This window comes from Pseudomonas sp. C11 (genome assembly GCF_034683865.1).
In the GTDB taxonomy this organism is placed as follows: domain Bacteria; phylum Pseudomonadota; class Gammaproteobacteria; order Pseudomonadales; family Pseudomonadaceae; genus Aquipseudomonas.
This window is the reverse complement of the sequence record NZ_JAWIIP010000001.1, coordinates 288358-346028: the sequence shown is the minus strand read 5'-3', so window position 1 is coordinate 346028 and position 57671 is coordinate 288358. Positions and strand designations below refer to the sequence as shown.

Genomic DNA, 57671 nt, shown 5'->3' with positions numbered 1-57671 from the left:
CGCAGCCATGGCGGCGGCGAGGATGCCGTACTCGATGGCGGTGACACCGCTTTCGTCGGCGAGGAATTGCTTGATGCGATTGGACATGACAGCTCCGTCAGCTAAAGGCGAGCGTGTGTTTTCAGGAGTCACTATTAAGATTTGTTCTCAAATGCGAAGCAAGATCGATTTCATTAAGAATGCTTAAGGAAAGCGCCTCACACACCCGTTGGCGCCGGCTTGAGCTCCAGGATCGCGCGCAGGCCCGGCTGGTTGTCCGCCAGTACCAGGCGTCCTCCATGCAGGTCGCAGATGGCTCGCGTAAGGGTCAGCCCCAGGCCGTTGCCCGGCACGTCACCGCTGGTGTCGAGGCGGCTGAAGCGCTCCATGGCCTTGGCATTGAGCTCGCGAGGTATGCCTCGTCCGCGGTCGGCGACACTCAGCGTCTGGCGTCCAGGCAGGTTGGCTGCCGCCAACAGAATTGGCGATCCGGTCGGCGCGTACTTCAGGGCGTTGTCGACCAGATTGGCCAAGGCCTGAAACAGCAGGGCACGGTCGCCATACAGGCGGTAGTCGGGCACACACTCGATCTGCAGTAGACAATCACGCTCTTCGGCCAGCGGTAGGTAGTACTCACGCACGTCCTCCAGCAGCTCACGGGCCAGAATCACCTCGAACTGATGGGCGCAGCGGCCGGTTTCCACCTCGCCGACGCGCATCACCGCGCGGAACAGGCTCTGGATGCGCTCGCTGTCTTGCACGGCGCGCAGCAATTCCTCGCGAGGTTCGCCCTCAAGACGTTCGCTGACGCTGAGCAGGCGGCTTTGCAGGCGCGTCAACGGGGTGCGCAACTCGTGGGCGATATGGCTGGTGACCGTCCTCACTTCCTCCATCAATCGGTCGATGCGCTGCAGGCTCTGGTTGATCTCGCCACCTAGCTGGTCGAACTCGTCGCCGTCACGGGCACTGGGCGCACGTGCGCTGTGATCGCCGCTGGCGTAGCGGGAGAGGGCGTCCCGTATGTGATTGATGCGCGCGAGGTTGCGCCGGCTGAACGGCAAGCTGATGAGCAGGATCAGCAGTAGCACCAACAGCAGACCAGCACCGGCCATCAAAGGAATGATGCGCGTACGCTCGAGCATCGGACGCAAGTCATAGGCGCTGAAGTAGCGGCCGCCGTCGGCCAGTGGCACCAGCAGGCCGAGTATCTCCGCCTCGTTGCCATCCTCGCCATGGAGGGTCGCGTGGCGCCAGTTACTGGCGCATTCTCCCTGGCAGGCAAGGCTGGGCAGCAGATGAATGTCGCCATAGAGCGGCAGCCCCTGGTTGTCGATGACCAGGGCGTGACGTTCCTTGCGGTTTTCGAAAGGTTCCCGGTATTGCAGGGCCGAGACCACGTCCCTGCTAAGCAGCAGTCGCCCGTGCAGTTGTTGCGAGCGAACGTCGTTGAGAATCATGTCACGCACATGGCTGCGCATGATCAGCTCCAGCAGGTGATTGCTGAAGATGATCGACGCCAGCGCAATGAGCAGGCTGATGAAGGCGATGGTCGAGGCTTGCTGGAAATTGCTGGTACTGAACAGCTGCCTGAGACTGAACACGTTAACCAAGGACGTAGCCTATCGCCCGGATGGTGCGGATCAATTGCCGTGCAAAGCCCTTGTCGATCTTGTTGCGCAGCTTGGACAGGTGGACGTCGATCAGGTTGGTTTGCGGATCGAAGTGATAGCCCCAGACCTTCTCCAGCAGCATGCCGCGGGTAACGGTCTGCCCCTGATGCTCAGCCAATACCTGCAGCAACTTGAATTCCTTGTCGGTGAGGTCGATCCGCTGACCGGCGCGCATGACCTCGCGCCGGGCCAGATCGATGCTCAGATCTTCGATCTGCTGTCGCTCCTCGTGAGTCGGGTGTTGCCGACGCCTGGCCAGAAGCTCCAGGCGCAGCAGCAACTCGGTGAAGTCGAAAGGCTTGCCCAGGTAGTCATCGGCGCCGGCCCGCAGTCCCTCGACGCGGTCGGATACCTGGTCGTTGGCAGAGAGGATGAGAATAGGGGGGCGTGGCTGACCATGCAGATGGGACAGCACTTCGATGCCGTCCATGCGTGGCAGCATGCGGTCGAGGATAACCACATCGAAAGCCTCGTCGCGGATCATGCGCAGCGCACCTTCCCCGTTGTCTATCAGGCGGCAGTTGTGGCCGCAGGCATGGAGCTTGCTGCCCAGCCAGTGACTGACGGAAAGGTCGTCTTCTACGACCAGTACACGCATAGTGATATCTCTATCTGGAGGTGTAATCGACGATTCTCACGAATTGCCGGGGAGGGATGGAGTTAAGAATTATTAATTATAATGAGAACTATTATCAATAGTGTGATGGCGAATAGATAGCCTCTCCTCACTGCTTCGACCAACTGCTGACACGTCAGCCGCCCAATTCCTCAGGCTCTCGTCACCGCTCCTTCATCCAACTGCCATATCCCTGCCACCGGTTTTCGTTGCAATCGCAGCAAAACCGGAGGAACTGCCATGCGAATCTGTGTGATCGGTGCGGGCTACGTGGGGCTGGTGAGTGCGGCGTGTTTTGCCGAGATGGGCAATCGGGTGGTGTGCGTGGAGCGTGACCCGTTTCGTGTCGCGCGCCTGAGCCGAGGCGAGGTGCCGATCTACGAGCCGGGGCTGGAGGCCATCCTCAGGGCGCAAACGGCCAGTGCGCAGCTCAGCTTCACCACCGAGCTGGCCGCCGGGATCGACCAGGCGGAGATCATCTTCATCGCGGTCGGCACGCCCAGTGGCGAGGATGGCTCGGCGGATCTGAGCCATGTCCTGGCAGTGGCCGACGAACTGGGCGAGCGACTCGAACACAGCTGCCTGGTGGTGGATAAATCCACCGTGCCGGTCGGCACTGGTGAGCAGGTGGCGCGGCGCATCAACACAGCGCTTGCGCGCCGCCAGCAATGCGCGCGGGTGGTGGTGGCGAGCAACCCGGAATTTCTCAAGGAAGGCTCGGCGGTGGAGGACTTCATGCGCCCTGACCGAGTGATAGTCGGCTGCGACGACGAACGCGGCCGCGAGCTGCTGCGGCGGCTCTATGCGCCATTCTTGCGTAACCACGACCGTCTGCTGTGCATGGGGGTGCGCGCTGCAGAGTTCAGCAAGTACGCCGCCAACGCCTTCCTGGCCACGAAGATTTCCTTCATCAATGAAATGGCCGGTATCTGCACGCGCCTAGGTGTCGACATCGAGGACGTGCGGCGCGGCATCGGCAGCGACAAGCGCATCGGCACCCATTTCATCTACGCTGGCTGCGGCTACGGTGGCTCCTGCTTTCCCAAGGATGTGCGCGCCCTGATCCGTACGGCCGAGCACGAAGGGATTGAACCGGGCATCCTGCGCGCGGTCGAAGCCCGCAATGCGTTACAGAAAACGCTGCTGTTCCAGGCGATCCGCGAGCATTTCAACGGGCACCTGCAGGGACGTGTCGTCGCGCTCTGGGGCTTGGCGTTCAAGCCGGGTACCGATGATCTGCGTGAAGCACCGAGCCTGGTGTTGCTCGATGCACTGCTCAACGCCGGCGCGCGAGTCCAGGCTTGCGATCCGGTGGCCAGTGCCGCAGTGGCCAAGCGCTATGCGCAAGCCGTCGCGGCCGGGCAGTTGTCCTTGAGCGAGTCGCCCTACATGGCTAGCCAGGGCGCCGATGCAGTGGTGCTGGTGACCGAGTGGAAGCAGTACCGTCAGCCGGACTTCGCCCGTATTCGTGGCGTGATGCGCATGCCGGTGCTGTTTGACGGGCGCAATATCTACGACGCTGGTCAGCTGGCGGAGCAGGGTTTTCTGTATCGTGGTATCGGTCGGCCAGCAGTCGGTAGTTGTAAGGCTAGCGCGGCTTGATAGACTGAGCGGCGCAATCCAACCATCCCCATCTGGGAGTCCCATGATCAAGAAATGCCTGTTCCCCGCTGCCGGTTACGGCACCCGCTTTTTGCCAGCGACCAAGGCAATGCCCAAGGAAATGCTGCCGGTGGTGAACAAGCCACTGATCCAGTACGGCGTTGAAGAAGCACTGGAAGCTGGCCTCGACCAGATTTCCATCGTCACCGGCCGTGGCAAGCGCGCGCTGGAAGACCATTTCGATGTGAGCTATGAGCTCGAGCACCAGATCAAGGGCACCGACAAGGAGAAGTACCTGGTCGGCATCCGTCGTCTGATCGACGAGTGCAGCTTCTCCTACACCCGCCAGGTCGAGATGAAAGGCCTGGGCCACGCCATCCTCTGCGGTCAGCCGCTGATCGGTGACGAGCCTTTTGCCGTGGTACTGGCAGACGACCTGTGCCTGAACCTCGAAGGCGATAGCGTACTGGCGCAGATGGTCAAGCTGTACAACCAGTTTCGCTGCTCCATCGTAGCGATCCAGGAAGTGCCGAAGGACGAAACCTCCAAGTACGGCGTGATCGATGGCGAGATGATTCGCGACGACATCTATCGCGTCAGCAACATGGTGGAGAAGCCCAAGCCCGAAGACGCGCCGTCCAACCTGGCGATCATCGGTCGTTACATCCTGACCCCGGACATCTTCGACCTGATCCGCAGCACGCCGCCGGGCAAGGGGGGGGAGATCCAGATCACCGACGCCCTGATGCGCCAGGCCCAGCAGGGCTGCGTGATGGCATACAAGTTCAAGGGCCAGCGTTTCGACTGTGGTAGCGCCGAGGGTTACATCGACGCGACCAACTTCTGCTTCGAGAACCTGTACAAGACCGGCAAGGCGTTCTGATACGTCGGCCAGCCAAAAAAACGCCACCTTCGGGTGGCGTTTTGCATTTCAGGGGATGGGCATCGCTTCCGAGCCTGGGCCGAGTGGCTGGCCGTAGCTGAACTCCACGTAATTGCCGGCCGGGTCGCGCAGGCCGCAGTAATAGCCGACCGGGTAGGGCTCATCGCGCGGTGGCCAGATCAGGCAGCCATCGGCCTCGGCCTGAGCTGCGATACGGTCGACGGCCTCACGGCTGCTCAAGGCGAAACCCAAGTGGCTATAGTCGTTGGCAGCCAGGTTCCTGTCTTGCCCGCCGGGCATGATGACGAAGATGAATTGATGCTCTTTGCCCGGCTCGGCCATCCAGACGATGCGGGTGCCTTTGCCGGGGCGTTCGTGAATGACCTGCATGCCGCAAAAGCGTTGGTAGAAGGCGATGCAGGCATCGAGATCGGGTACGTGCAGAGCCAGATGGGTCAGGGTAGGGCGCATGGGGTTGTCCTCCGCCTCTCAGCTTAGCGCCGGGCTTTGCGGTATGCTCCTCGTCTGCCAAGGAGATACCCAATGAGTTACGACTTCGACCTTTTCGTGATCGGCGCCGGTTCCGGCGGCGTCCGTGCGGCGCGCTTCGCCGCAGGCTATGGTGCGCGCGTGGCGGTCGCCGAAAGCCGCTACCTGGGCGGCACCTGCGTCAACGTCGGCTGCGTGCCGAAGAAGCTGCTGGTTTACGGGGCGCACTACGCCGAAGACATCGAGCAGGCCGGCGCCTACGGCTGGTCGCTGGGCGAAGCCAGCTTCGACTGGGCCACCCTGATCGCCAACAAGAACCGCGAGATCCAGCGCCTCAACGGCATCTATCGCAATCTGTTGACCAACAGCGGCGTCAGTCTATTCGAAGGCCATGCGCACATCGTCGACGCCCATACCGTCGAGGTGAACGGGCAACGGCATAGCTGCGAGCGCATTCTCATCGCCACCGGCGGCTGGCCACAGATTCCCGACATTCCGGGGCGCGAGCTGGCCATCAGTTCGAACGAGGCATTCTTCCTGCCCGCACTGCCCAAGCGCATCCTGGTCGTGGGCGGTGGCTATATCGCCGTGGAGTTCGCGTCGATTTTCAACGGCATGGGCGCTCAGACGACGCTGATGTATCGCGGCGACCTGTTCCTTCGCGGCTTCGACGGCGCGGTGCGTGAACACCTGCGCGACGAGTTGGGCAAGAAGGGCGTCTATCTGCAATTCAATGCCGACATCGCAAGCATCGAGCGCCAGGCCGACGGCAGCCTGATCACGACTCTGAAGGACGGCCGCGCACTGGAAACTGATTGCGTGTTCTATGCCACCGGGCGCCGGCCGATGCTGGACAACCTCGGTCTGGAGAACGTTGAGGTCAAGCTAGACGATCGCGGGTTCATCGAGGTGGATGACCTCTACCAGAGCAGCACGCCCTCGATTCTGGCCATCGGTGACGTGATCGGACGGATACAGCTGACGCCGGTCGCCCTGGCCGAAGGCATGGCCGTGGCGCGCCGCCTGTTCAAACCCGAGGAATATCGCCCGGTGGACTACCGCAGCATTCCGACTGCCGTGTTCAGCCTGCCCAACATCGGCACAGTGGGCCTGAGCGAAGAGCAGGCGATCGAGGCGGGGCACAAGGTGCGCATCTTCGAGAGCCGCTTCCGGCCGATGAAACTTACCCTGACCGACAACCAGGAACGCACCCTGATGAAGCTGGTGGTGGATGCCGAGACTGATCGCGTCCTCGGTTGCCACATGGTTGGCCCGGATGCTGGCGAGATCGTCCAGGGGTTGGCCATCGCCATCAAGGCCGGTGCCACCAAGCAGATCTTCGACGAAACCATCGGCGTGCACCCCAGCGCGGCCGAAGAATTCGTGACCCTGCGCACGGCGGTTCGGTGATCATTGAACATGCAGCAGCTTTTCTATTTCGCCGACCTGTTCGGCGTAGCGGTATTCGCCATCACCGGGGCGCTGATGGCCGGTCGCAAATCTATGGATCTGTTCGGCGTACTGGTCATGGCCATCGTCACCGCCTTGGGCGGCGGCACCTTGCGCGACCTGATTCTGGACAACCATCCGGTCAGCTGGATTCGTGATGACACCTACATCCTCATCGCCTCGCTGGCGGCACTGGGGACCGTGGCGTGGGTGCGCATGACGCGGCCGATCCACGAGAAGGGATTGTTGATCGCCGACGCCTTCGGCCTCGCGGTGTTCACCGTGTACGGCACCGAACTGGCGTTGCAGCACGACACGCCGACCAGCACGGCGGTGATCATGGGGGTCATGACCGGCGTGGTCGGCGGAGTGATCCGCGACGTGCTGTGCAACGAGATCCCGCTGATCTTCCAGAAGGAGATCTATGCGACTGCCTGCATCGCCGGCGCGCTGACCTTCATCGTGCTGCGCGAGCTGGGCACGCCGCACTGGCTCGACACCGCCGCCGCCATGCTGGTGGTATTGGGCGCACGCCTGGCCGCGATCCACTGGCACCTGGCGTTGCCGCGCTTCCATCTGCTGGACAAGCCCTGACGCCCAGCGGGCGCCTGATATTTCAGGCGCCCACGTTAGGCAGATCCTCGGGCTGGTCGATGTCCTGCAGCACGCCGGGATCATCCACCTGTATGCGCCTGACAGCTTCTGAGTTGTCTTGCAGGATCGTTCGGGCGCCCGCGTCACCGGATAATTGCGTCAGTTGCGGCCAGAAGTCCCGGCCGAATATCACCGGGTGCCCAGGCCGTCCCTCATGGCTCGGCAGCACGATTCGCCCGGGCGCTGCTTCGGCCAGCAGAGCCTCAAGAGTTGATGCCTGGATCGCCGGCATATCACCCAGAAAGATCGCCAGCGCATCAGCGCCCGAGCACTGCAGCAGATGGCGCGCGCCGGCGGCGATGCTGTGCCCCATGCCATGCAACGTCAGCGCATCCTGTAAAACCTGCACATCTTCCGGCAGCGCCAGATCGCCAGGTCGCTCATCGGGGCGGATCACCACCCAGACTTCGCCCAGCGCGGTGCACGGCAAGTCCAGGCTGGCAGCGAGCAGGGAGCGCTCGGGCGCCCAGCGCGCCTTGCGTTTGTCCCCACCGAAACGGCGGCTGTAGCCCGCCGCCAGCACCAGAGCGGCAACGGGGCAGGGCAGTGGGGTAGTTGTCATGAAGGCTCCGCTTGCACACACTGGGCGCCAGTATAAGGTTGCACCACCCCGCGTGCCGACGGGTGCGTGCCCCACGCCAAGGATTTCCGGATGAATCGCAACGATCTACGCCGCGTCGACCTCAACCTGCTGGTGATCTTCGAAACCCTGATGTTCGAGAAGAACCTCACGCGAGCAGCGGAAAAATTGTTCCTCGGGCAACCCGCGGTGAGCGCAGCATTGGCACGCCTGCGTGATCTGTTCGACGACCCATTGCTGGTACGTAATGGCCGCACCTTCGAACCCACGGCGCGGGCGCTGGCGATTCTCAAGGAACTGCAGCCCGCCATGGACACCATCTCCGGCGCCGTCAGCCGGGCGCGCGAATTCAACCCGGCGACCAATCGCGACACCTTCCGCATTGGCTTGTCGGACGATGCCGAGTTCGGCCTGTTTCCCGCATTGCTCAACCAGATCCGCGAGGAAGCGCCCGACGTGGTGGTGGTCGTGCGCCGGGTCAATTTCCTGCTCATGTCGCCCATGCTGGCCTCGGGCGAGATTTCCGTCGGTGTCAGCTATACCACCGAGCTGCCGGCCAACGCCAAGCGGCGCAAGTTGCGCGAGATGAAGGTCAAGGTCTTGCGCGGTGACGATCGCCCGGGCCCGCTGACCTTGGACGAATATTGCTCGCGGCCGCATGCGCTGGTGTCATTCTCGGGCGACCTGTGCGGCAACATCGACAACGACCTGGCACGTCTGGATCGCGCACGGCGTGTGGTGCTGGCCGTGCCGCAGTTCAGCGGCTTGCGCTCGATCATCGCCGGCACGGAAATGCTCGCGACCGTACCGGACTTTGCAGCCCATGCCTTGATCGAAGGCACCAGCCTGCGCGCGGACGATCCGCCATTCGAACTGCAGAACTCCGATCTGTCGATGGTGTGGAGCGGTGTGACCGACAACGACCCAGCCGAACGCTGGTTGCGCAGCAAGATCGTCAAACACATGGCAGAGGGTGGGGCCGATTGATGGCAGAGGATCCTGATAGCGCATTTGAGCGTCGTCATATATCCATAAGCTGTTCGTAAGCCTCCCGCTTGTGGCTCAACACGTTAAAGATGAATGCATTCGTTCATCGAATAATGTTCATGAACGGCTGAGTATTCATGGTTTCTGCGCTCTTATTTGCCTGCGTCTGACTTCAGGTGCTCGGTGAAGAAGGCTGTCATCTTCTCGAAGGGAATCTTGTCCATTCGGTCGTACAAGTCGACGTGGTTGGCTCCCGGAACAATCACCAGTTCCTTGGGTTCTTCTGCAGCCGCATAGGCGGTTTCGGCGAAGTAACGCGAGTGAGCGTTCTCACCGTGAACGAACAGGATGGGACGCGGCGAAATCTCTTTGATGTAGGTCAGGATCGGCATGTTCATGAACGACAGTGGCGTAGTCATCGTCCAGGCATTGCCCGAGTTGACCGCTCGCGGGTGGTAGCCGCGCGGCGTCATGTAGTAGTCGGCATAGTCGACCAGGAACTGCGGCTCGCCGCCCTTCAGCTTGTTGTAGTCCGGTTGGTAGGCGGGTTTACCGTTCTGCGCATCAGTCCAGCGCTGCCGACTCAGTTGTTCCAGGGTCTGCGCGCGCTGCTCGGCGGTCACGCTGTCGTTGTAACCCTTGGACATAACGCGGGTCATGTCGTACATGGTGCTGGCGACGACGGCCTTGACGCGTTTGTCGGCCGCTACGGCGTTCAAGGCCATACCGCCCCAGCCGCAGATGCCAATGACGCCTATGCGCTCACGATCAACGTAGGATTGCAGGCCGATGAAATCCACTGCGGCCATGAAGTCTTCGGTGTTGATATCCGGCGAAGCGACGTTGCGCGGCTCACCGCCGCTCTCCCCGGTATAGGAGCCGTCGAAAGCCAACGTGACGAAGCCGCGCTCGGCCATGGTTTGCGCATAAAGGCCCGAGGATTGCTCCTTCACCGCACCGAAGGGACCGCCGACGACGAGCGCTGCCAATCGTTGGTTGCCTCGATTCTTCGGCAGATACAGGTCGCCTGCGAGGGTGACGCCGTACCGGTTCTTGAAGGTTACCTTCTGATGATCGACCTTCTCGCTCTTGGCAAACACCTTGTCCCATTCTTGTGTCAGTTGCAGACCGTCCATCTCGACCATTGCCGAGGATGCTTGCGCCTGCGCCATCTCTCCGCCGAAGGCCGCAGCCAGGCCGACAAGGAGGGAACCATGGAAAAAGTCCCGGAGGGTTCTGCGCGGTTTGATGTTCGTCAGATTCAGGGTTGCTTCGTTCATCGTGTTTTCCTTCGCGTAGTTGATGATTGGTGCAAATGCGCAGAACCGTTCGTTATCGCCTTCGCATGTCAACGCTTGGCTGCCGGTCTGTCGCATGGGGTATTGGGGGACTAATGCAAACTGTGTCGCTGCAGGAAAGTTAGTCCCTTGAGAAGGTGATTCGCGCGGTTCCCCTGCCAAGCACCCGCGCCAAATCTGTAGGGTCGTCGATACGACCCAGGCGCGTGTACGAGTAGCTCGAATCGAATGTCAGGTAGAAGACAACCAACGTTTGTGAGCCGTAGAGCATGAGGTCGCCGTTTTGGATCGTGCCGGGCCGAATGGTGCTCGTAGGTAACGCCTTCGGCAGCTTGGCGTGCTTCTCGTTGCTGTTGAGATCGGGCATGTCGATCGTGAGCGGCAGCATGGCGGCAAAGGCACGAGCAGCTTCGGTGTCGGCCAAGGTGATGGCGAAGCGACGTTCGCCGACGGTCATCCACATACGAGATTCCTCCGATTGAGCAGTTGCCCTTGCTGCATGAGTGGAGATGGCGCTGGGAGCGGCTAACGTCTCTCCGCTCCCGCCAAGGATGAACAGGCCGGATAGCAGGCCCAGCACGCGTAGAGCACGCACGCCTCGTACGGAGCGACCTTCAATCTGTGTTCGACAGTGGCTACTACGGGAGAGAACGAGGCTCGTGGTCATAGGCCCTCCGGCCGTGGCAGTTGGCTCAGTCCGCTTGCCGCATCGGCGAGCGCGAAGTGAGAAAAGCGAGAAAGGCCGCTAACAACAGCATGGCCGCACTGGCGAAGAAGGTCGCCTGATAGCCACTGTGGTCGAACAGCAGACCGCCGAGGGTCGAACCCAGCGCGATGGAGAGTTGCACCACAGCAACGAACAGGCCGCCACCTGCTTCGGCATCCTTGGGAAACACCATGGCAATCCAGGACCACCAGCCGACAGGGGCCGAGGTACCGATCAGCCCCCACAGACCCAGCAGGGCGACAACAATGGAGATCCAGTGACCGAAGGCTGTCAGGGCCACGGCAATCAAAGCCATCAGCAATGGCATAACGATCAGCGTCTGAAAGAAGCGCCGCTGCAGCACCCGACCGATCAGCAGGGTGCCGATGAAGCCCGCCGCACCGATCACCAGTAACACGAGTGAAATGTCGGTGCCATGCACGTCGGTGACCGTCTCCAGGAACGGCCGCACATAGGTGAACAAGGAAAACTGCCCCATGAAGAACAGGCTGCTGGCCAGCATGCCGATCATGACGGTGGGGCGCTTGAGTAGGGTGAATACTTTGAACGCACTGGCCAAACCGGAACTGCGCGCGGCGGCCTGCATGGACGGTAGCGCTTTGCATTGCCAGGCCAGTGCAACCAGGGCGATTGGCACCAGGCAGAGAAAGGCACCGCGCCAACCAATAAAAGTCCCCAGCCAAGCGCCCAGCGGCGCGGCAACCACTGTGGCCAGTGCGTTGCCCCCATTGACCAGTGCCAGTGCCCGCGGCACATCACGGTTTGGTACCAGGCGTATCGCCGTGGCTGCCGACATCGACCAGAAGCCGCCTATGACCACGCCTATCAGTGCCCGGCCGAGCATGTAGGTTACGTAGTTTGGCGCCAGGGCGACGATGGCGCCGGATACACCCATGGCCGCCGTCAGTCCCAACAACAGTGTCTTGCGATTCAGGCTGCCGGCAAGCGCCGAAATGAACAGGCTGGTGAGTACGGCAAAGGCACCCGAGATAGCAATGCCCAGGCCTGCCATGCCCTCGGTAACACCCAGGTCATCAGCGATGGGTGTCAATAGGCTGACCGGCAGGAACTCCGATGCAACCAGCGCGAAGGCGCAAACCGAAATGGCCAGGACTCCACTCCAGGAGCCCGACTGCTCGGGGACTTCGTTGACGGTATCGATTGTGCTGGCTGTCATGCAAAACCCGGTTTTCTGAGATTTAACGAAGAAAAAAGCCACCGGTGCGATGAGGGTGGCGAGGGGGAGGGCGGTGGTGGCCACTCCCAAGGAGAACAAAGTTGATTATTCAGAATGAATGTTCAGGCATGCGACTAGCCGTTACTAGCTAATCAATTCTTAAAAAGGATATAAGCTCCACTAATCAATGATTCATGGGAAACTTCGGCCATGATCAAACGTAACCTCAACGACCTGCTGTCCTTCGTTACCGTCGCGCGCGAGGGCACCTTCACTCGCGCCGCCGCCCAACTGGGTGTAACGCAGTCGGCATTGAGTCAGGCAATAAGCGGCTTGGAGGCCAGGCTGCAGATCCGCTTGCTCACGCGAACGACGCGTAGCGTCTCGCCCACTGCGGCGGGAGAACGTCTGCTGAACGCCATTGGCAATCGCTTCGACGAGATCGAGGCGGAACTGGACGAGTTGTCGGCACTGCGTGATAAGCCAAGCGGCACGGTGCGCATCACCTGTGGAGATCACATCCAGCGCACAGTGCTGCTGCCCAAGCTCACGCCCTTGCTGCTGGAATATCCCGACATCAAGGTCGAGTTCGACATCAACTACGGCTTTCGCGACATCGTGGCTGATCGTTTCGATGCCGGGGTGCGCATGGGCGACACCATCGACAAGGACATGATCGCCATTCCAATCGGCCCACAGTTGCGCATGGCGGTGGTGGCATCCCCAGCGTACTTTGCGAAGCACCCAAAACCCAAGAAGCCTCGAGACCTGATCGACCACAACTGCATCAACATGCGCATGCAGTCTGGAGGAGGACTCTACGTCTGGGATTTCCAGCGCAAGGACAAGCAGTTGAACGTCCGTGTGGATGGACAGCTCATCTTGAATACTTCACCCAATATCGTGGATGCCGCGTTGGCAGGGTTGGGTGTTGCCTGGCTACCTGAAGAAGAATTCGGCTCGCACATCGAGGAAGGCAGGTTGGTACGCGTGTTGGAGGATTGGTGCCAGCCATTTCCCGGTTACTACCTGTATTACCCGAGCCGCCGACAGCCATCGCCGGCATTCAGCCTGGTCTTGGATGCGATACGTTTTAGCAGACCTTAGGGCAGCAGCTGACGTGGGTAGATTCAGTTGGATCTACAGGTTATCGAGCCACGGTTCTTTTTTATGCGTCTGTCGTGTAATACATAATTTAACATAATATACATTATGCGAAGCCATGGATTAAGACGTAGGCCCAGCTGCCGGCACCTTGCACCAAAACAAGAAACGTCGAAAGTCGTCTTGCCGCTATCGCCTGGACCGATCAGGCAGTTCAGACCTGCGACGGTTGCCAGGTGAGCGATCGTATCGACCTGAAATTCTGAATCTCTACTTTAAGAACCCGAACCACACCATCTCTCCTTCGATCCCATGCCCCACCCGCTCAGTTGATAGCCCCACGATGCACGGAACAACGGCACTAGAGTGCATTCTTCACGTAATCCGGGAGGTTGATATTGGCCTTGAGCAGGCGGTGGAAATCCGGATCGTCCACGGCGGTGATGGGCGCCATGGACAATGGCCGCAACTTCGGTGCCGCCTTTCGAATCGTCGCCTGCAGGCTCCTGAAGCCTTCTTCCTCATTGAGGTCAAAGTCAATGCTGAGCGCCTGATCCTCGATCAGGCTGAAGGCCATGGTGTCCGGCGCTGGCGACTTGGTCGCTAGCTCGGGCAGCTTGGCGAGGCCATCGGTGAGCAACGCTGTCGCAGCCGCTAGCGACAAGCCCGCCAGCGGATCGTCGCCTCGCTCAGTCAGGTCAAGGACATACTCCTTGCCACCGATGACGAGGCGCTCCTGATAGCCTGCGTCGAAGCCGAGAAAACCCATGCGCCCGTGGCGTGGCCGGCCGTCGATGACGACGGCCAGAACATCGTCCTCTCTAGCCATAACCAGTTGTTCGTACGGGGCTTGGGTGGCCCCGTCGAGGATCAGGATATCCGCCTTCCTGCCGCGCTCGAGGCTTCCGACCTGGCCGTGCCAGCCCAACATCCTGGCCGGCGTGGATGTCACCATCCGGACAAGTTCTTCATCACTGAAGAGCCCCCCCAGGTGCTCCCCAACCAATTTCGCGATCTTCAATTCGCCCAGCAGGTTCTTGCTGCCGCTAGGGGACCAGTCGGAGCCAAGGGAAATAGGCACGCCAGCGGCCTTGGCCGCCGAAACATTGGCGGTTTCACCGTACAGCAGCAGGTTGGACAATGGCGACCACACCATGCCGGCTGCAGCTTTGAGTTGCTGAAAGTCCTCTGGAAACAGCCCTGTGCAGTGAATGGCGATAAGGTCGTTGTCGATGGCCCAGGTATCGGCCATGTACTGCAGATCCAGAAACCGTTGCCTGGCGTTGGGATCGGTTCCTTCACTCAGGTGGTAGAAAAATGGTCGATCCTTCTGCAAGGCCGGGATCAATTTCTGCACTATCTCGCCGGGCTGGTAGTCCAGCGTCTGGCCACCTGCAGCGGGAAATACCGGATCTAGGGGGGCCTCGACGTTTCGGGTCAGGCCGCGATAGTACTGTTTACCTGCCGCTCCACTGGCACTGAGGCCCTGCGCGGTGGTAGTACCGCCCAACAGGGACCGGCACTCGACGAAACGGGCGATACTTCGCGCGTAGTTGAGGTCTGCATTGCCACCCAGAACCTTGGCCGGCAGCGAAATGGCGATTTCGTAGTCAGGCTCCTGGGTTCGCCACTGGTTCCGGTTTGCATAGCGTTTGGGCACCGACCACAGCGGCAGGAAGTTGTAGCTCAGATGGTTGTGCAGCTCGATGAGCCCCGGGTAAAGGGTACCCTGCGTCTGTATCGGCTGCACGCCGGCGAAGCTGGTCGGAACATGAGCTGGGTCGGATACGACAGCAGAAATCCGATCATCCTCGATGCACAGTGCTCCATGGTCATATACGGTGCCCACGTCATCCATACTGACTATCCGACCGATCAGCACCTGCTTGTTGCCACCCAGCGATTCCAGAAAATACGCCATCCCCGCCTCCGTTCATTTGGCCGAAATACTCACTGCAACACCCTTCAACCAGGCAACGCACTCACCATGCGACCTGCCGCTCTGATGATAGTCAAAGCGGCAGCAGTGAAGAGGTTTCCTCCCAGTTATCTAGCCCTCCTGCGCAAGGCAAGACGGACTGACTTGGCGCTTGAATGTCCGCGGCGAGAGAAATGGCCCATTGCTACACTTCCGCCAACGACCTCATGACGTCAGAACAACCAAGGAGCCGACACCATGGCAAGGATTACGGGCGCATTCGCATGGCGAGTGGTGGTGCTGGGGATGGCCGGGGTGCTGGCCAGTTGCGGTTCGCTTCCCGAGCAGTGGGAGGAAGGCCGCAAATACCAGGCTCCGGGGGTGACGCCATTGCGCCCGCTGGCACAGACCACAGCCTGGACGCTGGCCAAAGACTTTGCCACCGAACCTCAAGGCGGCACCCCTGTCGCTATCGGCCTGGCGCTATCCGGGGGCGGTACCCGCGCCGCCATGTTTGCGCACGGTGTGCTGCAAGGGTTGAACGATAGCGGCGTACTGGGCCACCTCGACGCGATCTCGACGGTGTCGGGTGGTAGCTATACCGCCCTGTGGTACTACACCAAACGTCTGGAAATGCAGAAGGCTGGTCTCCCCTACCAGGCCATGTTCGACGATTGCGTGCCACTCTGGTGGGAGGATCCGCCACCGCCCGGCGACAAGGACTTTGCCACCAGACACAAGATCCGCAAGGCGCTGGAGCTTGCCGGACAGGGAAATGATGGTTTCAAAAAAATGGCACCCTGCTTGAGGAGCCGGCATTTCAGGGACGGAGACCCCTATCGGTGGCAGGTACACCTGGCGCGCTGGCCCGACATCTTTCGCTATTCCGAAACCATACCCAACGGTGATGGGCAGGATGCGCCGTGGCCTGAGACCATCAAGCTCGCACTCACCAGTTTCGGCGAAATCCTCATCTCGCCTCTGGTCAATACTGGGGTAGTGCCCTCGGCCTATCAGTACGGTATCGAGCGGGCTTGGGGGCTGAACCCCAATCCTCGCTCCGGTGCCCTCCAAGACTTCAGCTACACCAACGACATCGGCGGGAAGCCCCAGACGTCGGGTTGGCACATGGACCCTGACAAGGCGACGTGGCAGCAGTTGCGCGCACTGCACGATTTGAAAGGTAACGGGAAGCTGCCGTTGTGGATCCTCAATGCCAGCAACGCTCCCCGTGGGATGGGAACCGACCAGAGCCGGATCTTCGAGATCACCGCCTTTGGGCAAGGCTCGGAGCTCACCGGATACCTGCGCAATGGTGAGGCGGTCATTCCCGACCTTGGCACTTCAGTTCGCGCATCGGCTGCCGCAGTCGATGCCCAGGGCGCAGGAGAGAAGTACGCGCAGTCGTTGTCAGCGCGCAACTTCCTGTTCCCCTTGGCCGAATGGGGCGAGACCGTCGACAACGTGTTTCAGGAGTCTCCAAAGAGCTTCCGGCTCAGTGATGGCGGCCATTCGGAGAACCTGGGCGTCTATAGCCTGATGCGTCGCGGTGCCCGCGATGTGATCGTGGTAGATGCCGCCGAGGATGTTGAAGGTCGCATGGCCGATCTGTGCACGCTGCGCAGCATGCTTCAAAAGGAGAATGTCACACTCACCTTCTCGGGCGAGCTTTCACAGTTGGACGCAGTATGCGAGGGGGCGATCGGCAGCACTACTGGCAGACCTCGGGGGTACAACACTTCTGCGTGGTTGAATCCCGTGGTGCCAGGACAAGCTATCTGGCCACCGGAGAGCGGGCTGCCGCCAACCCGTATCTGGCTCATCAAGCTGGGTTGGAACCAGCAGGCCGTCCGGCGCGCATTCAATGCAGAAGCATGCGAGACCCCCGAGCATCCGGTAAGCTGCTTAATTTCAGCGTACTACGGCCACAACACAGCAACCGTACGGCCGAAGGATAAGCTGATGTACTTCCCGCAGTTGACCACGCCAGGGGCCGGATTCAGCACTAGTACCTACTTGTTCTGGGCCTACCGCGAACTGGGCCGCACTGCCGCCTCAGCCTTGAAAGTGCAGGGCGACGGCACACTGGCGTTGCAACCGAAGGTAGCGCTCAACCCACAACCGGCACTTTGCGTCCGCCCAAAACTACGGCCTGAGCCTTGTTAGTTGGAACGAGCCCTACGTGTGCACTGCATTGGGCTCATTTGCTGGTAGCCTACTTAATGCTCAACCGTGGGGGGACGCTTACGCCCTCCTCGCTTTTTAGCAGCAAACTCACTTGAGGACGCCGAGCAGCTTCCACAGGCGACGGGACTCGGCATCGGCGCTGATCAACTCGTCCAGCAGCTCGCCGAGCGGCTGGTTACCCCATTCCACGGCTCGGCGGATGACATAGGGCACGGGGCTGTGCGGCTCGGTTCTGGCCAGGTAATCGGCAATCTGCGCCAACTGTCGGTAGGCCTGTTCACGACTGCTGGGCACGCCGACGGCAGGCGCTATGGGAGCAGTCGGTTCGGTAGTCGGCTCATCCATCACGGCTTCGGTCTCAGGCTCGGGTGAAGGGAGCGGCTCAGTTATCGGGACGAATTCCTCGAGCTGAGCACGCAGCTTGATCAATGTCTGGCGCAACGGGCCAAAGCTGGGCGCCAGATCGGCCAACCAGTCATCACTCCAGTGATCCAGGCGGTCAAGGGCAGCCAGAGCGCCCTGCAGCTCGGCGTCGGCAGCCTGGAAGTGTGCCACCGGCGTTTGCCTGAGCTTTTCATGCAGCTTGCGATACTCCAGCCGAGCAGCCTCGGCGGCGATCTTGTCCTGCTTGCTGTCGCTCATCTGCACCTGACGCTGCTGCAACTGCAGCCAGTCGTGCAGGGTGACATGCCCGAATTCGCTGGCCTCCAGGCCAAAGAGCGGAATATGGGTGCGCACGGCGTCGTTGTACTGGCGGATCATCCATTCCAACGGGAAGACGCGCCAGGAACGGTCATCGTCCTCAGGCTGCGGGTGCAGGGTGTCCGGATAGCGCTCGCACAAGCCGGCCAGCAACTCCAGGGCCGCCACCAGCCCAGCCAGCGCGTGGCGTCTGATCCAGGCCTCGCCGAGCCACACGGCGATCATCAGATCCTTGCTGCGGTCACGCAGCAGGTCACCGGCCAGGTGCTCCAGCGCCGCCCAGTCGCCGCGCTTGAGTTCACTCTGCCAAACGCCGGTCGGCAAGCTCGCATCATCCTCCCGGCGCAGCTCTCGCAGGCGATCCCAGGCGCCCTCGTAGCGCAGGCTGGGGCCGCAGACATCATCACCCGGAATGGGCTGCAGATAGGTTTCGATGGCAAAACGGCTCATGGCATCGGCGCTCCATCATGCAAGGCCTGAAGCTGAAAACGAGTGAACGGAGACGCGGGGGCGACCACCGGCAATGGCTGGATCGACAGGGGCAGCTTGCTGCCCTGGCTGAGTAGCGACAGGCGCATGAACATCTGCGCCTGGGGGTTGGCATCCAGCGCACCGCGCACCGGAACCTGCAGGGTCAGGGGGAAGTCCGTGTAATCCATGTTCGGCAGACGCTGCGGCACGACGTGCACGCGCATCATGCGCAGCAGCGCCCACGGGCCACGGTATTCCCAACCGGCTTCCAGACCGCTGACGGCCATGCTCGGTTGCAGCGGGTCGATCGTCGGCCGCTGGTTGCTGTCGCGCGCCCAGCGCAGCACCAGTTGCAATGGATCGCCGACATTCCAGCGCAGGCGCTGACCCGCCTCGCCAGGATGAGCGATCTGCTGGCCGGCACCATTGAGTGTCCAGGCGATCACCTGGTCGGCGCCCTGCTCGTCTTCACGATCCGTTCGCCAGCGCACCTCGAGTTCGACACCGATGGCGCCGGACTGATCACGGATGAACAACGGCCCGAGCCAGCTCCTGGCCTGTTTCATCCGCGTCAGGAAGTCCTCTGCGGCCAGTCGATTACCCGCCGGCGCCAACGCCAAGCCCTTTTCGGCCACTTCGAGATGGGTGTCGATCAGCTCCAGCAGGTGCTTGACGCGGGCCGGATCGGCATCACCGCTATCCAGGCTGTAGGAGAACGGAAAGCGCCCGGCCAGGTACTGGTTGAAGTAGTCCGCCAGCGCGCTCCAGGCTTGCGCCGCGTCCTGTGTCTGCAAGTCGTTGCAACGCTGCCGCGCCTGTTCGGAAATGCCGCGGGTGTAGCGCGCCAGATCGCCATTGCCTGGCGGCAGGCTGGCGGTCGAAAGCACCTGGCGGCAGTTGCCGATTTCCATTTCCACCAGATCCCGGCTCACCAGTTGCTCGAATAACGCCGGAGCACTGGCGGGGTTCTGCGCCTTGTATTTCTGCATGTCATCGCTGATCGAACCGAGCCTGTCGACCTTCTCCTGCAGCGGTAACGGCAGATCACTCTGCGCCCTCAGCCAGGTCAGTTCGGGCATTACCTTGTCAGTGCTGCTGCCGATATCGGCGAACTGCCGCGCCAGCGATGTTTTCAGATCCTGGATGTCGCTGGCCCGAAACAGTTTGAGCCCCAGGTTGGGTTGGCCGTCCCATTCGGCAATCGGATAGCGTGTGGTGAACAGCGGCAAGGTGTCGATATCGGCCAGCACGGCGTCGACATCCGCCATGGCGCGCAGGGTCAGCTGCGATTGCAGGGTACCGGCGAGGTCGGCACGGCCAAGCAACTTGAGTGCCTGGATCACCTGCATGGCCTGATCGACGGAAACATTGAACCGGCTTTGCGTGGAGCCGTAGCTGTAGGTGCCAGCCGAGGTGGTCAGCTCCGACCACATGGCCAGCGCTGCAGCCTGTTCGGCAGCCTTGAGCATACCCGCGCGATAATCGGGCGCGATCTGGGCCAACTCCTGCGTGACGAAGCTCTGATAGCTCTGCTGGTAGACCAATGCCTGAGCCATCTGCTGCTCGGTCACGTTGCCCAGGGCACGGGTGTCGGGAATGCCGTCCGGATGGCGCATCGCGCTTACGGCGAAGTCGCGCTTGAGCAGGTCATCGATACTTCTCGACAGTTTGCTGATGCGCTCCTGCAAGACCAACGTCCCTCCAGCCTGGCGTTGCAGGAGGTTGTCACGGCTGGCGGCGCCCTCGATCCACTGGCTGTGGAAGGTCTTGCGCAACTGGTCAGCCTCCAGCGTGACGGAGGCCTCGACGGTTGGGCCGAGCAGACGGCTCTGCTTGACGTCGTTCATCAGGTCGCGATAACCCGGCACGAGCTCTTCGCCGCTGCCATGACTCCAGGCGGAGTTGGTGAGGACGATCAGGTCTTCGAGGTGCCCGATCAGACCATCGATTTCCTCGAGCTTTTTCAGTGAGGTGTCGCGGCCATACTCCAGATCGCTGAGGTGTCGCTTGAGATAACCCGCAGGCGTGACGAAGTTGCCGGCCAGGAAATACTGCGCCAGCCAGAACTTCATCAACCCCTGGAATTGCCCTGAAAGTTGCCGGCCATTGGGCTCCAGATCCACGGGGCGCAGGCCTGGCATGGCCAGGTTGCGCAGGGCCTGGTCATAGAAGGCACGCCTGGACAGGCTGGCGGGATCGAGGCTCAGTCCAAGGGCATCGTTGCTCAACTGCGCGAGTGATTCGATGACGCCTTCCTGGCCGGTCAGCGCATCGTTGAGCAGGCGATTGTGGCGCTCCAGGCTGACCACGCCTTCAGCCAGGGTGCGTGCCTTGACATAGGTCGGCCATTGATCCGGCTGGGCGCTTTCCACATCCGGGCTGCGCTTTTCATTACGGATCGCCAGTAATGTGCTCAGTTGGTAGTTCTGCAGTTGCTGCAACGGCACCAGGGCTTCGCGACGCGCCATGCCACGCAGCAGCTGATCCATCTGTACATCCAGGGAGGTACCCCAGGACGTGGGATAGACCAGCGATGAGAAATGCCAGCGCGGCGCTTGCTGCAGCAGCGTCCAGAACGCCTGCACGTTGAGCTTGGCCTGCTCCTGACGACGCTCGGGCGCCAGCAGGCTGACGTGCCCGGCATGGGTTTCCTGCAACAGGCGGCTCAGCTCACGGGCATCGTTCTGCCGTCCCTGCCACACCCACAACATGCCCAGCAGCCAGCACAGCGCAAGTACCACGGCAACGCCGCCCGCACTCTTCTGCCAGCGCTGACGCAGGCGCAACACACGCGGCAATGCCTGCGCCAGCCCCTGCTCCGCGACCAGCCGCTGCCGCCAGAGCGTTTGCGTGAAGACCCCTTGCGTGGCTGGCAACTCGCCGGGATATAGCTGCGCCGAGTCGGCGAGCACTTGCGCCGCGCCAAGATAAAGGCCGCGAAACCGTGGCGCCTCGCCCTGCGTATTGCCCTGGAAGACCGGCTCCAGCAAGGTGCGCAGATTGCCCTTCAACTCCAGCAGCAAATCCGGCAGACGATACAGATCTTCGGCCAACTCGCCCTTCAGGGCGCCGACCTCGATGATCGCCGCCTGTATGTTCTGCACCACGGCTTCCAGCGCATCGTCGAGCCAGTAGCTCTGCCAGCCTGCATCCAACCCATAGGGCGATGACCACCCTAGCAGGCGTTCACGTCCCTCCTCGGGCAGAGCCGCGACCAACTCCTGAAAACCCGGCATCTCCTCGAAGCCGGTGATCAGGACATAGACCGGCAGGCTCAGGCCCAGGCGTTGCAGCAACTCGGCGAAACGCCGACGCAGCACGATGACGTCGGCGGTACTCTGCGCGCCGTCCTGCAACTGGCTGAGGGGGATGTTCCAGATCACGCCATCCAGTGGGCGCTGGCCGCGCAACCTGAGCAGCATGCCTAGCAGGCGGCGCCAGACGAAGGTGGCGGCGTTGCTGCCATCGCTGGGCAGGAAAATGCCCTGCGGTACCACCAGCACGGCGCCGTCCTGGTCCGCCCACCAGCGGCCAAACCAGGCCGGACGGCCAGCGGGTGTGAGTTGCCAGTCGAGGCACAGCTGGCTGCCTTCGCGCGGATCGCCGAGCAGCATCAGCCAGGGAACCTGATAGCGCGACTCGATCCCCTGTTCATGCTCCATCTTGCGCACGGCGGCATAGAAGCTGCGGATGGCCATGCCCGATTGCGTTCGCAACCACCAGAACAGCGCGACCAATGCCACCAGCAGCAAGAGCGTGCCAAGCACGCTGAGGATGATTGCCAGGGTACTCATTCTGCTGGGCTCCCGGCTTCTTCCACGCTGACCAGATGCAGCAGCGGCGTCAGTTCCGCCTGAATGTCACGCCACATCAAGTGCCCGGCCAGGCTCAGCAGCACCAGCAGGCCGCAGATGGCCAAACCCAGGCGCATACCATCAGGCAATGCACGGCGCAGCGGCAGGCGCAAGGCCGCAGCCCGGGTGGGCCGGGCGAGGCTGCTCATGACGCCAGCGGCGGCGGGCTCGCGCTGCCAGGCAAAGGTGAACAGCGCATGGCGCCAGCGCGTATGCAGCGCGCGCCCACGATCACTGCGCAGTCCGCCATAGAAGCCCAGAACCAGACATTGCAGATAGACGTTGGCCAGATCACGCGAGGCCGGCGCGCGCTCCTTGAGTAGCTTGTGAATGGCGCGGGGCAAACGCTCACCGGCATTGCGCGAGCCGTACAGACGGGTTTCCAGCGGGCGTGGCTGCCAGGCCGTGCGGCCAGGCCATTCATCGAACAGCAGACGTTCGTCGACCAGCGCCACGAACGCGTAGACCATCGCCTTGACCTGGCTCGACGACGACGCCCCGACGCTGGCGAACGCTGCGCGCCACAAACGGCGAACCACCAGGATCGTGGCTTCCGCCATGCGCTCGACCTGTTCGTTGCCCGTGTTGCTGAGCCCGGCCATGCCATCCCAGATTTCCCGCCATTCGAGCCACGCCTCGCGAAATGCCAGGCTCAGCGGTGCTTCTCCGAACTCGGGTGGGTACAGCGCAACGCTCCTTTCCGACATCTAGGCTTCCTTGGCTTGGGCAGGCTGATTTCAAGGGGTATCGGTGGTGAACAGCAGAACTTGCCAGGGGCTCGCCGTCGCTCTCGCGGAGGTGACGGCCAGGCATAGCGGCTGCTCGGGGTCGAACCAGTCGCCGGATGCCTGGATCAGGAAAAGGTGGGTCTCCTCCCCCACACCATAGGCCGCGCGCTCGTTGCGGCTCATCGGCTGATGCGGCAAGCCGCTCATGCGTTGCTGCGCGAGCGTGGGGACATGCTGCCGCGAGGCGATCACGGCCTGCGCCAGCCAGGTCTGTGCGGCCTGCTGCCCGGTACCGGCCGGCATGCGCAGCCCGACGACCAGACGCTGGCGACGCGTCTGGTTGTCCGGCAAATCGATGGCGAAACCCTGTTCGGACTGCTCGAACACCAGGCAGCGGTAGCCGACGCGGATGCTGTCCAGATTCCGGTGCAGCCAGTCGATCACTTCGTCGAAGCCGCGCTTGAGCTCGAGAAAATCCAGCGGTGCGAACGCCGGCACACCATTCAGCGGATTGAGCGCACACCAGGCGCCCGCGAGGCCGGCCAGCAGCCCATGCAGCTGCGCCGGGCTCGCCACTCGGCTGTTCAAGGCGACTTCGAGCTCGGGGAGGCGCGCCCAGAGCGCCGTCAGTTGTCGCCGGAGCTCCTGCACGTCGTCGCGATTACCTGCCTGCTCGGCCTGGCGCAGCCGCCCGGCGAGGAACATGCACTTCTCCCGACCACGTGCGCACAAAGCGGAAACCATCTGCCCCAGTGGCGATTCCGGCAGGATCAGCGACATCGGTGGCACATAGGCTTGCCTGACGAAGCCGCCGCCCTCTTTGGCAATACGCAACAGCGGCAGGCAAACCGAATCGGCCCGTTCGCTGTCCGTCACCAGACGCAGATTGGGTCGCCAGACCAGAACCGGCTCGGGATGCTCACCGCTGGCCAGATCGGGTACGGCGTCACCGAAATGCGACTGCAGGCGTCCGTTGAGGGGCAGTACCTGCCCACTGCGACCCAGCGGGTTTACGGCGAGGTAGAGGGTGACGCATGCGTTGGCAGCCGCCGCTACGGCAGGCCCGACATCGAGCTCCAGCACCTTGCCGCCACCCGGCTGCACGCTGACGGGCAAACCGTCGGGCAGGATCGCTTCGAGAGATTGGATACGTACCAGGCCGGTGCTGAGCGCTGCGGGATCGACTTCCAGCTCGCTCACGCCCCAGAACCAGGGATTGGCAGCGTTGGCGCAAAGAGCCGCGACAACCTCAGCGCGCAGCCCCTGCAATTGAAAATGTTGAGGCAACAGTTGCATGCCCTCATGCCAGCAGACTGCATCCGGCAAAACCTTCATACCACTCCCCTTCGACATCCGCTGTTTGGCATGCATGCACGCGCGCAAGGCTGGGCTAGCGTTCTCGACCTGTCAGCAGGCGCATCTCCCTGCTGTCGAAACGCAGCCACACTCGGCCTGATTCGTTCAGGCGCAAACGGTGCGCGCCAGGAGTGTTATAGCCGGCGAATACCAAAAGTCCAGCGGCCTCATCCCCGGCGAAGGGAAAGTCACGGACATCACGGAATTGCCCCGGCACGAGCTCCAGCCGCCACACCGAAAACAGCTTTCGGTAGTCGCGCTCGTACTGCCCGCGCTCGGCGAACCATTGCCTGGCCGGAATCTCGGAAAGCAGCTTGAGCAAATCGGGGTCGTGCACGGCGACGAAGTCGACGGCAATCGGCGTGTCGTCATTGGCCCGCTCCGCCACGTCCAGCGCCAGGCTGTCTAGCCCGATCCTTTCACCGCGAAAGGCGCAGCCGCCCAGAGCAAGCGAGAGACCCATCAGCACTGCCAACAGCCAGGAAATCGCACGTCCCTGCGTCATGAACATTTCACCTTGAATTTCACATTTGCAAATTTATAGACCTGATCTAGCGTCTATGAAAGTTCGTCGTCATGACGAATGTGGATGGATCGCCAAGGACGGGCTCGCTGTTCAGCCAACCCGTCGTCGCTGTGGTCCAGCAACGGAGTGCGAGCACGGGATTCATCCGCTGCAGTGCGCTCCAGGTACCGCCCCGGAGCTCAACCAACATGGCTGAAAGTACGCAACACAAGCTGGATCGGATCCGCCCACCCCGTGTCCAGATCACCTACGACGTCGAAATCGGCAACGCCATCGAGAAAAAGGAACTGCCCCTCGTGGTCGGTATCCTCGCCGATCTTTCCGGCAAACCGGAAAATCCCCTGCCCAAGCTGATCGAACGTCGCTTCACCGAGATCGACCGCGACAACTTCAACGAGGTACTCGCCTCCATCGAGCCACGCAGCACCCTGCAGGTGGAAAACACCATCAGCGGTGACGGCAGCAAGCTCAACGTCGAACTGCGCTTCCGCCATTTCGACGACTTCGATCCGGTCAACATCGTCAAGCAGATCACCCCGCTGCGCCGTCTCTACGAGGCCCGCCAGCGCCTGCGCGACCTGCTCACCAAGCTCGATGGCAACGACGACCTCGACAAGCTGCTGCAGGACGTGGTGAGCAACACCGAAGGTCTGCAGGAGATCAAGTCTTCGCGTCCCGAAGGCGAGGCACCGGCCGCTGAAGGCGCTGCCGCTGCCGATGACGAAGCACCGGCCGAACCTCAGGCCTGATCGAACCCCGAATTCCCGGAGACAACGCAATGGCAACTGAAGCCGGTGCATCCAGCGAAAGCACGACCCAGACCCTGACCCTGCTCGACCGCATCATCGCCGAGGGCCGCATGGCTCACGATGAGAGCCAGCAGGGCTACGCCCGCGACATGCTCGCGGAGTTCGCCACCCAGGTTCTCGACGAAGGCATGGCCATCGACAAGGATACCGTGGCCATGATCAACGACCGCATCAGCCAGATCGACAAGCTGATCAGCGACCAGCTCAACGAAGTCCTGCACCACCCCGAGTTGCAGAAGCTGGAAGCTTCCTGGCGCGGCCTGCACATGCTGGTGGATCAGACCGAGACCAGCAGCCGTCTGAAACTGCGCCTGCTCAACGTCACCCAGAAGGAGTTGCAGAACGACCTGGAGAAGGCCGTCGAATTTGACCAGAGCGCGCTGTTCAAGAAGATCTACGAAGAGGAATACGGCACCTTCGGCGGGCACCCGTTCAGCCTGCTGGTAGGCGACTACGCCTTCGGTCGCCATCCTCAGGACGTGGCCCTGCTGGAGAAACTCTCCAACGTCGCCGCCGCTGCCCACGCGCCCTTCATCGCCGCCGCCAATCCCAAGTTGTTCGACATGAACAGTTTCACCGAGCTGGCCGTGCCGCGTGACCTGAGCAAGATCTTCGAGAGCCTGGAGCTGATCAAGTGGCGCAGCTTCCGCGAGAGCGAGGATTCGCGCTACGTCTCCCTGGTGCTGCCGAACTTCCTCCTGCGCCTGCCCTACGGCCCGGACACCAAACCGGTGGAAGGCATGGACTACCTCGAGGACGTCAATGGCACCGACCATTCCAAGTACCTCTGGGGCAATGCCGCCTGGATGCTGGCAGCACGCATCACCAGCGCCTTCGCCAAGTACGGCTGGTGCGCGGCGATCCGTGGTGCCGAGGGCGGTGGCGCGGTGGAAGGCCTGCCGGCCCACACTTTCCGTACCCTGTCCGGCGACCTGTCGTTGAAATGCCCGACCGAAGTGGCGATCACCGACCGCCGTGAGAAGGAACTGAACGACCTCGGTTTCATCTCCCTGTGCCACAAGAAGAACACCGACATGGCCGTGTTCTTCGGCGGCCAGACCACCAACAAGGCCAAGCTCTACAACACCAACGAAGCCAACGCCAACGCGCGCATCTCGGCCATGCTGCCGTATGTGCTGGCGGCCTCGCGCTTCGCCCACTACCTCAAGGTGATCATGCGCGACAAGGTGGGCAGCTTCATGACCCGCGACAACGTGCAGACCTACCTCAACAACTGGATCGCGGACTACGTGTTGATCAACGACAACGCGCCCCAGGAGATCAAGGCCCAGTACCCACTGCGCGAAGCCCGCGTGGACGTCTCGGAAGTCGCCGGCAAGCCGGGCGTCTACCGCGCCACGGTGTTCCTGCGCCCGCACTTCCAGCTGGAGGAGCTGACCGCCTCGATTCGCCTGGTGGCCAGCCTGCCGCCGCCCGCTGCGGCCTGACCCGACGCCCCCGCCGGCCAGACCGGCGGGGGTTCGCCCCTAACACGATCAACACCGTTTTCAGACCCAGGAGTTATCCGCGATGGATGCCATCATTCTCGACCTCGGCGACGACATCAAAGGCGACAGCCTGCTCGAGGGCTACACCGACAAGATCGAGTTGATGTCCTACAGCCACAACGTGGCGATGCAGGTCACCAACGACGTCAGCAACTCGGAGCGCACCTCCGGCAAACCGCATATCGGCGAGTTCACCGTCACCAAGTTCGTCGACACCTCTACCCCTTCGCTCAACGAATACTGCTGCGCCGGCAAGCCTATCGCCACGGCCAAGATCACCATCGGACGCAACGCGGCCGAGGGCGACGGCAAGCTGCTGCCCTTCATCATCTACACCCTCGACAACGTGGTGCTCTCCAACGTCAGCGTCAGTGGCGGTGCCGGCGGCAAGCCGGTGGAAACCCTGTCGTTGAACTTCACCAAGATCAAATGGGAGCTCACCGCGCAGAAGGACGATGGCACCAAGGAAGGCACTGCTGCCTCCACCTGGGATCTGGCCGCCAACAAACTCGTCAAGTAAGGACGCCGCCGCTCCATGTCGTACAGCGGACTGCTGCCCCCTCTGTTCGAGCGCCTTTCCGCCCAGGCGGACGAGGCGCCGGACTTCGACCGCGAAGCCCTGGCAGAGTCCGTGCGCCTGGAGTTGGCGCGCCTGCTCAACACCCGCCGCCCGCCTCGCGCCCCTGGCCGACCGCTGACCGTACTCGACTATGGCATCGCCGACTGGAGCGCCCTGCAGGCTCTGCGGGTGGATGATCGGCGCCTGCTATTGCGGGAACTGCGCACCGCCGTGCAGCATTTCGAACCGCGTCTGCAACTGAGCGAAATCGAGGTCGAGGCCCTGCCCGACCAGCCCCAGCGCCTTGCCATCCGCCTGGCCGGGCACCTGCGCAGCGGTCGTCGCACCTGGCCCGCGCTATTCCTCCTCGCCCCCGGCGACGACGGCCTGGAGGTGCGCCATGAGCGACTCGATTGATGCCGACCTGCTGGACTACTACCAGCGCGAACTCACCTGGCTGCGCCATGCCGGCAGCAGCTTCGCCCAGCGCTACCCGAAAGTGGCGCGGCGCCTGGAACTATCCCCCGGCGAATGCCCAGATCCCCATGTCGAACGGTTGCTGGAAGGCTTCGCGCTGCTCAGCGCACGGCTGCACCGACGCCTCGACGATGACTACGCAGAATTCAGCGATGCCCTGCTGGAACAGCTCTACCCGCTGGTGCTGCGGCCCCTGCCCTCCTGCGCCATCGTGCAGTTCGAGCCGGATCCGACCCAGGGCAACCTCGCCGAGGGCTACAGCCTGCCCCGCGACACGCCGTTGTTCGTCAATACTCGAGACGGAGCCAGCGTGCACCTGCGCACCACTGCCGAGGCAGTGCTCTGGCCACTGCGTATTAGTGAAGCGACCCTGCTAGATGGCGATGCCGCCGTGGCCTTCTCCGGCCACCCGCGTGCGCGCTCAGCCCTGCGCCTGACCCTGGAATGCCTCGGCGAATTCGACTGGGCGCAACTGCCCGTGCGCCACCTGCGGGTGCACCTGGCCGCCTCACCGATGACCAACGCCACCCTGTACGACCTGCTCGGCGCCCACAGCCTCGGCATCTGGAGCGGCGCACCGGAAAGCCCACTGCAACCGGTGACCGGCGAAATCGCCCCGGTGGGCTTCGCCGACGACCAGGCGCTGCTGCCTGATGAAGACGGCCAGCACCCCGGCCTGCGCCTGCTGGCGGAGTACTTTGCCTTCCCCGACAAGTTCGCCTTCTTCGACCTGCCGCTGCTGCCACCGGCCAACGGAGGGCGCGATTGCCAGGTGCTGATCGCCTTCGACCGCGCCCCGCTGGGCCGGCCGCACCTGCAGGCCAGCGAGCTACGCCTGGGCTGTGCCCCTGCCATCAACCTGTTCCCGCGCACCTCCGAACCGTTGCGCCCGGACGGCACCCGCAGCGAATACCGCCTGGTAGCCGACGCCCACCGCGAAAGCAGCGTGGAGATTCACAGCATTCGCAACGTCCGGGCCGCCACGCCACAGGGCGTGCATCGTGTGCCGGCCTACTACGGCCACAGTCACGCCGGCGCAGGTCTGTACTGGCATGCTCGGCGCGTCGAAGGTCTGAACCCGGCGCGTCCCGGCAGTGATCTGCTGCTGAGCCTGGTGGACACCGCTTTCGACCCGAGGCACGACGCCCCCGAATACAGCCTCACCGCCGAACTGCTGTGTACCAACCGCCACCTGGCGGAGAACCTACCGACCGGCACCCGCCTGGGTTTCGAACGCCCCGGCCCAGTGGCCCTAGCCAGCCTGCTGGCACCACCAACGCCGCAGAGTCTGCCGCGCCTCTCCGGGCCCTCGCGCTGGCGTCTGGTGTCGCAACTGAGCCTCAACCACCTGTCCCTGGTGGAAGGCCCGCAAGCCCTCGATGCACTGCGCGAGTTGCTGCACCTGCACAACCTGCGCGACGAAGCCGGCCCCCGGCGCCAGGTGGACGGCCTGGTCGAGTTGACGTCTGAGAGAGTGGTAGCGCGAGTCGGCAACGACGCCTGGCGCGGTTGGCGTAACGGCCTGGAAGTGCGCATCCGCCTCGACTCGCAGCATTTCGCCGGCAGCAGTGCCGTGCTGTTCTCTGCCGTACTGGCGCAGTTCTTCTCTCTCTATGCAACGCCCAACCGCTTCATCCGTACGGTACTGGTGGATCACGACAAGGAGGTGCGGGCATGGCAGCCCCAAGCCGGCAAGCCCCTCAGCCTCTGAGCCAGCGCCTGCGCGCAAAACCCCAAGCCTTTGAGTTTTTTCAGGCCCTGTTGCTGCTGGAGCGCGAACGCCCCGACGCCACGCCGCTGGGCCAGGGCAGCAGCCCGGACGAGGAGGCCCTGCGCCTGCGCGGGCCGCTCACGCCGACCTTCGCCGCCAGCCAGGTGGTCAGCCTGGAGGAACAGCCAGGCCAGCCGCCGGTACTGAGCACCGCCGTATTCGGCCTCGGTGGCCCCGATGGCCCGCTACCCTACGCCTACCAGGAATGGCTGCAACAGCGCGCCCGCCACAAGGATCACGCCCCGGCGGAATTCCTCGACCTGTTCCAGAACCGCCTGCTCGCCCAGCTCTACCGAGTATTGGGCCGGCATCGCCTGGCACTCGGCTTCGAGCCGCCGGAACAGGCGCCCGTGCACCAGCCGTTAATGGCCCTGGCCGGCCTGCTGCCACGCAGCCTGCAACAGCGCCTGGCTCTGCCGGATGCCGCAGTCACCGCCCGTGCAGCGCTGTTCAATGGCCCGCGCCGCTCGCTGGCCGGCTTCGCCGTACTGGTGCGCCACCAGTTTGGTGTGGCGGTGGACTACGAAACCTATCAAGGGGCCTGGCGTGAGATCCCAGCAGCCAGCCGCAGCCGCCTGCAACGCGGTGGTCGCAACCTTGGCCTGGGCCGCGACGCCATCGCTGGCACCCGGGTGTGGGACGAACACGCCGGCATCCGCCTCACTCTCGGCCCGCTGAGCACCGAACAAGCCAACGCCTACCTGCCTGACGGCACACAGCACCAACGGCTCGCCGACCTCGCCGGGCTCTACCTCGGCCCCGATCTGGACTGCCACCTGCGCTTGCTGGTGCGCCCTGGCGCGCCGCTGCGTCTGGATCGCAAACAGCCCCCGCGCCTGCGCTGGAGTGGCGGGCTGCACCTGCTCGCCGGTAGCACCCTGCAACGCATCGACACCCGCCTGCGGCTCAAGGAGATGCCCTGATGGAACTCGCCGCACTCATCGGCCGCCTCAACGCCGACAGCCGCCGAGCCCTGGAACGGGCTGCCCAGCGCTGCCTACAACGCACTCACCACTATGTGGAGATCGAGCACCTGCTGCTGGAGCTGCTCGACATCGAAGGCGGCGATTTTGCCTGGCTGCTGCCGCGTTTCGGCCTGGAACGCGACAGCCTGGCCACCGAGATCAACCGCGCCCTGGAACTGTTCAAGGCCGGCAGCACCCGCACCCCCGCCCTCTCCACGCAGACCATCGGCCTGCTGGAAGACGCCGTGGTACAAGCCAGTGTGCAGGGCCAGACGAGCATCCGCTCCGGCCTCTTGCTGCTCGCCCTGCTCGATCGCGACGAGCGCCGCAGCCTGCTGCTCAACAGCGCCTCTTCGCTGCTGCGCATCCCGCGTGAAGCCCTGCGCGCCAACCTGCTGGAATGGACGCAAGCCTCCCGCGAATACAGCGGCGGCCCCGGCCCGGCCGGCAAGGCTCGCCCCACACAGGAAGCCTCGCAGGACAGCGTGCTCGACCAATACACCCAGGATCTCACCGCCGACGCCCGCGCCGGGCGCATCGACCCCATCGTCGGGCGCGACGGTGAGATTCGCCAGAGCATCGACATCCTCCTGCGCCGTCGGCAGAACAACCCGATCCTGGTCGGTGCCCCCGGTGTCGGTAAAACCGCCGTGGTCGAAGGCCTGGCCCTACGTATCGCTGCCGGCGATGTACCACCACCGCTGCAGGACGTCATCCTCCGTGTGCTCGACCTCGGGCTGCTGCAGGCCGGCGCCGGGGTCAAGGGTGAGTTCGAGCAGCGCCTCAAGGGCGTGATCGACGCCGTACGCAACAGCGAGCAGCCGATCATCCTGTTCATCGACGAGGCCCACACCCTGATCGGCGCCGGCGGCAGCGAGGGTGGCAGCGACGCCGCCAACCTGCTCAAGCCGGCACTGGCCCGTGGCGAGCTGCGCACCCTCGCCGCCACCACCTGGCTGGAATACAAAAAGTACTTCGAGAAAGACCCGGCCCTGGCCCGCCGCTTCCAACTGGTGCAGGTGGAAGAACCCGACGAGGCTACCGCTGTGGAGATGCTGCGCGGCGTCGCTGCCAAGCTGGAGCAACACCATGGCGTACAGGTACTCGACAGCGCCATCCATGACGCGGTCAAGCTTTCTCACCGCTATATCTCCGGTCGGCAATTGCCGGACAAGGCCATCAGCGTGCTCGACACCGCCTGCGCCCGTGTTTCCCTCGGTCAGCACGACGTGCCGCCACCGCTGGAAAGCCTGCGCCACCGCCAGCAGGCCCTGGGCGAGGAACTGCAGCGCCTGCGCCGCGAACAGGCCACCGGCCTCGACCACCGCGAACGCATCACTGCCCTGGAGCAGGAATCCACCGACAACCAGGCCGCCATCCGCGAACTGGAAACCCGCTGGGGCGAAGAGCGCGAAGCCGTGCGCGAACTGCTGGAAGCCCGCCGCGAACTGCTGGCCCTGAGCGAGAGTGCCGACGCCAGCCACCCCGACGAAGCCCTCGACGAGCGCATCGACCACCTCGCCGCCGAACTCACCCGGTTGGAGACCGGCCTCGATGCCATCCGCCAGGACGACCCGCTGGTGCCCGAACAGGTGGACTCACGCACCGTGGCCGCAGTGATCGCCGGCTGGACCGGCATTCCCATCGGCAAGATGCTCGCCGACGAAGCCTACGCCGTGCGTACCCTCGGCCAACGCCTGGGCCAGCGGGTCATGGGCCAGAATGGCGCCCTGGCCACCATCGCCCAGCGCATCCAGGCCTACCGCGCCGGCCTCACCGACCCGGCCAAGCCGGTGGGCGTGTTCCTGCTGGTCGGCCCCACCGGCGTCGGCAAGACCGAAACCGCCTATGCCCTGGCCGACGCCCTCTACGGCGGCGAACGCAACCTGATCAGCATCAACCTTTCCGAGTACCAGGAGGCCCACACCGTCAGCCAGCTCAAGGGCGCCCCGCCCGGCTACGTTGGCTACGGCACCGGCGGCGTGCTCACCGAAGCCGTGCGGCGCCGGCCCTACTCCGTGGTGCTGCTGGACGAAATCGAAAAGGCCCACCCCGACGTGCTGGAGGCCTTCTACAACGTCTTCGACAAAGGCGTGATGGAAGACGGCACCGGCCTGGTGGTGGACTTCAAGAACACCGTGATGCTCGCCACCAGCAACGTCGGCGCTGAACTGGTGCTGGACACCCCCATCGACCAGCTCGGCAGCGACGTCTTCAACGAACGCCTGCGCAAGGTGCTGCTACAGGCCTTCCGCCCCGCCTTCCTCGCCCGCATGACCGTGGTGCCCTACCGCCCACTGGACGAAGCGACCCTGGAAGGCATCGTCCTGGCCAAGCTGGAAAAACTACGCGAACGCTACAAGGCCGCCACCGGCAAACAATTCGACTTCGACCCCGCCATCGTGAAAGCGGTGCTCGCCAAATGCAGCGCAGCCGGCGCGCGGGATATCGAGAATGTGCTGATGGCGCAGGTGACGGGGAAGTTGGCGGAGTGGGTGTTGGAATAGTCATATAAACCATCACGAACAAGAGCAAGCAATGTACTACAGACTTCTTGCAGTCCCTAAAATACAACAACAACACAGCATGTCTTGCTGGTATGCCGCTGCCAGAATGGTGATCGGCACATTCATTAGCGGGCCAATATATGGATTGGGCCAGGAAAGCTCAGAGCTGTTCAGTGCCGGCCTAAGCAACGCTAGGTACAGAGAGTTTGCAAGATCAAACAACTTGAAGCCTATGGAGGATTCTGAAGATGAAATAATGGAGTATGCCGCTAAACACTCAAAAAACTATCCCGGAGTGGACTTCGGCAAACTCAAATACATGCTGGAAAAGTACGGCCCCATATGGACTGTAATTTATCAAGGAAAACATGCTGTCGTTGTGACTGGAGTGGAAGCAAACGAGAATAGCACCCAGGTTATATACAATGATCCTGCAGACGCACAAGAAAAGCGAATGGAACTCGGTGTGTTTAACGTATCCGTAGACTGGAGATGCAAGGGAGTTATGTGCCACTATGCCGAAGGAAATAAGGCTCCCAGAATGTCGGCAATAATATCAATTCAGTGCGGGTGCTAATTCTAAACCCTACGTATAGATAGCGTTTTTTATTTTCCACTCAAAACAAGGATGATCTAACATGCCGGTAAATTCGCAAAAAAAGATAGAAGTAAGAGATGCTGCCATATATGCATCTAGACCAATAGCAACCACCCGTGCCGTTGGCATTATACTTTACAGCGATGGCAATTACGGCGACTTGCTATACGGCCTTAGTGGGCGAAGCTTAACTTATAAAAAAAGCTTTATCGTGCAGGAGCATCACAATCTTCTGGGCGCGGCGCTTGCAAAAATGAATCTAGAAAAGAAGACACCCCAAACCCATCACAAAGCTTTTTTAGATGCCGAGGTCAATATATTCAATAGCGCTAGCCGAGAATGTGACTACTGGTACAAATTTGGCATAACACCGACATCAATGTACATATATATAGTTGGGCCTAAGGATATGTGTCCGTCCTGCAAAAATATAAAACGTAAATTCTCTCAGGCATACGGAATAGTCCAAACAGAAATCGAGAGCGACTTTCTTAAAGCGCAGTATTAATAACTACGAGGTTTTAATGCCCCGCCCCACCGACACCAATACCAGCCTCTCCCTCAGCGCTTCCGCCCTGACGGATCTCTACCCCCAGGCGCTTTCCGGGGACGAGGCGTTGAACGAGTTGGGCAGCCTGAGCCTCCACGGCGACAGCACCACCGCGCTGACATTGAGCAGTGCCGTGGCCACGCATATCACCGCCACCCTGCACAACGACGCCAACCAGCGCTCCCTCGACGCCTTGGTCGCAGACATCCGCCAGCTCCCCGCCGATGCCACGGCCGACCGCTACCAGGTGGTGCTGCGCCCCTGGCTCTGGTGGCTGACGCTGGCCAGCAATAATCGGGTGTTCCAGAACCTCTCCACCAGCGACATCGTCACCACGATCTTCAAGGCCCATGGCTTCACCGACTTCAAGCTGTCGCTCTCCGGCAGCTATGAGCCGCGCGAGTATTGCGTGCAGTACGGGGAGACGGATTTCGCCTTCGTTTCGCGGCTGCTGGAGGAGGAAGGCATCTTCTGGTTCTTCACCCACGAGGACGGCAAGCACACGCTGGTGCTGGGGGACAGCAGCGATGCCTTCGTGCAGATCCCCAACGGCCCGAAGGTGCCCTATCTGGGCCAGGGCATCGGCGTGCGCGAGCTGCATGGCATCCGCTCGGCGCAGTACAGCGTGCAGGCGGTGAGCGGAGTGTACAGCGCCACGGATTACGCCTTCACCACCCCCACCACCTCGCTCTACAGCAAAGCCGAGGCGGTGGCCGGGCCGCTGTCGATGTACGAGCACCCGGGCGGCTACATCGCCAAGGCACGCGGCGATGCCTTGACCAAGCAGCGCGTGGACGGGCTGCGCAGCCAGGAGAAGCGCCTGATCGGCGAGAGCGACTGCCGCTGGCTGGTGCCCGGCCACTGGTTCACCCTCACCGGGCATGACGACGCCAGCCTCAATATCGACTGGGTGGTGACCGCCGTCACCCATGACGCCACCCACGAGCACTACCGCAACCGTTTCGAGGCCATTCCCAAGGCCACCGCCTACCGCCCGCCACGCCTCACCCCCAAGCCGCGCATGCACACCCAGACCGCGCAGGTGGTGGGCAAATCCGGCGAGGAAATCTGGACCGACCAGTACGGCCGTATCAAGATCCAGTTCCCCTGGGATCGCGACGGCAAGAACGACGAAACCTCGTCCTGCTGGGTGCGCGTGGTACTGCCCTGGAGCGGCAAGGGCTTCGGCATGCAGTTCATCCCACGCATCGGCCAGGAGGTAATCGTCACCTTCATCGACGGCGACCCGGATCGCCCGTTGGTCACTGGCTGTGTCTACAACGGCGACAACACCCTGCCCTACGCCCTGCCGGACAACCAGACCCAGTCCGGCATCAAGACCAACTCATCCAAGGGCGGCGGCGGCTTCAACGAACTGCGCTTCGAAGACAAGAAGGACGCCGAGGAAGTCTTCCTCCAGGCGCAGAAGGACATGAAGGTCAACGTGCTCAACGACAGCACCGCCACCATCGGCCACGACGAAACCCTCACGGTGCAGAACGCCCGCACCCGCACGGTGAAGGAAGGCGACGAGACCATCACCCTGGAGAAGGGCAAGCGCACGGTGACCATCCAGACCGGCAGCGACACCCTCGACGTCAAGGACAGCCGCACTGTTAGTGTCGGCGCCGACCAGACCCACAGCACCGGTGGCAACTACAGCCACAAGGTCAGCGGCAACTACGAACTGACCGTGGACGGCAACCTCACCATCAAGGTGACCGGCACCCTCACCCTGCAAAGCAGCGGCGACTTCACCGCCAAGAGCGACAAGAACCTCACCACCCAGGCCGGCATGGCCCTTACCGACAAGGCCGGCACCTCGCTCACCAACCAGGCGGGCACCTCCCTGGACAACAAGGCTGGCACCACCCTGACCAACGACGCTGGCGTCAGCCTCACCAACAAGGCCGCCGCCGAACAGACCGTGGATGGCGGCGGCATGCTGACCATCAAGGGCGGCCTGGTAAAGGTCAACTGAGGCGCCCATGGCCAACGGCAATCTCGACCTCACCCGTGGCGACAGCCGCCTCCAGGGCAAGCTGCAGGACGGCGCCCTCGATGGCCCGGTGCGCATACAGGAAGCCGGCCGCCCGCAGGCCCAGCTCGGTTATACCAACGGTGTGCTACACGGCCCCAGCATCCTCTACCACCCCAACGGCCAGGTGTCGGCGCAACTGCCCTACGCCGACGGGCGCCTGCATGGCGTGGCCCAGTACTTCGCCGCTGAAGGCTGGCTGCAGCGCAAGGTCACCTACCGCCAAGGCTTGATGCACGGCGAAGCCAGCAGCTACTACCCGGACGGCAGCCTGGCCGAGCTGGAGCTGTACCGCGATGGCGTGCGTGACGGCCTTTACCAGCGCTTCCATGGCAACGGCCAGGTGTCACATCGCAGCCGCTATGCCAAAGGCAAACCTCTGGACGAAGGCCAGGGCTTCGCCGAAGACGGCCGCCCACTGGACGCCGACGGCAAGCCCATGTCGCGGCTGCGTTGGTGGTGGAGAAGGTGGAACGAATCGGCCGAGGCCTAGATAGGCTAGGGAATCAGCATCTGCATCTGGCCCGGCATTACTACCTTGATGACACCAGCCCAGTTGCACATCAGCGAGCAGTTGGAATCCAGCGAAGGCATATTGCCCAGCAGCATGGTCGGCGCGCCGGGTATCCAGGGTGTTGCCGTAGCCGGTATGCACGGCATGGGCGTCAACACCCCTAGTGCAGCAGCGGTAGCCGCCGCCACCATCGGGTTGGCCATGCTCATGCACATACCAAAGGGCATGATGTTCACCAACGGGATGTGATCCATGATGTTCGCCGCCGGCATGCCGCCTGTAAGCGTGCGATTGGTCGGCAACACATTCAACATGCTCGGAGCAGCGCCAAAGCTGCACTGCAACGTCGCGCCACTGCACACCTGCGGACAACCCATCACACGCTCCAAGCTAGTTATTGATGGAGGGGAAGCTTAGAAGAAAAACTGCTGGGTGGTGTATAGGGTAGCTTTCGGTCAGAAGCGGCCAGTCTACCGTGTACACGAATTACCCCCATTCCTTTGCTTTTCCTATGGCCTCGACTCGGACTGCGTCGACGTTAAAAGTGGTACTTGTCGAGTCGACGCTTAAAGGCTTCCTCCGACCCCTCCATGATGTCCAGCACCGCAGTGGCTGTATCAGTTCTGTCTAAACCACCCGAAGCGAGCCTCACGCCTAACCCTTGATCCACCTCCAAGGCATACACTAGATCGGTGTCGGCATTCACGGGTAGGTTGGCGTTGTGCGTGGCCAGTATCAGCTGACGCTGGTTTTTGACTTTGCGCAATAACGGCACGAGTTCGTGGTATATGAATTTGGAGTCCAACTCATCCTCAGGTTGGTCGATGATAATCGGACCCTCTCCTTTGGCCAGCAGCAGGTTCAAGACGGCTGTGTTGCGCTGACCTTCCGACAGAGCCTTGCTCTGCACACTGCCTACCAGCGTCCTGTCGGCCCTGAACAGCTCGATGTCTACGCGCTCCTCAATACGAGTTAGCCGAGCGTTTCGCCAAGCGTCTTTCTGAGATATGAGGTAGGGCTTCAGTTCATCTCTGTATTCCAGCAGGGATCGTGGAAAATCTCGCCGGTTAGCTAGCACTTCCCGAATGTGAAGCCAGGGTGAGCCTGCCTCTTGCTTGTACCCAGAAAAGCTCTCATAAAGATGCTTGCCGATGTGTTCCCAGGCTCTTCCGAGTCGACTTCGTCCGTCTGGTGCAATTACGTTCCATGCTTGGATGAAGCCCGCTGCATTTGCCATTTTCTGAATGACTATGCGTATTGAGCCTTGTGCCCTGTCATTGATCTCAAGTGCTGCTTGGTGGCGAACATTAAATTGCTGCTCCCATAGCGTGTTCATTTCCTCCATCGCGATGTTCAAACGTTCGCGCTGCGGTAAAAGAATGCCCAGGCGCTCCTCCTTCTGTTGCAGCAATTGCATCTTTGCTTGGCGTGCCCTGTCGATCTCCTGCAGTCGTGCCACGTCCTGTGGCTGAAGGCCTCGTTCGCTACATGCCAGAAGAAACGCACCCTTTGTGCTCTCAAGCTCCTGTGAAATTTGTTCCCAACCGTCATCATGTTGAAAGAGCTTGGCCGCTTCTTGCTGGAGCTGAATTGCCAGCTCGGCTGCCTTGGCCCGATATACCTCTCTTAGCTTGGCCGCTTCCTGAGTAAATGCATTGAACCACTCTGACCTAGGCCAAATTTCTACCTGGCCACTGTTGAGTGCGCCTCGAGAAGACAGGTCGTCGGCCAGTAGAGAGAAGCGCCGGATGTCTTCATTGATTTGCGTTTGGATCTGCTCAAAATAACGCCGAGCAGCCTCCGCGTATTGGTATTGTTGTGCCTCCGCTTGAACCTCGCTTCGAGCCTGCCACTGCCGATTTAGCTCCTGGAGCTCCTGTTTGAGGACGTTGATCTCGTCGGTCAAAGATTCAATTTGATCGACGCCAGCAAAAAGTTGGTGGATCTCCGCACGAAGTGTACTTTCCTGGCCCTTCAGGCCTTGAAGTTCAGCTGAGCAAGCCTCGTCGATCATTGCCAGCAAGCTGTCGCCGCCATCCACATCAGTGAGTTCACTGAGCTGCTGCTGGCTATAGAACTGCACCGGAAGCTGCCGGAGAAAGACATCAAGATCGTGTGCTTCTCCATGGAGTAGTACATGACCTTCCTGCGGTTTCAGAGAGATGACATCTACTTGGCCAGGAATACTCTCCCAGCCGACCTGAACCTCTGCTTCTTCGGTAAAGGTTGCCCGTACGCGATCAAATTTCGCCTTGGTGGAGGCAGAAAAAGCATCTCCTCGGTCACGGCCGAATGCGAACCGAAGTAGTTCAAGTACTGTGGATTTCCCTGTACCCCTTCCCCCGATTAAGGTGTTGAGGTTCGGAGAGAAAAAGATCTCTTGGTCAGCGAGAAATTTGAAGCCTCGGCATTTCAGAAAAACGATTCTAGGGTGTGTCTGTTGATCTGAGGGGCGGGCCGACTGGAGTCGAAGCCGCGATTTGCCATCGAGGAAGGCTTGGCGTAGTGAATTGATCGAGGGCTTTGATGACTTAACCCAGGTGTGGCGATAACCCAGAGCATTCGCTAGAGGGATACCATCCGCGTCTACTTTCAGCGACTTTGCGTCCGAGGACTGGACGTATGCTGGCTGTCGCCCACTACGCGACCAGTTTCTATCTTTCCCTTCCAAGATCGAGCTGTATCTTGGGGGCATTGGGTAGGTGGTTACCTCTACTGCCAGCAGCCCTGGCAGTTTGTAGTCATCCATATTGCGGCCGGCAGCAAGCAAACCATCCTCTTGGTCAGCGTGTGCCGCAATCACGATGCCACCATGATCCTTCTGAACGACATCCAGTAAGGTCTTGAGACTGACGGGCTCGTCACCACGGCGCAAGGCGTTAGGCATCCCACCCCTAAAGCGCTGATTTTCTGCCAACCCCAGCTTAATCAGGATCATATTGACGCGGCGCAAGTGGCTGACCTTCGTAGCTGGCTCAAACAAACACAACACGTGGTAGCCGAGGTCTACCTCGAAACCGGGGAAGATGAAAATAGGAGCTCGACCAAGCTCTTTGGCAACAGTTTTGTTCTGTTCAACAAGGTGGGTGAGAAACCAGTCTCGGGGTTCAGTTTTTTCAGAGAAGTTGTGATCGGTGATCCCTATAGCCTCAAGCTCTAATTCGTGGCATCGATGCAGGAACCGCTTTGCCTTGGCTTGGATATCGTGCTCGTCAGGTTCACCATCTCTTACAGGACGGCGTGGGTTCTGCAGACGTAGGTCGTCATCTCCCCAGTGCCTGTTGTCTTCCGGTGTTTGAACCTGAAAATCCATTTTGAACCAACGCATGCCTTGATATCCGCCCACCTATACCCCCTTGCTCTGTAGAGTCGTAATCTTGCTCGTGAGCAACCAAACCGAGTGCTTCCTATACTTGTATGGAAATTACTCCGATATCAAAGTGACTCTACACTTTCTTCGGATCAGCTTAGTAGCGAATGCTCAAACTCCGTCGACGACGACTGATGCCTCTAATGCGCTTGCGATCTGCTACAGCTAAAAAGTTCCTGCCCTGCGTACCCTCAAGCTACCGGCCGCTCTTAGCCAATTCCAGCCCCTCACTCTTGCCCTACTCCCTCCCCCACGCTAAAGTCCGTTCCGTCACGGTCAATCCCGTGACCGGGTGTGGTAACCCGTGGTAATCAAGGCGCGAAGCGCCATAGCTCTGAAATAGCAGGCGTTTTTTTATGCCTGCTGTTTTCGTGCTTCTATGGCGGGCCGTGTGAGGCGGGCTTCGGCCCGGCCGGTTCCCTTGGTTCCCGGTTTACCACCCTTGCACGGTCCGCCTCCATTCGTGTGGTAACGAGTGGGCGCGGCTCCTTAAGTGAACCAAGGAGCATAAGGAAAATGCACTATCCCCCTTTTACCCAAGGGCTCCGCCCTGGGCTGCTGGCTGTCGTGTCGACTTCCGTTTTGGAGGTGCTGCATGACCAAGTCTGAATCCGTCGTTATCCCCTTCCCCACGCCACGCAATCCGTTGCATAGCCATGTGGCCGACGAATGCCCGTTACAGGCAGCAGCAGAGTATCGGGCGGCGTTGCTGGGCAAACTGTTGCGGCGAATGCCAGAGTCGGAGCTGACCAATAGCGCCAGTACGCTACTGAGCGAGTTGATCCTGCTCTACCACCTGGCCATCGCCCAAGCGGCTGGGAGGGTCGAGCATGATTGAACTGCAACAGCACCTCACCCACCTGCCCAGCCATGACGGGCAGCCGTCTGCCGAGTTCGGCTGGAAGGCTGATTGCCAAGTGAGCTTCGACCACGGTGTGCAAACCGCGCAGGCCTGGCTGGACGACGCCAACAGCGGCTGGCTCTGGGCCAATCTGTTGCTGGAGCGGCAGCTGTACCCGCCGGGCGCCCAGCGCCATGCCTTCGAGCTGGGTTTTCTCAGCCGCATCCACCAGCGCCTGTGCTCGTCTTTAGGTGGCGGGCATCAGGCGTTGCGTACGGAGTTGCGGCTTTAGGCGGGTCTGCTGACCTGCCCTCGGTACCGAGCCCGCCAAAGCGGGCTCGGCCTCTTCGCCGCAGCGGTGAAAATTCTCAAAGCACCTGCCTTGACGGGCTGCGTCTTCTCTCCTTGACTCTCACAGGCCACCCCTACCACACGACAAGGAACGTTGCGGCCATGCCTATTACTGCCCAAACCACGCCTACCGATACCACCGTCGTCAAAGCCGCCATCTATCCGCCGATTGGCATTGCACGTGTCGGCAACAGCCCGGATGCGTTTTATTTCGCCCCTGAGGTGCCCGACCCGATTCCGCATGCGCCGGGGTTCTATCGCGATGCCAATGGCGCACTCAAACGTGAGGCGGCGCGTTTTCGCCTCTATGGCCTCAATGCCGCTGGGCAGGCAGTGGTCGAGCTGACGGCGGACAATGCCGAGGTGACCTGGGCCGCCACTCTGGCCAATACCAAGGCCGCCTGGTACCAGTTCCAGATCGCCCTGGATATCCCCGAGGCAGCCACAGCACCGTTGTCCTTCCTGCGCAATATGGCGGTGCCTGATCGTCAGTTGTTGAGCATCCAGCCTGGTGAGCGACGCATTGCCGGGCGCGACCAGCAGGGCGAGGCGTATGCCTTCGCCAATGGCCGCTTCATGGGCACCGAGGTTTACCTGGGCGAGTTGCGTACCGATGCACAAGGCCGTTTGATCGTGCTCGGTGGCCACGGCAAGGCCGCGTCCTATAACGGCGCTGCAGCCATTACCTTCGCCAATAATGAGGGCTGGCATGATGATGTAGCCGACGGCCCGGTAACAGCCACGGTGAACTATCTAGGTCAGACCCTGGAGGTCGACCCTGCCTGGGTGGTGGTCGCGCCGCCCAACTACGCGCCGCAGCAGAAGTCGGTGCGTACCATGTGGGACTTGATGCGTGACCTGTTCGTTACCGAGGGCACCTTGGCGGCACCCGAGAAGCCGTCGTTCCAGAACGATATCCGCCCCATCTTCGAACGTCTGTCGCGCCTGCAGTGGGTCAATGCCGGTTTCGCGGCGGCATTCGGTTGGGGTGGCAGCACCCCCTTCAGCCAGATCGACTGGATGGCCCGCCTGGCCAGCCCATCGGAGAACACCCGAGAGTGGCGCCGCACCCTGTTCAATCAGTTCCGCCAGTTCAAACGCGATGCCTGGGCGCCATCACCCTGGCCCTGGCTGTATGGCGATGCCATGGCCGTACCGGCAGCCGAGACACCGCGCCAGAACGTGGCCTTGAGCGATCTGCAGTTGCGCTTCCTCAAGCAATGGGCCGATGGCGACTTCGTGGCCGATTACGACGACCCGAGCAAATTGCCGCCGAGCGACTTCGACAAGGTCGAGCTGGTCGACCAGCCAGAGACATTGACGCGCGCGGCCATGGAGTTCTGCCTGGCCGACGCCTTCCACCCCGGCTGCGAGATGACCTGGCCCATGCGTCAGGCCACGATGTACATGGCGCCCTTCCGCCTGGCCCATCAACCGGCTGGCTGGGTCGAGCCGGACTATGGCGGCGTGCTGACCCCGGACAACATCGACGGCCCTTGTAGCGCCCAGATTGCCGGAGGCATCACGCGCTGGATGGCGGTGCCCTGGCAGACCGATACCGCCAGTTGCCGCTCCGGTTACCAGAAGAGCTACGACCCTTACCTGCCGACCTTCTGGCCAGCGCGCGTGCCCAACCAGGTGATGAGCCAGCAGGCCTACGAGCAGGTCAAGGACGAAAAACTGCCCATCGAAGACCGCCTGCGCGCCTTCGCCAGGCGCGCCGCCTGGATACGCCCGCTGGGCAACGTCAGCTATCAGGATCAGATCAACAACATGATCGCCGACATCGCCCAGATGGGCATCGTCGAGGTTCGCGAAGGGCCGCGTGATGGAGCGGGCTTCCCGGCCTGGCTGGAGGTGGAGCAACTGCCGGCGCCAGCCGCTACCGAGAAGCGCCTGTTCGCTGCCCAGGCCATGCCAGAGGACTTCGAGGATGTGGACTTGAGCACGGTGGACAAGGCCCGTCATCTCGTCCCGCGCCGCAACTGATGCAGGTCGATGTACTGATCCTCGGCGCCGGCCCTGCTGGCGCCACTGCAGCGCTCAACCTGGCACCTGGATGCCGCACGTTGCTGCTGGATCGGCAGCCTGAGCCTGCCCAACGTATTGGTGAATCCCTTCCGCCAGCCGCACGCAGGCTGCTCACCGACATGGGCCTGTGGGAGGCGTTTCTCGACCAGGGTCATGCGCCCTGTCATGGCAATCGTTCGCTGTGGAATGGCGAGCCGGCCGAACAGGATTTTCTGCGTGACCCCGATGGCCATGGCTGGCATCTGGATCGCGCCCGCTTCGAAGCCTGGCTACGCGCCAAGGCTCAGGAGCGAGGTGCTGCATTGCTGTCACCGGCGACGATCAAGACGATTGAGCCAGTCAGTGGCGGCTGGCAGGTGCTGTTGGCCACCCCTGACCGAGTGATTCAACTGCAGACCCGCGTAGTCATCGATGCCTGCGGTCGCGCTTCGGCACTGGGAAAGCGTCTTGGCGCGCAGCGTACACGTCAGGATCGTCTGGTCTGCGGCTGGCTATATGGTCGGGATGAGCGCATCGAGGCCACGGATGGCCGCTCCTACATAGAGGCCATGTCCCAGGGGTGGTGGTACAGCGCCGCCCTGCCCGGTCATCGCCGCGTGCTGGCCTTGCACACCGACGCGGATCTGCCCAGCGCCCGAAAACTGCGCCAACCCGGCTGGTTGCTCGCTGCGGCTACCTCGTCACCCAACCTTGGCGCCCTGCTGGCACGGGCCGGCTTCATAGCGGATGGCGAGGTGCGTATCGCCGCAGCACACAGCACCGTACTTCGGCCAGGTGCTGGCCAGGGCTGGTTCGCCGTCGGCGATGCTGCGCTGGGCTTCGACCCGCTGTCCTCGCAGGGGCTGTTCAACGCGCTCTATACCGGCCTCGCCGCTGCCGAGACATGCTATCGCCATATGCATGATGACCCGAGGGCAATCGAGGATTACCGCCAGGAGCTGGCGCGCATCGAGAGGGCTTATCAGCATCACCTCGACTTCTGGTACAGCCAGGAAACCCGCTGGCCGGATGAAGCATTCTGGCAGCGACGACATTTGCGCGCATCGTCGACTGTGGCGATGCCCAGTTGATTCTCAAAGGCCCAAGCGCAGTCGTCACGGATTAGTACGCCATTAACGATCCGGGATCCGGCAGGCCGACGGCGGACTGTTCGCTTCGCTCCACATACTGAAGTCAGGGACTGCATGTGCCGCAGGGCCCAACCTGTCGATACATGCTTATGCAAAAAAGATATTTAAATAAGTAAATAAAATTCAATAGGGTATAAACAACCGGACCACCGGAGCCTCGATTTTTCCACCGCTCCGTTGCGCCCTCATCCCGGTGCCGTTGCGGCACATCCACAAGATGAGGTTTGCATGACCAGTCCGATTACCCTTGAAGACAGCGACCAGGACGTCGCACCCGCGCTCTACCCCGCCACCATTCTTGCCAACGATGCCGAAGCCCTGCAGGCCGCCCATACCCTGGCCGATGCGGCCCGTGCCGATGTCGTCTTGCGCGACCGTGAGCGCCGCCTGCCCTGGGAACTGGTGGAGCGCTTCACAGCCAGCGGCCTCGGCAGCATCGCCGTGCCCCAAGCCTTCGGCGGCCCGCAGTTGTCTTACGTGACCATCGCCGAGGTGTTTCGCATCATTTCCGCGGTCGATCCGGCACTGGGGCAGATCCCACAGAACCAGTTCGGCCTGATCGGCTTGTTGCAGGCTGCAGCAACCCCCGAGCAGCAACAACGACTGTTCAGCAGCGTATTGGCAGGCTCGCGCATTGGTAATGGTGGGCCCGAGCGTGGCAGCAAGCACACCCTGGATATCCAGGCGCGCCTGGTACAACGCGATGGTCGCTGGCTGTTCAGCGGCGAGAAGTTCTACTCCACCGGCGCCCTCTTCGCCCACTGGATCGCCGCCAAGGCGCTGGACGAACAGGGCCGGCCCTGGCTGGCCTTCATCCAGCGCGGGCGCCCTGGCCTGCGAGTGGTCAACGATTGGTCCGGCTTCGGCCAGCGCACCACCGCCAGCGGCACCGTGCTGCTCAATGAGGTGGAGGTAGACGAGAACAACCTGATTCCGCTCTGGCCGCTGGCCGACAAACCGAACATCCAGGGCGCCTTCTCGCAACTGATCCAGGCCGCGATCGACCTCGGCATCGCCGACGGCGCGCTACGTGACACGCTGGAGTTCGTACGGCACAAGTCACGCCCATGGATCGATGCCAAGGTCGAGCGTGCAGCCGACGACCTCTACGTGATCGCCGATGTCGGACGCCTGCAAATAGAGCTGCACGCTGCTGAAGCACTGCTGCAGGAGGCCGGTCGTGTGCTCGACGCAGTCGCCGCTGCACCTATCGATGCCGACGCAGCTGCTCGTGCCTCCATCGCGGTGGCCGAAGCCAAGGCGCTCACCACCGAGATCTCCCTGACTGCCAGCGAGAAGTTGCTGGAGTTGGCCGGTAGCCGCGCCACCCTCGCCGAGTTCGGCCTCGACCGCCATTGGCGCAATGCGCGCACCCACACCCTGCACGATCCGGTGCGCTGGAAGTACCACGCCATCGGCGCGTGGCACCTCAACCAACGTCATCCTGCCCGCCATTCCTGGATCTGAGCCATGAACGCACCTCTCACTCATACGGTGGCGCTGATTCACAGCGACGCCGAAGCCCTCGACGTGGCCGAAGCCCTGGCTCAGGTACTGACTCCCGGCAGCGCCGAGCGTGACCGCGAACGGCGCCTGCCACACAGCGAACTGGAACTGTTCAGCCACTCCGGCCTGTGGGCCATCAGCGTACCCAAGGCCTTTGGCGGCGCGGGTGTTTCCAGCGTCACCCTGGCCAAGGTCATCGCCCGTATTGCCCAGGCCGATGCCTCGCTCGGGCAGATTCCGCAGAACCACTTCTATGCCCTGGAAGTGCTGCGCATCAATGGCAGCGAAACGCAGCAACGTCGCCTCTTCGGCGAAGTGCTGGCCGGTAAGCGCTTCGGCAATGCCCTGGCCGAACTCGGTACCAAGACCGCACTGGATCGCAACACGCGCCTGAGCCGCGATGGCGAGCAATACCGCGTCAACGGGCGCAAGTTCTACGCCACTGGCGCGCTCTATGCCCAGCGCATTCCCACCCTCGCGGTGGATGATGAAGGCAATGGCCAGTTGGCGTTCATCCCGCGCCAGGCACCTGGCCTGCAGGTGATCGATGACTGGAGCGGCTTTGGCCAGCGCACCACCGGCAGTGGCTCTGTGCTGCTCGACAACGTGCCGGTGGCCGCCGCCGACGTGGTGCCGTTTCAGAGCGCCTTCGACCGTCCGACCACCGTCGGCCCTTTCGCCCAACTGCTGCATGCGGCCATCGACACGGGCATCGCCCGCGCCGCCTACGAGGATCTACTGCAGTTCGTCCGGCACAAGTCGCGTCCCTGGATCGATGCCGGCATCGACAAGGCCAGTGACGATCCACTGACTCAACAGGAGATCGGCAAGCTGCGTGTGCGGCTGGCTGCCACCGAGGCCCTGTTGCAGCGCGCCGGCGAATTCGTCGACCGCGCCCAGGCAGAACCGGACGAACACAGCGTGGCCGCCGCCTCCATCGCCGTCGCCGAGGCTCGCGCGATCAGTACGGAAACCTCCCTGTTGCTCGGCAGCAAGCTGCTGGAGCTGTCCGGCAGCCGCGCTACCCTGGCCGAGTACGGTCTCGATCGGCATTGGCGCAATGCGCGCACCCACACCCTGCACGATCCGGTGCGCTGGAAGTACCACGCCATCGGCGATTACGTGCTCAACGAGCGACTGCCTCCGCGCCGGGGGACGATCTGATGGCCAGGGAAATCCTCCTCAACGCCTTCAACATGAACTGCATCGGGCATATCCATCACGGGCTGTGGACGCACCCGCGCGACCGCTCGACTGACTTCAACCAGTTGAGCTACTGGACGGAACTGGCGCAGTTGCTCGAACGCGGACTGTTCGACGGGCTGTTCATCGCCGATATCCTCGGCGTCTACGACGTCTACCAGAACGGCATCGACCTGCCGTTGCAGGAGGCCATCCAGCTACCGGTCAACGACCCGCTGCTGCTGGTCTCGGCCATGGCCGGGGTGACCCGACACCTGGGTTTCGGCGTGACTGCCAACCTCAGCTACGAGGCGCCCTACACCTTCGCCCGGCGCCTATCGACCCTCGACCATCTCACTCAAGGGCGCGTCGGCTGGAACATCGTCACCGGCTACCTGGACAGCGCCGCCAAGGCCATGGGCCAGCCGCAGCAGGTCGAGCACGACCGCCGTTACGACCAGGCCGACGAGTACCTGCAAGTGCTCTACAAGCTGCTCGAAGGCAGTTGGCAGGACGATGCCGTGCTGGCCGACCACGAACGCCGCGTGTACGCCCAGCCCGGCAAGGTGCACAAGGTGCGCCACCACGGCGAGTTCTATCAGGTAGAGGGCTATCACCTCAGCCAGCCCTCGCCGCAGCGCACGCCGCTGCTGTTCCAGGCCGGCTCGTCGTCACGCGGCCTGCGCTTCGCCGGCGAGCATGCCGAGTGCGTGTTCATCGGCGGCAACGACCATGCAGCAGTACGTGCACAGGTCGACAAGGTGCGCGCCAGCACCGTGGCGGCCGGTCGCACGGCCGACTCGATCAAGGTGTTCATGGGGATCGCCGTGATCGTCGCGCCGACCGAAGCCGAGGCCCGCGACAAGCACGCCGAATACCTGCGCTACGCCAGCCCGGAGGCCGGCATCGCGCATTTCTCCAGTTCCACCGGTATCGACCTGGCCGCCTTCGGCCTGGATGAGCCAATCCAGCCGCGCAAGACCAACGCCATCGAGTCGGTGGTCAAGACCTTCAGCGGCTGGAGCAAACGCCGCCTGCTGGAGCAGCACGCCCTTGGCGGCCGCTACCCGCTGGTGGTCGGCTCACCGGAACAAGTGGCCGAGCAACTGATCGCCTGGATCGACGCCACCGGCCTGGACGGCTTCAACCTCACGCGCATCGTCACCCCGGAAAGCTACGCCGACTTCATCGACCTGGTGATTCCCGAGTTGCAACGCCGTGGCCGCTACAAGACCGCCTATGAGAACGGTGCCCTGCGCCACAAGCTGTTCGGCCAGGGCCCACGGCTGCCGGCCAATCACCCCGGCGCCACCTGGCGCGACCCCGCCCGCCTGGAGCACCAGCCCAGCATCACCCACGAACTGCAAGGCCTCAGCCACAACGCGCTGAGCCTGCTCTGAACCCTACAAGGACGCCATCATGCTCAAGACACTGAAAACCCTGACCCTAGGCACCCTGCTCGCCGCCAGCACCCTGACCCATGCCGAACAGCCCCTCAAGCTCGGCACCACTGCTGCTTTCGCGCCACCACTGGAAGTGGCCGTGGCCGAGGCGCAGAAGCAAGGCCTAGAGGTGGAGCTGATCGAGTTCACCGACTGGATCGCCCCCAACGTCAGCCTGGCCAACGGCGACATCGACGCCAACTACTTCCAGCACATTCCCTTCCTGGAAAACGCCAAGAAGGAAGGCGGCTACGACCTGGTACCGGTGGCGCGCGGTGTGCTCAACAACGTCGGCCTGTACTCGAAGAAGTACAAGGATTTCGCCAGCCTGCCCGAGAGCGCCAAGGTGGCCATCGCCAATGATCCGATCAATGGCGGGCGCGGCCTGCAACTGCTGCGCAAGGCCGGGCTGATCGAGCTCAAGCCGGACGTTGGCTACAAGGCCACCCTGGAGGACATCACCGCCAACCCAAAGAACATCCGCATCATCGAGCTGGAGGCCGTACAACTGGTGCGCGCATTGGATGAGGTCGACCTGGCTCAGGGCTACCCGCACTACATCCGCCTGGCCGGCACCCATGATCCGGAGTCGGCGCTGCTGTTCGACGGCCTGGACAACCCCGAGTACATCATCCAGTTCGTCGCCCAGCCGGCCAAGGTCAAGAACGCCCGCCTGCTCAAGTTCATCGACATCTACCAGCACTCGCCGGCCGTCCGTGCAGCCCTGGACAAGGCTCACGGCAAGCTCTATCAGCCCGGCTGGGAAAGCTGAGATGAGCGGCTTTGACCCTCATCTGCAGCAGGCCGCACAGGCCAGCCAGCAGCTCGATGCGCACCTATGCTTCGCCAACCTGGGCAAGGCCTACGACGGCGCCAGCGGCCCGGTACAGGCTCTGCGCGATATCGACTTGGCGATCCAGCGTGGCGAGGTATTCGGCATCATCGGCCGCAGCGGCGCGGGCAAGTCCTCGCTGCTGCGCACTATCAACCGTCTGGAGCAACCCAGCAGCGGTCGGGTGCTGATCGACGGCATCGACATCGCCGGCTACGACGAAGATCGGCTGGTCGCTCTGCGTCGCCGTATCGGCATGATCTTCCAGCACTTCAACCTGATGTCGGCCAAGACCGTGTGGCAGAACGTCGAGCTGCCACTGAAGGTCGCTGGAGTGCCGCGCGAGGCACGCCAGCGCAAGGTGCGCGAACTGCTCGAACTGGTCGGCCTGCAGGACAAGCACGCGGCCTACCCGGCGCAGCTTTCCGGCGGGCAGAAACAACGCGTGGGCATCGCCCGCGCCCTGGTTCACGACCCGCAGATATTGCTCTGTGACGAAGCCACCAGTGCGCTCGACCCGGAAACCACCCAGGCGATCCTCGGCCTGCTGCGCGAGATCAACCAGCGCCTGAACCTGACCGTGGTACTTATCACTCACGAGATGGCGGTGATTCGCGAAATCTGCGATCGCGTGGTGGTGCTGGAACTCGGTGAAGTGGTCGAACAAGGGCCGGTGTGGCAGGTGTTCGGCGCACCCCGCCACGAAGTGACCCGCACCCTGCTCGCGCCACTGCAACATGCCCTGCCGGCGCGCCTGCAGGAACGCTTGCGCAGCGCGCCCGAAGGCAATGACGACGACCTGATCCTGCGTCTGCACTTCACCGGTAGCGGTCTGGAGCCCGACCTGCCCGCCATCGGCGCGGCACTCGGGGGCTGCGTGAAACTGCTCGACGCCAGCATCGAGCAGATCCAGGGCCATGCGGTGGGGCACCTGATCCTCGCCGTCGGCCATTCGCCGCTCGCCCACGCCACCCTGATCGATAACCTGCGGCCACTGGCCGACCACCTGGAGGTACTGGGTTATGTCACTGCTGCTTGATCGCCTCTGGCAAGGCCTGCTCGATACGCTGCTGATGGTCGGCGTTTCCTCGCTGCTCGCCTTGCTGGCGGGTATTCCGCTGGCGGTGTTCCTGGTCACCAGCAGCAAGGGCGGCATCTTCGAGGCGCCTCGGCTGAACAAGGTGCTCGGCGCCATCGTCAACCTGTTCCGTTCGATCCCGTTCCTGATCCTGATGGTGGCACTGATTCCCTTCACCCGCCTGATCGTCGGCACCACCTACGGCGTCTGGGCGGCTGTGGTACCGCTGACCATCGCCGCCACGCCGTTCTTCGCGCGTATCGCCGAAGTCAGCCTGCGCGAAGTCGACCACGGCCTGATCGAAGCGGCCCAGGCCATGGGTTGCAGGCGCTGGCATATCGTCTGGCACGTACTGCTGCCCGAAGCCCTGCCTGGCATCGTCGGCGGCTTCACCATCACCCTGGTGACCATGATCAACTCCTCGGCCATGGCCGGTGCCATCGGCGCCGGCGGGCTTGGTGATCTCGCCTATCGCTATGGCTATCAGCGCTTCGACAGCCAGGTGATGCTCACCGTGATCGTCGCCCTGGTGGTGCTGGTCAGCCTGATCCAGTTCAGCGGCGACCGCCTGGCCAAACGTCTCAACCATCGCACCTAACCCCTCATTCAACCTTTGCACCTGGCCGCCAATGGCGGCCGTACGGGAACCTCATGTCCGATCCGACTCCCCTGCTCTTCGGCCTCTATGAACAAGCCAGCGTCGGCTGCGGCGGCGCGCCCAGTCTGTGGACGCATCCGGCCGACGAACGCCTGGGTATCAACACCCTGAAATTCTGGTCGAACCAGGCGCGCATCGCCGAGCAGGCCAACCTCGACCTGTTCTTCTTCGCCGATGTACTGGGTTTCTACGACGTGCATGGCGGCAACCACGACGCCGCGCTGAAATGGGCCGTCGAGGCACCGGCCAACGATCCCTTGCTGCACATCCCAGCATTGGCGGCACTGACCGAACACCTCGCCTTCGGCGCGACGGTCAGCACCACCTACGAACATCCATTCAGTCACGCGCGGCGCTTCAGCACGCTGGATCATCTGACCGACGGGCGCATCGGCTGGAACATCGTCACCTCCTACCTGACCAGCGCCGCGCGCAACTTCGGATTGGATCGGATGATCCGCCACGATGACCGTTACGAACGTGCCGAAGAGTTCATGGACGTGGTCTACAAGCTTTGGGAAGGCAGCTGGGCCGACGATGCCGTGGTCGCGGACAAAACGCGACAACTGTACGCCCGTGGCGAGCGGGTACGTCCGATCAACCATGAGGGCACCTATTACCGGGTGGCCGGGCCGCACCTCACGGCGCCTTCGCCGCAACGCAGCCCGCTATTGATCCAGGCCGGCTGGTCAGGACGGGGCCGACAGTTCGCGGCCAAGCATGCCGAGCTGATCTTCACCGCCAAGTCCGATCCGCTGGAGATCCGCGCCGGGCTCGACGACATCGCCCGCCAGGCGGTGGCCAACGGCCGCGCCGCCGATGACGTGAAATCCCTTACCGTGCTGCGAATCGTCACCGCGCCTACCGCCATCGAGGCGCAGCGCAAATACGATCAGTTGCAGAGCAACTACCACCTGCAGGCGCAACTGGTCAGCTATGCCGGCGACACCGGCATCGACATCGACCGCTACGCCGACAACGAACCGCTGACCACCCATACCGAAGGCATGACCTCCTACGTCATGCGCCCCGATGGCAGTGGCACGCCGTTGACCGCCGGCGACGTACGCCAGCGCTTCGCCAGGGTTACCCGAGGCACCGCCCTGATCCTGGTCGGCACACCGGCCCAGGTCGCGGAAAGTATCGAGGAGCATGCGCGGATATCGGGCACCACAGGCTACATGCTCAATCCGCTGATCAGCCCCGGTACGCTGAGCGACTTCGCCGAACTGGTCGTGCCGGAGTTGCAGAAACGGGGGCTCTATCATACGCAGGCGCAAAGCGGCACCTTGCGTTCTCGTCTGCGTCGTGACGGCGCCGATCATCTGCCGAGCAATGCCTACGGAGCCCGCTTCAGGTTTACCCAAAACTGATGCCCGCACGAAGAAAACCCGCCCAGCTTACGCTGGGCGGGTTTCGTTTGAGGCTGCAGAAGCACGCCCTGACGGGCCATGGCCTCAGCTCCCCGGATGGGCGTAGGCCTCTTCGAAGAAATAGTCCTTCCAGGATGCCGCCTTGTTCTTCAGCACGCCCAGCTCATGCAGCTTCTCGGCATAGATGTAGGTGCGCTGCGGCGACACGGTGAAGTCGTTTTCCGGATCCTCGATGATCTTCTTCACGAAATCCAGCGGCAGCTTGGAGTTCTCCACGCGGATGTAGGTCTCGGCGGCTGCGGCCTTGTCGGCCTTGATGATCTGCTCGGCTTCCACCAGGGCGTCGTAGAACGCCTTGTAGGTCTTGGGGTTGTCGTCGTGGAACTTCTCGGTGGCATAGAGCACGTTGAAGGTAGCCGGGCCGCCGAGGATGTCGTAGCTGCTGATCAACTTGTGCACCTTGGGGTTCTCCAGCGCCTGGTACTGGAACGGCGGACTGGAGAAGTGCGCGGTGATTTCCGACCCGCCCTTGATCAGCGCGGCGGTGGCGTCCGGGTGCGGCAGGCTGACGGAGATGTTGTCGAAGCGCTGGAAGTCGGCATTGCCGTACAACTTGGCGGTCTCGATCTGCAGGGTGCGCGACTGGAAGCCGACACCGGCGGCCGGTACAGCGATGCGATCCTTCTCGGACAGATCCTGAACGGTCTTCACCTCTTCACGGTTGCTCAGCAGGTAGTTGGGCAGCGAGCCCAGCGCAGCAACGGCCTTGACGTTCTGCCGACCATGGGTGCGATCCCAGACTGTGAGCATCGGCGGCACGCCGGCCGAGACCACGTCGATGGCGCCGGCCAGCAATGCCTCGTTCATGGCGGTGGCGCCGGAAATGGTGCGCCACTCGACCTCGATATCGTCCAGCCCCTGAGCCTTGGCGTGCTTCTCGATCAGTTGCTGATCCTTGACCACATGTAGCACCAGGTAACCGATGCCGAACTGCTGGGCAATGCTGATTTTGCCTTCGGCGTGAGCGGCCAGCGGAGTTGCCAGTGCACTGAGCAGGCCCAGTGCGATGGCGATGGAGGATTTCTTCATGGTGTTCTCCTGTATGCCTGGCCTTGGCTGGCCGGGCGGTTAAGTGTCGTGTTGTGCGTGGTCGGGATCACCTGTAGGAGCCGCTTCAGCCGCGAGCTTTTCATCTACCTATCGCGGCTAAAGCGGGATGCCGCCCAGCCGCTCCTACGGGTAGTTCTATAGGGTGGGCTTCAGCCCACCAATTGGGTACGCCGCTGGTGGGCTAAAACGGATCGCCGCCCGGCCCACCCGGGCTCAGCGCTGCATCCCCCAGCGCTTGACGGTCACCCGCTCGACCGTGGCGAACACCAGGTTCTCCACCAGTAGGCCTATCAGGATCACCGCTGCCAGGCCGGCGAAGACCTTGTCGGTGTACAACTCATTGCGGTTCTGGAAGATGTACCAGCCCAGCCCGCCCTTGCCGCTGGAGGCGCCGAACACCAGCTCGGCAGCGATCAAGGTGCGCCAGGCGAAGGCCCAACCGATCTTCAGGCCGGACAGAATCGACGGCAACGCGGCCGGAATCAGGATGAACAGCACGAAGCGCAGACCCCTGAGGCCATAGTTGCGCCCGGCCATGCGCTGGGTTTCGGAAACGCCGAGAAAGCCGGCGTAGGTATTGAGTGCCAAGGCCCATAGCACCGAATGCACCAGCACGAAAATCAGGCTGCTCTCGCCCAGGCCGAACCACAGCAAAGACAGTGGCAACAGGGCGATGGCCGGCAGTGGGTTGAACATCGAAGTCAATGTTGAGAGCAGGTCGCGGCCCAGTTGCGTCGATACCGCCAGGGTGGTGAGTGCGAAGGCCAGAATGATGCCGATCAGGTAACCCTTGACCAGCACAGACAGCGAGATCGCCACCTTTTCCAGCAGCTCGCCGCTGCCGATGCCTTCGGCGAAAGCCTTGGCTGTCTGCACGAAACTCGGCAACAGCAGATCATTGCCCTGATAACGTGCCGCCAGCTCCCAGATCAATGCCAGCACTAGCAAAATCAATGTCTTGCGTAACCAACCCTGTTGCCATAGGCGCTGCAGCAACGGCAACTCACGTTCCAGTTTTAGATCCGGCAGAGGTTGCAGAGCAATTTCGTAATCGTCTCGGCGTGCGGGGGAAAGACTCATGGTGCACGCTCCTCAGTAGGCAATGCGGATGTCATGGAAACCCAGCTCGGCGGCGGCGCGAGCGCCCTCCTCACTGTCCTCGTCGAACAACAGGCGATGGATGCGTTGTGCTGTCTGCTGGAAGGCCGCGCCACCCAGGCTGTGCAGGTCGAACTGGTGGCTGCCCACCTCCGCACGCACCCGCCCCGGATGGGGCGACAGCAGCAAGATGCGGTTACCGACAACCAACGCCTCCTCGATGGAGTGGGTGACGAACAACAGGGTGAAGCGCACCTCCTCCCATAGCTGCAGCAACTCCTCCTGCATCTTGCGCCGGGTCAGCGCGTCGAGCGCGGCGAAGGGCTCGTCCATCAGCAGGATCTTCGGCTGCATGGCCAGTGCTCGGGCGATGGCCACGCGTGCCTTCATGCCGCCGGACAGGGTGTGTGGGTAAGCGTCGGCGAAGGCCGCCAGACCGACCTTTTCCAGATAATGCAGGGCACGTTCTTCGGCGTCCTTACGGCCCAAGGTACGCGAGGCCAGCAGCGGGAACATGACGTTCTGCTTGACCGTCTTCCATGGCGGCAACTGGTCGAACTCCTGGAACACCACGATGCGATCCGGGCCGGGTTCACGTACCTCTTTACCTTCCAGGCTGATGCTGCCGCCAATCGGCTCGATAAAACCCGCGACGGCCTTGAGCAGCGTGGACTTGCCACAACCCGAGGGGCCGAGCAGCACGAAGCGGTCGGAACGATCCACTTCAAAGCTGACTTCGTGGGTGGCACGCACCACAAGCTGCGGAGTGCGGTATTCGAGGCTGACCTTATCCACCTGCAGAACGGTATCGAAGGTCGTGTCGATAGAGGATGAATTGCTGGGCGTGTGGCCTTGCAAGAGCGCATTCATAAAATCGATTCCTGCCCGTAGGCACAGTGAAACCAGGCCGTCGCCCATGACAACGGCCAGACAAAGGCAATGACGGGGTGCTCAGAACGGCACGTCGCCCTGAATCGTCGTGCGGTGCATGCGTCGGCGCAGATGGCTCGGGCAGCCGGTGGCCAGATGGATCAATGCACGGTTGTCCCAGAACACCATGTCGTGCGGCTGCCACTGGTGGCGGTAGATGAACTCAGGCTTGGCGCTGTGGGCGTAGAGCTCGGCGAGGATCTGCTGGCTCTCGTCCTCGGGGATATCGAGGATGTGGGTGGTGAAGTTCTCATTGACGAACAGGCCCTTGCGCCCGGTTTCCGGGTGGGTACGCACTACCGGATGAACGACCGACTTGACCTCGGCCAGTTGCGCCTCGGTCAGGGTCGGGCGGCGGATACCTGCGAACACTTCATCGGCATAACGCGCGGTGTAGGAATGCGCGGCGCGCTTGCCGTCGATGGCCTGGCGCAGTTCGGTCGGCAGGGTTTCATAAGCCAGTTGCTGGCTGGCGAACAGCGTGTCGCCGCCCTCCTCCGGCAGCTCCTGGGCCAGCAGCATGGAGCCAAGGCTGGGAAACTCCTTGTAGGAGAGATCCGAATGCCAGAACTTGCCGGCATCGCCCAGCCCGATGGGCTGACCGTTCTCCTTGATGTTGGAGATGATGAAGATCTCTGGGTGATCGGCCAACAGGAACTGCTTGAGCACATGGATCTGCAACGGGCCGAAACGGCGGCTGAAGGCGATCTGCTGCTCAGGCGTGATGCGCTGGTCGCGAAACACCAATAAGCCATGGTCGAGGTGGGCGCGATGGACACGGGCAAAATCGTCGTCCGCAAGCGGCCTGGTCAGATCCAGGCCGATGATCTCGGCGCCGAGCGGTGCATCGAAGGGGCGAATCTCGAACGACTGCGCAGATGCCACGGTGGTGGTATGGGCTACTGCCGACATAGAAAACTCCATGCAAAGGCGCCAATCGGCGCATCACTTTAACGGGCCGAGGGTTCGGCCATGTGTTCAGTGCGGCGCGCCGATTGGTCGGCAGGTACGCATGGAATCGAACTCTATAGATATGAATGAATTATTTTAAATACCAAATTTATATAACTATATGACCTATAAACGTCCACTGTGATTTCAATGCACCATAGAGTTAGCGCGCCGCTGCATCGAGGCAAAAAGACGCATACCAGCCTACGCTGCCACATGAGCGCAATTTAAGCCGGCAAGCCCTCACTCATGCCACGCATCTGTCGAGCTAGAACACACAGAACTCGGCGATAGCCGTAAATGCAGGTATGGCCAGCGGCCAGCGCTCGTCTAGACTGCCTGTTGGAACGTTCTAAGGATTAGGCCCGGCTCATGAAGATTCGACACAAGATGATCACCAGTGGCGTGGTCAGCATCCTCAGTGCGGCGCTGCTTGGCGGCGCCGGGTTCTGGGGGCAGACGCAGTTGGCTGGTGCCATGGCGGACAACGAGCTGAGCGTCAGTGCACTGCGCAATCACCTCGAAGGCGACATGA

The 57671-nt window shown here is 62.2% G+C and carries 49 protein-coding genes and 1 pseudogene (2 of these 50 only partly in view); 30 read left to right on the top strand and 20 right to left on the bottom strand.

Translation table 11 applies throughout. From position 1 onward, the window contains the following. The 3 genes from VC352_RS01495 to VC352_RS01485 all read right to left on the bottom strand — a co-directional run. A protein-coding gene (locus tag VC352_RS01495) for a Flp family type IVb pilin (RefSeq protein ID WP_322977809.1) crosses the window boundary here: on the bottom strand, positions 1 to 87 show its 5' portion. 114 nt of this gene lie to the left of the window's left edge; 87 of the gene's 201 nt are visible here — the first part of the coding sequence; it begins with the start codon at positions 85 to 87; the stop codon falls past the left edge of the window. A 110-nt stretch (positions 88 to 197) separates the two neighbouring features. Further along, complete coding sequence (locus VC352_RS01490) at positions 198 to 1580, bottom strand: HAMP domain-containing sensor histidine kinase (protein ID WP_322977808.1); 1383 nt, start codon at positions 1578 to 1580, stop codon at positions 198 to 200. Position 1581: 1 nt separating this feature from the next. Beyond that, positions 1582 to 2247: a response regulator transcription factor gene (locus tag VC352_RS01485; RefSeq protein WP_322977807.1), complete on the bottom strand. Its 666-nt coding sequence runs from the start codon at positions 2245 to 2247 to the stop codon at positions 1582 to 1584. 258 nt (positions 2248 to 2505) lie between these two features. On the opposite strand from VC352_RS01485, the gene VC352_RS01480 reads away from it, so the two are divergent. Both VC352_RS01480 and galU read left to right on the top strand, forming a co-directional pair. Then, a complete protein-coding gene (locus VC352_RS01480; RefSeq protein WP_322977806.1) occupies positions 2506 to 3867 on the top strand; it encodes a UDP-glucose/GDP-mannose dehydrogenase family protein in 1362 nt (453 codons plus the stop codon). 43 nt (positions 3868 to 3910) lie between these two features. Continuing rightward, the gene (gene galU / locus VC352_RS01475; protein WP_322977805.1) at positions 3911 to 4750 is read left to right on the top strand and encodes a UTP--glucose-1-phosphate uridylyltransferase GalU; all 840 of its coding nucleotides are present in this window, start codon (positions 3911 to 3913) and stop codon (positions 4748 to 4750) included. 48 nt (positions 4751 to 4798) lie between these two features. Here galU and VC352_RS01470 read toward each other — a convergent pair whose 3' ends face one another. Then, positions 4799 to 5221 carry a VOC family protein gene (locus VC352_RS01470; RefSeq protein WP_322977804.1) on the bottom strand — a complete coding sequence of 141 codons (423 nt, stop codon included), beginning with the start codon at positions 5219 to 5221 and terminating at the stop codon, positions 4799 to 4801. A gap of 72 nt (positions 5222 to 5293) precedes the next feature. On the opposite strand from VC352_RS01470, the gene gorA reads away from it, so the two are divergent. Beyond that, entirely contained in the window at positions 5294 to 6649 is a 1356-nt protein-coding gene (gene gorA / locus VC352_RS01465) for a glutathione-disulfide reductase (RefSeq protein ID WP_322977803.1), read from the top strand. Positions 6650 to 6658: 9 nt separating this feature from the next. Beyond that, the gene (locus tag VC352_RS01460; RefSeq protein WP_322977802.1) at positions 6659 to 7282 is read left to right on the top strand and encodes a trimeric intracellular cation channel family protein; all 624 of its coding nucleotides are present in this window, start codon (positions 6659 to 6661) and stop codon (positions 7280 to 7282) included. Between the two features lie 22 nt (positions 7283 to 7304). Here the strand turns inward: VC352_RS01460 and VC352_RS01455 are convergent, their stop codons facing one another. After that, a complete protein-coding gene (locus VC352_RS01455) occupies positions 7305 to 7904 on the bottom strand; it encodes a nucleotidyltransferase family protein (protein ID WP_322977801.1) in 600 nt (199 codons plus the stop codon). 90 nt (positions 7905 to 7994) lie between these two features. On the opposite strand from VC352_RS01455, the gene VC352_RS01450 reads away from it, so the two are divergent. After that, positions 7995 to 8909, top strand: coding sequence for a LysR family transcriptional regulator (locus VC352_RS01450; protein ID WP_322977800.1), 915 nt, complete (start codon positions 7995 to 7997; stop codon positions 8907 to 8909). 152 nt (positions 8910 to 9061) lie between these two features. Here VC352_RS01450 and VC352_RS01445 read toward each other — a convergent pair whose 3' ends face one another. The 3 genes from VC352_RS01445 to VC352_RS01435 form a co-directional block, all read right to left on the bottom strand. Next, positions 9062 to 10189, bottom strand: coding sequence for an alpha/beta hydrolase (locus VC352_RS01445; RefSeq protein WP_416340046.1), 1128 nt, complete (start codon positions 10187 to 10189; stop codon positions 9062 to 9064). Between the two features lie 139 nt (positions 10190 to 10328). Then, positions 10329 to 10670 (bottom strand): cyclophilin-like fold protein, encoded by a 342-nt coding sequence (locus VC352_RS01440; protein WP_043101789.1) that lies wholly within the window; start codon positions 10668 to 10670, stop codon positions 10329 to 10331. A gap of 229 nt (positions 10671 to 10899) precedes the next feature. After that, on the bottom strand, positions 10900 to 12111 hold the full coding sequence (locus tag VC352_RS01435; protein WP_322978138.1) for an MFS transporter: 1212 nt from the start codon (positions 12109 to 12111) through the stop codon (positions 10900 to 10902). Positions 12112 to 12321: 210 nt separating this feature from the next. Here VC352_RS01435 and VC352_RS01430 point away from each other — a divergent pair, with 210 nt between their 5' ends. After that, entirely contained in the window at positions 12322 to 13218 is an 897-nt protein-coding gene (locus VC352_RS01430) for a LysR family transcriptional regulator (RefSeq protein ID WP_322977799.1), read from the top strand. 358 nt (positions 13219 to 13576) lie between these two features. Here VC352_RS01430 and VC352_RS01425 read toward each other — a convergent pair whose 3' ends face one another. Continuing rightward, positions 13577 to 15136: an amidohydrolase family protein gene (locus VC352_RS01425; RefSeq protein ID WP_322977798.1), complete on the bottom strand. Its 1560-nt coding sequence runs from the start codon at positions 15134 to 15136 to the stop codon at positions 13577 to 13579. A 255-nt stretch (positions 15137 to 15391) separates the two neighbouring features. On the opposite strand from VC352_RS01425, the gene VC352_RS01420 reads away from it, so the two are divergent. Further along, positions 15392 to 17299, top strand: coding sequence for a patatin-like phospholipase family protein (locus VC352_RS01420; protein ID WP_322977797.1), 1908 nt, complete (start codon positions 15392 to 15394; stop codon positions 17297 to 17299). 108 nt (positions 17300 to 17407) lie between these two features. On the opposite strand, the gene tssA is transcribed toward VC352_RS01420, so the two are convergent. Genes tssA through VC352_RS01395 form a run of 5 tightly spaced genes read right to left on the bottom strand, consistent with a single transcriptional unit; the run spans position 17408 to position 24936 of the window. Beyond that, complete coding sequence (tssA, locus tag VC352_RS01415) at positions 17408 to 18472, bottom strand: type VI secretion system protein TssA (RefSeq protein WP_322977796.1); 1065 nt, start codon at positions 18470 to 18472, stop codon at positions 17408 to 17410. Then, entirely contained in the window at positions 18469 to 22287 is a 3819-nt protein-coding gene (locus tag VC352_RS01410; protein ID WP_322977795.1) for a type VI secretion system protein, read from the bottom strand. Before VC352_RS01410 ends, tssA begins: the two co-directional genes overlap by 4 nt. Further along, the gene (locus VC352_RS01405; RefSeq protein ID WP_322977794.1) at positions 22284 to 23054 is read right to left on the bottom strand and encodes a DotU family type IV/VI secretion system protein; all 771 of its coding nucleotides are present in this window, start codon (positions 23052 to 23054) and stop codon (positions 22284 to 22286) included. Before VC352_RS01405 ends, VC352_RS01410 begins: the two co-directional genes overlap by 4 nt. A 30-nt stretch (positions 23055 to 23084) precedes the next feature. Beyond that, positions 23085 to 24410, bottom strand: a complete 1326-nt coding sequence (gene tssK, locus VC352_RS01400; RefSeq protein WP_322977793.1) for a type VI secretion system baseplate subunit TssK — start codon at positions 24408 to 24410, stop codon at positions 23085 to 23087. A gap of 55 nt (positions 24411 to 24465) precedes the next feature. Beyond that, a complete protein-coding gene (locus VC352_RS01395) occupies positions 24466 to 24936 on the bottom strand; it encodes a type VI secretion protein (RefSeq protein ID WP_322977792.1) in 471 nt (156 codons plus the stop codon). Between the two features lie 209 nt (positions 24937 to 25145). Between VC352_RS01395 and tssB the strand changes: the two genes are divergently transcribed. The 11 genes from tssB (at position 25146) to VC352_RS01340 (ending at position 37232) form a co-directional block, all read left to right on the top strand. Further along, positions 25146 to 25706, top strand: coding sequence for a type VI secretion system contractile sheath small subunit (gene tssB, locus VC352_RS01390; protein ID WP_322977791.1), 561 nt, complete (start codon positions 25146 to 25148; stop codon positions 25704 to 25706). 29 nt (positions 25707 to 25735) lie between these two features. Further along, on the top strand, positions 25736 to 27214 hold the full coding sequence (gene tssC, locus VC352_RS01385) for a type VI secretion system contractile sheath large subunit (protein ID WP_322977790.1): 1479 nt from the start codon (positions 25736 to 25738) through the stop codon (positions 27212 to 27214). An 82-nt stretch (positions 27215 to 27296) separates the two neighbouring features. Beyond that, positions 27297 to 27794 carry an Hcp family type VI secretion system effector gene (locus tag VC352_RS01380; RefSeq protein ID WP_322977789.1) on the top strand — a complete coding sequence of 166 codons (498 nt, stop codon included), beginning with the start codon at positions 27297 to 27299 and terminating at the stop codon, positions 27792 to 27794. Positions 27795 to 27809: 15 nt separating this feature from the next. Continuing rightward, on the top strand, positions 27810 to 28250 hold the full coding sequence (tssE, locus tag VC352_RS01375; protein WP_322977788.1) for a type VI secretion system baseplate subunit TssE: 441 nt from the start codon (positions 27810 to 27812) through the stop codon (positions 28248 to 28250). Further along, positions 28234 to 30021, top strand: a complete 1788-nt coding sequence (gene tssF, locus VC352_RS01370; RefSeq protein WP_322977787.1) for a type VI secretion system baseplate subunit TssF — start codon at positions 28234 to 28236, stop codon at positions 30019 to 30021. Before tssE ends, tssF begins: the two co-directional genes overlap by 17 nt. Beyond that, positions 29985 to 31004 carry a type VI secretion system baseplate subunit TssG gene (tssG, locus tag VC352_RS01365; protein ID WP_322977786.1) on the top strand — a complete coding sequence of 340 codons (1020 nt, stop codon included), beginning with the start codon at positions 29985 to 29987 and terminating at the stop codon, positions 31002 to 31004. The genes tssF and tssG overlap by 37 nt, the downstream gene beginning before the upstream one ends. Continuing rightward, the gene (tssH, locus tag VC352_RS01360) at positions 31004 to 33553 is read left to right on the top strand and encodes a type VI secretion system ATPase TssH (RefSeq protein ID WP_322977785.1); all 2550 of its coding nucleotides are present in this window, start codon (positions 31004 to 31006) and stop codon (positions 33551 to 33553) included. The genes tssG and tssH overlap by 1 nt, the downstream gene beginning before the upstream one ends. 31 nt (positions 33554 to 33584) lie before the next feature. Then, positions 33585 to 34130, top strand: a complete 546-nt coding sequence (locus tag VC352_RS01355; protein WP_322977784.1) for a papain-like cysteine protease family protein — start codon at positions 33585 to 33587, stop codon at positions 34128 to 34130. A 61-nt stretch (positions 34131 to 34191) separates the two neighbouring features. Then, positions 34192 to 34659 (top strand): hypothetical protein, encoded by a 468-nt coding sequence (locus VC352_RS01350; RefSeq protein WP_322977783.1) that lies wholly within the window; start codon positions 34192 to 34194, stop codon positions 34657 to 34659. A 16-nt stretch (positions 34660 to 34675) separates the two neighbouring features. Further along, positions 34676 to 36682, top strand: a complete 2007-nt coding sequence (gene tssI, locus VC352_RS01345; RefSeq protein ID WP_322977782.1) for a type VI secretion system tip protein VgrG — start codon at positions 34676 to 34678, stop codon at positions 36680 to 36682. A gap of 7 nt (positions 36683 to 36689) precedes the next feature. Continuing rightward, a complete protein-coding gene (locus tag VC352_RS01340) occupies positions 36690 to 37232 on the top strand; it encodes a toxin-antitoxin system YwqK family antitoxin (protein ID WP_322977781.1) in 543 nt (180 codons plus the stop codon). Positions 37233 to 37237: 5 nt separating this feature from the next. On the opposite strand, the gene VC352_RS01335 is transcribed toward VC352_RS01340, so the two are convergent. Next, positions 37238 to 37630 (bottom strand): DUF4280 domain-containing protein, encoded by a 393-nt coding sequence (locus VC352_RS01335; RefSeq protein ID WP_322977780.1) that lies wholly within the window; start codon positions 37628 to 37630, stop codon positions 37238 to 37240. Positions 37631 to 37791: 161 nt separating this feature from the next. After that, positions 37792 to 40599: a TrlF family AAA-like ATPase gene (locus VC352_RS01330; RefSeq protein ID WP_416340044.1), complete on the bottom strand. Its 2808-nt coding sequence runs from the start codon at positions 40597 to 40599 to the stop codon at positions 37792 to 37794. 619 nt (positions 40600 to 41218) lie between these two features. Between VC352_RS01330 and VC352_RS01325 the strand changes: the two genes are divergently transcribed. The 11 genes from VC352_RS01325 (at position 41219) to VC352_RS01275 (ending at position 53047) form a co-directional block, all read left to right on the top strand. After that, positions 41219 to 41461, top strand: a complete 243-nt coding sequence (locus VC352_RS01325; RefSeq protein WP_322977778.1) for a hypothetical protein — start codon at positions 41219 to 41221, stop codon at positions 41459 to 41461. Further along, positions 41454 to 41756 carry a LasR-specific antiactivator QslA gene (locus VC352_RS01320; RefSeq protein WP_322977777.1) on the top strand — a complete coding sequence of 101 codons (303 nt, stop codon included), beginning with the start codon at positions 41454 to 41456 and terminating at the stop codon, positions 41754 to 41756. Before VC352_RS01325 ends, VC352_RS01320 begins: the two co-directional genes overlap by 8 nt. 161 nt (positions 41757 to 41917) lie before the next feature. Then, on the top strand, positions 41918 to 43804 hold the full coding sequence (locus tag VC352_RS01315) for a LodA/GoxA family CTQ-dependent oxidase (protein ID WP_322977776.1): 1887 nt from the start codon (positions 41918 to 41920) through the stop codon (positions 43802 to 43804). Next, positions 43804 to 44916 (top strand): FAD-dependent monooxygenase, encoded by a 1113-nt coding sequence (locus VC352_RS01310; RefSeq protein WP_322977775.1) that lies wholly within the window; start codon positions 43804 to 43806, stop codon positions 44914 to 44916. The genes VC352_RS01315 and VC352_RS01310 overlap by 1 nt, the downstream gene beginning before the upstream one ends. Before the next feature lie 288 nt (positions 44917 to 45204). Further along, positions 45205 to 46443 carry an SfnB family sulfur acquisition oxidoreductase gene (locus tag VC352_RS01305; protein WP_322977774.1) on the top strand — a complete coding sequence of 413 codons (1239 nt, stop codon included), beginning with the start codon at positions 45205 to 45207 and terminating at the stop codon, positions 46441 to 46443. Between the two features lie 3 nt (positions 46444 to 46446). Continuing rightward, complete coding sequence (locus tag VC352_RS01300; protein WP_322977773.1) at positions 46447 to 47646, top strand: SfnB family sulfur acquisition oxidoreductase; 1200 nt, start codon at positions 46447 to 46449, stop codon at positions 47644 to 47646. Then, the gene (locus VC352_RS01295) at positions 47646 to 49064 is read left to right on the top strand and encodes an LLM class flavin-dependent oxidoreductase (RefSeq protein WP_322977772.1); all 1419 of its coding nucleotides are present in this window, start codon (positions 47646 to 47648) and stop codon (positions 49062 to 49064) included. The genes VC352_RS01300 and VC352_RS01295 overlap by 1 nt, the downstream gene beginning before the upstream one ends. 19 nt (positions 49065 to 49083) lie before the next feature. Continuing rightward, positions 49084 to 49878 (top strand): MetQ/NlpA family ABC transporter substrate-binding protein, encoded by a 795-nt coding sequence (locus VC352_RS01290; RefSeq protein ID WP_322977771.1) that lies wholly within the window; start codon positions 49084 to 49086, stop codon positions 49876 to 49878. A 1-nt stretch (position 49879) separates the two neighbouring features. Continuing rightward, complete coding sequence (locus VC352_RS01285) at positions 49880 to 50977, top strand: methionine ABC transporter ATP-binding protein (RefSeq protein WP_416340043.1); 1098 nt, start codon at positions 49880 to 49882, stop codon at positions 50975 to 50977. Continuing rightward, the gene (locus VC352_RS01280) at positions 50961 to 51614 is read left to right on the top strand and encodes a methionine ABC transporter permease (RefSeq protein WP_322977770.1); all 654 of its coding nucleotides are present in this window, start codon (positions 50961 to 50963) and stop codon (positions 51612 to 51614) included. Before VC352_RS01285 ends, VC352_RS01280 begins: the two co-directional genes overlap by 17 nt. A 53-nt stretch (positions 51615 to 51667) precedes the next feature. Then, positions 51668 to 53047 carry an LLM class flavin-dependent oxidoreductase gene (locus VC352_RS01275; RefSeq protein ID WP_322977769.1) on the top strand — a complete coding sequence of 460 codons (1380 nt, stop codon included), beginning with the start codon at positions 51668 to 51670 and terminating at the stop codon, positions 53045 to 53047. An 84-nt stretch (positions 53048 to 53131) separates the two neighbouring features. Here the strand turns inward: VC352_RS01275 and VC352_RS01270 are convergent, their stop codons facing one another. From VC352_RS01270 to VC352_RS01255, 4 genes are all read right to left on the bottom strand, one after another. Next, the gene (locus tag VC352_RS01270) at positions 53132 to 54136 is read right to left on the bottom strand and encodes an ABC transporter substrate-binding protein (protein ID WP_322977768.1); all 1005 of its coding nucleotides are present in this window, start codon (positions 54134 to 54136) and stop codon (positions 53132 to 53134) included. A 234-nt stretch (positions 54137 to 54370) separates the two neighbouring features. Then, positions 54371 to 55237, bottom strand: a complete 867-nt coding sequence (locus tag VC352_RS01265) for an ABC transporter permease (RefSeq protein WP_322977767.1) — start codon at positions 55235 to 55237, stop codon at positions 54371 to 54373. A gap of 12 nt (positions 55238 to 55249) precedes the next feature. Further along, entirely contained in the window at positions 55250 to 56125 is an 876-nt protein-coding gene (locus VC352_RS01260) for an ABC transporter ATP-binding protein (protein ID WP_322977766.1), read from the bottom strand. An 81-nt stretch (positions 56126 to 56206) separates the two neighbouring features. After that, the gene (locus VC352_RS01255) at positions 56207 to 57097 is read right to left on the bottom strand and encodes a TauD/TfdA family dioxygenase (RefSeq protein ID WP_322977765.1); all 891 of its coding nucleotides are present in this window, start codon (positions 57095 to 57097) and stop codon (positions 56207 to 56209) included. Positions 57098 to 57508: 411 nt separating this feature from the next. Between VC352_RS01255 and VC352_RS25250 the strand changes: the two are divergent. Further along, a pseudogene (locus tag VC352_RS25250) lies at positions 57509 to 57671 on the top strand (HAMP domain-containing protein) (its annotated part continues 590 nt past the right edge of the window); the annotation flags it as partial.

Excerpts from the sequence above, each read along its gene's own strand:
- tssI (WP_322977782.1), top strand. The coding sequence starts at position 34,676 with ATGCCCCGCCCCACCGACACCAATACCAGCCTCTCCCTCAGCGCTTCC.
- VC352_RS01300 (WP_322977773.1), top strand. The coding sequence starts at position 46,447 with ATGAACGCACCTCTCACTCATACGGTGGCGCTGATTCACAGCGACGCC.
- VC352_RS01310 (WP_322977775.1), top strand. The coding sequence starts at position 43,804 with ATGCAGGTCGATGTACTGATCCTCGGCGCCGGCCCTGCTGGCGCCACT.
- VC352_RS01355 (WP_322977784.1), top strand. The coding sequence starts at position 33,585 with ATGTACTACAGACTTCTTGCAGTCCCTAAAATACAACAACAACACAGC.
- VC352_RS01255 (WP_322977765.1), bottom strand. The coding sequence starts at position 57,097 with ATGTCGGCAGTAGCCCATACCACCACCGTGGCATCTGCGCAGTCGTTC.
- VC352_RS01295 (WP_322977772.1), top strand. The coding sequence starts at position 47,646 with ATGGCCAGGGAAATCCTCCTCAACGCCTTCAACATGAACTGCATCGGG.
- VC352_RS01305 (WP_322977774.1), top strand. The coding sequence starts at position 45,205 with ATGACCAGTCCGATTACCCTTGAAGACAGCGACCAGGACGTCGCACCC.
- VC352_RS01380 (WP_322977789.1), top strand. The coding sequence starts at position 27,297 with ATGGATGCCATCATTCTCGACCTCGGCGACGACATCAAAGGCGACAGC.
- tssC (WP_322977790.1), top strand. The coding sequence starts at position 25,736 with ATGGCAACTGAAGCCGGTGCATCCAGCGAAAGCACGACCCAGACCCTG.
- VC352_RS01460 (WP_322977802.1), top strand. The coding sequence starts at position 6,659 with ATGCAGCAGCTTTTCTATTTCGCCGACCTGTTCGGCGTAGCGGTATTC.
- VC352_RS01450 (WP_322977800.1), top strand. The coding sequence starts at position 7,995 with ATGAATCGCAACGATCTACGCCGCGTCGACCTCAACCTGCTGGTGATC.
- VC352_RS01325 (WP_322977778.1), top strand. The coding sequence starts at position 41,219 with ATGACCAAGTCTGAATCCGTCGTTATCCCCTTCCCCACGCCACGCAAT.
- VC352_RS01435 (WP_322978138.1), bottom strand. The coding sequence starts at position 12,111 with ATGACAGCCAGCACAATCGATACCGTCAACGAAGTCCCCGAGCAGTCG.
- VC352_RS01275 (WP_322977769.1), top strand. The coding sequence starts at position 51,668 with ATGTCCGATCCGACTCCCCTGCTCTTCGGCCTCTATGAACAAGCCAGC.
- VC352_RS01285 (WP_416340043.1), top strand. The coding sequence starts at position 49,880 with ATGAGCGGCTTTGACCCTCATCTGCAGCAGGCCGCACAGGCCAGCCAG.
- VC352_RS01410 (WP_322977795.1), bottom strand. The coding sequence starts at position 22,287 with ATGAGTACCCTGGCAATCATCCTCAGCGTGCTTGGCACGCTCTTGCTG.
- VC352_RS01420 (WP_322977797.1), top strand. The coding sequence starts at position 15,392 with ATGGCAAGGATTACGGGCGCATTCGCATGGCGAGTGGTGGTGCTGGGG.
- galU (WP_322977805.1), top strand. The coding sequence starts at position 3,911 with ATGATCAAGAAATGCCTGTTCCCCGCTGCCGGTTACGGCACCCGCTTT.
- tssB (WP_322977791.1), top strand. The coding sequence starts at position 25,146 with ATGGCTGAAAGTACGCAACACAAGCTGGATCGGATCCGCCCACCCCGT.
- VC352_RS01455 (WP_322977801.1), bottom strand. The coding sequence starts at position 7,904 with ATGACAACTACCCCACTGCCCTGCCCCGTTGCCGCTCTGGTGCTGGCG.
- VC352_RS01485 (WP_322977807.1), bottom strand. The coding sequence starts at position 2,247 with ATGCGTGTACTGGTCGTAGAAGACGACCTTTCCGTCAGTCACTGGCTG.
- VC352_RS01440 (WP_043101789.1), bottom strand. The coding sequence starts at position 10,670 with ATGTGGATGACCGTCGGCGAACGTCGCTTCGCCATCACCTTGGCCGAC.
- gorA (WP_322977803.1), top strand. The coding sequence starts at position 5,294 with ATGAGTTACGACTTCGACCTTTTCGTGATCGGCGCCGGTTCCGGCGGC.
- VC352_RS01445 (WP_416340046.1), bottom strand. The coding sequence starts at position 10,189 with ATGAACGAAGCAACCCTGAATCTGACGAACATCAAACCGCGCAGAACC.
- tssG (WP_322977786.1), top strand. The coding sequence starts at position 29,985 with ATGGCAGCCCCAAGCCGGCAAGCCCCTCAGCCTCTGAGCCAGCGCCTG.
- VC352_RS01260 (WP_322977766.1), bottom strand. The coding sequence starts at position 56,125 with ATGAATGCGCTCTTGCAAGGCCACACGCCCAGCAATTCATCCTCTATC.
- VC352_RS01265 (WP_322977767.1), bottom strand. The coding sequence starts at position 55,237 with ATGAGTCTTTCCCCCGCACGCCGAGACGATTACGAAATTGCTCTGCAA.
- VC352_RS01335 (WP_322977780.1), bottom strand. The coding sequence starts at position 37,630 with ATGGGTTGTCCGCAGGTGTGCAGTGGCGCGACGTTGCAGTGCAGCTTT.
- VC352_RS01470 (WP_322977804.1), bottom strand. The coding sequence starts at position 5,221 with ATGCGCCCTACCCTGACCCATCTGGCTCTGCACGTACCCGATCTCGAT.
- VC352_RS01280 (WP_322977770.1), top strand. The coding sequence starts at position 50,961 with ATGTCACTGCTGCTTGATCGCCTCTGGCAAGGCCTGCTCGATACGCTG.
- VC352_RS01430 (WP_322977799.1), top strand. The coding sequence starts at position 12,322 with ATGATCAAACGTAACCTCAACGACCTGCTGTCCTTCGTTACCGTCGCG.
- tssF (WP_322977787.1), top strand. The coding sequence starts at position 28,234 with ATGAGCGACTCGATTGATGCCGACCTGCTGGACTACTACCAGCGCGAA.
- tssK (WP_322977793.1), bottom strand. The coding sequence starts at position 24,410 with ATGAAGGTTTTGCCGGATGCAGTCTGCTGGCATGAGGGCATGCAACTG.
- VC352_RS01290 (WP_322977771.1), top strand. The coding sequence starts at position 49,084 with ATGCTCAAGACACTGAAAACCCTGACCCTAGGCACCCTGCTCGCCGCC.
- VC352_RS01395 (WP_322977792.1), bottom strand. The coding sequence starts at position 24,936 with ATGACGCAGGGACGTGCGATTTCCTGGCTGTTGGCAGTGCTGATGGGT.
- VC352_RS01340 (WP_322977781.1), top strand. The coding sequence starts at position 36,690 with ATGGCCAACGGCAATCTCGACCTCACCCGTGGCGACAGCCGCCTCCAG.
- VC352_RS01270 (WP_322977768.1), bottom strand. The coding sequence starts at position 54,136 with ATGAAGAAATCCTCCATCGCCATCGCACTGGGCCTGCTCAGTGCACTG.
- tssA (WP_322977796.1), bottom strand. The coding sequence starts at position 18,472 with ATGAGCCGTTTTGCCATCGAAACCTATCTGCAGCCCATTCCGGGTGAT.
- VC352_RS01350 (WP_322977783.1), top strand. The coding sequence starts at position 34,192 with ATGCCGGTAAATTCGCAAAAAAAGATAGAAGTAAGAGATGCTGCCATA.
- VC352_RS01425 (WP_322977798.1), bottom strand. The coding sequence starts at position 15,136 with ATGGCGTATTTTCTGGAATCGCTGGGTGGCAACAAGCAGGTGCTGATC.
- VC352_RS01480 (WP_322977806.1), top strand. The coding sequence starts at position 2,506 with ATGCGAATCTGTGTGATCGGTGCGGGCTACGTGGGGCTGGTGAGTGCG.
- tssE (WP_322977788.1), top strand. The coding sequence starts at position 27,810 with ATGTCGTACAGCGGACTGCTGCCCCCTCTGTTCGAGCGCCTTTCCGCC.
- VC352_RS01315 (WP_322977776.1), top strand. The coding sequence starts at position 41,918 with ATGCCTATTACTGCCCAAACCACGCCTACCGATACCACCGTCGTCAAA.
- tssH (WP_322977785.1), top strand. The coding sequence starts at position 31,004 with ATGGAACTCGCCGCACTCATCGGCCGCCTCAACGCCGACAGCCGCCGA.
- VC352_RS01320 (WP_322977777.1), top strand. The coding sequence starts at position 41,454 with ATGATTGAACTGCAACAGCACCTCACCCACCTGCCCAGCCATGACGGG.
- VC352_RS01405 (WP_322977794.1), bottom strand. The coding sequence starts at position 23,054 with ATGTCGGAAAGGAGCGTTGCGCTGTACCCACCCGAGTTCGGAGAAGCA.